This window comes from Bacillus sp. RC252 (genome assembly GCF_044909215.1).
GTDB classification, from domain to species: Bacteria; Bacillota; Bacilli; order Bacillales; family Bacillaceae_G; genus Bacillus_A; species Bacillus_A mycoides.
Window position 1 is genome coordinate 171,201 of record NZ_JBIYDV010000006.1, and the last position, 57,671, is coordinate 228,871.

Consider the following 57,671-nt stretch of genomic DNA (forward strand, 5'->3'; position numbering starts at 1 on the left):
TTTGTGCATTAGGAAATATGATATTTGTGAAAAATGATGGAAAAACCGTATGCATAAAATCTCCTTCAAAGGAAATACTTTACACTGTACAGCAACTCCCGATAGGAGGGAACACTTTGACGAGAAACAAAGTAGAAATTTGCGGTGTTGATACAGCTAAACTTCCAGTACTAAAAAATGAAGAGATGCGTAAATTATTTCGTGAAATGCAAAGTGGAGAGATAAGCGCCAGAGAGAAATTAGTGAATGGAAACTTACGTCTTGTACTGAGCGTCATCCAAAGATTTAATAACAGAGGAGAATATGTTGATGATTTATTTCAAGTTGGTTGCATTGGACTTATGAAATCCATTGATAACTTTGATTTAGGCCAAAATGTAAAGTTTTCAACGTATGCTGTGCCGATGATTATTGGAGAAATACGCAGATATTTGCGTGATAACAATCCAATTCGTGTATCTCGCTCATTACGAGATATTGCGTATAAAGCGTTGCAAGTAAGAGAAAAATTGATTGCTGAAAATTCAAAAGAACCAACAGCAATGGATATTGCGAAAGTTCTTGAAGTGACACATGAAGAAATTGTTTTTGCGTTAGATGCTATTCAAGACCCAGTTTCATTATTTGAACCGATTTATAACGATGGAGGAGATCCTATCTTTGTTATGGATCAATTAAAGGATGAAAAACAAAAGGACGAGCAGTGGGTTGAAGAACTAGCGTTGAAAGAAGGGATGAAGCGTTTAAATGATCGTGAGAAAATGATTATTCGAAAACGGTTCTTCCAAGGAAAGACACAGATGGAAGTTGCCGAAGAAATTGGGATTTCTCAAGCACAAGTATCACGTTTGGAGAAGTCTGCTATTAAGCAAATGAATAAGACGATTCAAGGATAAGGTCCTCACCAGCTATGGTGAGGCCTTTTTTATATATAATATTTTGCGCTCATAGTAGAGTGGGGAGGTTCATATAATGAAAATAAAATGGATGTTCTATTAGTAGCGGTTATATACTGTTTATCCACTTCAAAATTCGGCTGAAGTAAGAAGAGCCGGAGCTACCCGTAAAAATCCGATTAGCATGGACTAATAATCAGTAGGGATGGGGAAAATCCCACTGATTAAGGTTTCACTTTATTTGAGAGCGTACTTACGATTTATGATATAAGGGAGAGGATGGAACATGATACGAATTTCGGATTTTCAAATGAAGGATGTTGTAAATATTTCAGATGGAAAAAGGCTTGGAAATATTGGAGATATTGATTTTGATATAGACACAGGAAAGATTAGGGCAGTTATTATTTCCAAGCAGACACGTATGCTTGGACTCTTTGGAAAGGAAGTAGAATTTGTGATTCCTTGGGAGCGAATTATGAAAATTGGGGAAGATGTCATACTTGTCAGAGTAGATAATATTAATTCTGTAACAGAATCAATACAAACACCGACAATTTCATAAAGAATATTACAAATTCCTCTTTTTTTTCAGTTGTCATTATGAAAAAATAAAAGTATGGTAAAATAGACAGGAAGTACCATGCTTTTTTCTGTTATTTTAATTAAAAGGAGTCGCTTTATGAGAGAACCATTTAAATATGCGGACGGTATACTGTATTTACAAGCGTGGAAAGAACTTGGAAACATTACTGTTGGATTTACGACAAAAGATGGTGGAGTAAGTACAGGCTCCTTTCATGCGATGAATTTAGGATTACATGTGAATGATATCGTGGAGAATGTTCATGAAAACAGACGCATTTTAGCGAATAAGTTACAAAAACCATTAGAAAAATGGATTTGCTCTGAACAAGTTCATGACCATCATGTTGAGAAAGTAGGACTGCAAGAAAAAGGGAAAGGCGTTTATTCATATGAAGACGGTATTCCGAAAACGGATGGCATTTATACGACTAACAAAGATGTTCTCTTAACATCTTGTTACGCTGATTGTGTTCCGCTCTATTTTTATGCACCATCACATGATATGATAGGACTTGCGCATGCTGGGTGGAAAGGGACTGTAACAGAGATTGCGAAAGAAATGATTCAAAAGTGGAATGCAGAAGGTGTTTCAAGTGATGAAATTCATGTCGCAATTGGTCCTGCAATCGGATCATGTTGTTATGTTGTTGATGATCGTGTATTAACAGCAGCAAAGCAAGTAGTAAACGGATCTGTTCCCTATAAATTAATTTCTGATGGTCAGTATGCAATTAATTTAAAAGAAGTTAATCGTATATTATGTGTACAAGCAGGCATAAAAGAAGAACATATTGTAATGTCATCTCTTTGTACAAGCTGTGAAGAACAATTATTTTTCTCTCATCGTCGTGATCAAGGTAAGACGGGGAGAATGTTGAGTTTCATAGGTTTTAAGGAGGAGTGAAGTAAGTGACAGTGCAAGGGAATTTAGCAGATGTAAACGAAGTAATTAAAGAATCTTGTGTACGAGCTGGACGTTCGATGAAAGATATTAAGCTCGTTGCAGTTACAAAAACTGTAGGGATTGAAAAAACAAGCGAAGTAATTGAAACAGGAATTATTGATTTAGGTGAAAATAGAAATGAAGGTTTCTTACAAAAATACGAGCATTTCGGTTCAAAAGTGAATTGGCATTTTATTGGATCATTGCAAACGAGAAAAGTAAAAGAAATCATTAATGAGATTGATTATTTACATTCATTAGATCGTCTTTCGCTTGCAAAAGAAATTCAAAAACGTGCTGATAAGAAAGTTAAATGCTTTATTCAAGTGAAAACATCATCTGAAGAATCAAAGCAAGGATTGGCGATAGAAGAAACAATTTCTTTTATTCAAAGTTTGCAAGAATTGGATAAGATTGAAGTGGTAGGATTAATGACAATGGCTCCGTTTACAGGAGAAGAGGAAGAGATTCGTCGCTGCTTTAAGGAATTGCGCATGCTACAGACAGAGGTGCAGGAGCTAGAATTATTACATGCACCATGTAAAGAATTATCAATGGGAATGTCAAATGATTACACGATTGCAATTGAGGAAGGCGCTACATATATTCGTTTGGGAACGGTTTTAGTAGGAAAAGCGTAGGAGGAAGGAGAAAGTTATTATGAGTTGGTCAAAAGTAAAATACTTCTTTTTTGACACACCGGAAGAAAAAGAAGCAGCTCAATATAGTTATGAAAAGGAGCAAACAGACATGAAAAAGCAACAAGATCCCCCAGAACAACAAGATGTTCCGTTTGCGAAAGTGCAACCGAAGCAAAATGTAGTGAGTATTGAAACAGCGAAGCAATCTTCAAAAGTTGTTTTACTAGAACCACGTACATATTCGGAAGCGCAAGGCATTTCGGATCACTTAAAAGGTAGACGAGCTGTTGTAATTAATTTGCAAAGAATGTCTACAGATCAAGCTGTACGTATCGTTGACTTTTTAAGTGGTACTGTATACGCTATAGGCGGGGATATTCAAAAAATAGGCCCGAAAACATTTATGTGTACACCTGAAAATGTTGATATCGTTGGTGCGATTTCAGAGTTATTCGGTGAAGAAGAAGAGACAAATATAAAGAGGTGGTAATACGCCATGACAACAGTTTTAACAGTGTTACTTACTGCTATCGAGATTTACTCGTGGGCACTAATTATTTATATTCTCCTATCATGGTTTCCTGGCGCAAAGGAATCAGCTTTTGGAGATTTTCTTGCGCGTATTTGCGAACCGTATTTAGAGCCGTTTAGGAGGTTTATTCCACCATTTGGTATGATTGATATTTCTCCACTTGTTGCTATTGTTGCCTTGAAACTTGCTAGAGGTGGTTTAGTGAGTTTATTCAACTATTTTTTATAGTGTGAGGTTAAATACATGAGCATCTATGAGCATTTTAGACCTGATGAAGAGGTCTTTGTGGATAAAGTATTAGAGTGGAAACAGGCTGCTGAGTACCATCAAGTCAAGTTAACAGATTTTCTTGATCCAAGACAGCAACAAATTGTTTCTATGGTAATAGGGCAAGGAGATGTAGCTGTACGGTTTGATGGTGCGATGCCTGAAGCCGAACGGAAAAGAGCACTAATTTATCCAGATTATCTAGAATTAAATGAAGAGGAATTTCAAGTAGAAGTATTAGAAATTGACTATCCTTCCAAGTTTTTTACGCTAGAACATAGGCAAATATTAGGTGCATTCATGTCGCTTGGTTTAACAAGGGAAAAATGTGGTGATATTTTGCTTCAAGAAGACCGTGCCCAAATTGCAGTTGCCAAAGAAGTTGTATCGTATATTGAAATGAACTTACAATCAATAGGGAAAATGAAAGTCACACTCTCTCCTATACAAGTAGAGAAAATTTTGCGTGTAGGTGAAAAATGGGGAGAAAAATCTGGGACTGTTTCGTCACTTCGTCTAGATGTTTTATTAGCTGAAATGCTACATATATCTAGGCAGAAGGTACAGCCTCTTATAAAAGGTGGCTTAGTAAAAGTCAATTGGAAAACAGTAGAGCAAACTTCGTATGAATGTTTTCCTGGGGATGTTTTCTCGGTTAGAGGGTATGGGAGAAGTAAATTATTTTCTGTAGAAGGTAAAACGAAGCGCGACAAATGGAGAGTTTTGTATGGTATACTAAAATGATTGGTTTTTTAGAAGGAAATTCTCTTATTTTGTCGAAGAAAAGATATAATTGAAAGAGGAAATTTAGATAACTACTTGGAGGTGGCGTTGTGCCGTTAACACCATTAGATATTCATAACAAAGAATTTGGTCGCGGGTTTCGTGGCTACGATGAAGATCAAGTAAATGAGTTTCTTGATCAAATCATCAAAGATTATGAATTAGTCATTCGTGAGAAAAAAGCTTTAGAAGAAAAGGTTGCACAATTAGAAGGAAAGTTAGATCATTTTTCTAATATTGAAGATACGCTGAACAAATCTATCATTGTCGCACAAGAAGCTGCTGAAGAAGTGAAGCGTAATGCACAAAAAGAAGCAAAATTAATTGTACGTGAAGCAGAAAAAAATGCAGATCGTATCATTAATGAAGCGTTAGTGAAATCAAGAAAAGTTGCTTTTGATATTGAAGAGTTGAAGAAACAAGCGAAAGTATTCCGAACTCGTTTCCGTATGTTATTAGAAACACAACTTGAAATGTTAAACAACGATGATTGGGATAAACTAATTGAATTAGAAGACGAAGTGGACGAACTGTTGAAAAAAGAAGAAACAGTGTAAGCTTGACGTTTTTCTCATTATTACATATAATTTTAAACAACATATTTATTAAGAAAAACGAAGATAGGGATAAGTACCTTTTTCATACCTTATATAGCGAACTGAGGATGGTGTAAGCTCAGGATAAGGAGATAATGGGAATATCACCCTGGAGTTCCGCGCTGAACAAATTTAGTAAGCGTAGGCGTATATTCGCGTTAAGAATATAAAGAGGACCTTATGCATTTGTATATGGTCTACTAGGGTGGTACCGCGGGAGACTTTCTCGTCCCTTTTTGGGGATGAGAGGTCTCTTTTTTATTCCCTTTTTTAAGGTCTGTTGTTTATATATTTAAGGAGGAATTGAGCATGGAGTACAAAAATACATTACTAATGCCAAAAACAGAGTTCCCAATGCGTGGGAATTTACCAAAACGTGAGCCTGCAATGCAAGAACAGTGGGCTGAAATGAATATTTATGAAAAGGTACAAGAACATACGAAAGGTCGTCCTTTATTTGTACTGCATGATGGACCTCCATATGCGAATGGTGACATTCATATGGGACATGCATTAAATAAAGTGTTAAAAGACTTTATTGTTCGTTATAAATCAATGACTGGATACTGTGCACCATATGTACCAGGTTGGGATACACACGGTTTACCGATTGAACAAGCTTTAACGAATAAAGGTGTAAAACGTAAAGAAATGACAGTTGCTGAGTTCCGTAAGTTATGCGCAGAGTATGCATATGAGCAAGTAGAACGTCAACGTGAACAATTTAAGCGTTTAGGTGTACGTGCAGATTGGGATAATCCATATATTACTTTAGAGCCAGCTTATGAAGCACAACAAATTAAAGTGTTTGGTGACATGGCGAAAAAAGGTTATATCTATAAAGGACAGAAACCAGTTTACTGGTCTCCAACGAGTGAATCAGCTTTAGCAGAAGCTGAAATTGAATACCAAGATAAAAAATCAGCATCTATTTACGTAGCATTCCCTGTAAAAGATGGAAAGAACGTATTAGAAGGTGATGAGAAATACATTATTTGGACAACAACGCCTTGGACGTTACCTGCAAACTTAGGTATTTCTGTTCACCCAGAACTTGAATATGCTATTGTGAAAGTAAATGATGAGAAATATATCATCGCTTCTGAACTATTTGAGACAGTTGCAAAAACGTTAGAGTGGGAAAATGCTGAAGTTGTGAAAACGGTAAAAGGTAGCGAACTTGAGTATACAGTTGCAAAACATCCATTCTACGATCGTGACTCATTAGTTATGCTAGGAGAGCACGTAACAACAGATGCAGGTACAGGTTGTGTTCATACAGCACCAGGGCACGGGGAAGATGACTTCGTTGTTGGTAAAAAGTATGGCTTAGAAGTACTTTGCCCAGTTGATGATAAAGGTGTATTAACAAATGAAGCACCTGGATTTGAAGGCTTATTCTATGATAAAGCTAACAAGCCAATTACGGAAAAATTAGAAGAAGTAGGCGCGTTACTGAAACTAACATTCATTACGCATTCATACCCACATGATTGGAGAACGAAAAAACCAATTATTTTCCGTGCGACAGCGCAGTGGTTTGCATCTATTGAAGCGTTCCGTAAAGAATTATTAGAAGCTGTTGCGGAAACAAAATGGGTACCAGCATGGGGAGAAACTCGTCTTCATAATATGGTTCGTGACCGTGGTGACTGGTGTATTTCTCGTCAGCGTGCATGGGGTGTGCCAATTCCTGTATTCTATGCAGAAAATGGTGATCCAATTATTACAGATGAAACAATTAATCATGTAGCAGATTTATTCCGTGAGCACGGTTCTAACGTATGGTTCGAGCGTGAAGCGAAAGATTTATTACCAGAAGGATTTACACATACAGGTAGCCCAAATGGTGAATTCCGTAAAGAAACAGACATCATGGATGTATGGTTCGATTCAGGTTCTTCTCACCAAGCGGTATTAGAAGAGCGCGAAGACTTACAACGTCCAGCTGATTTATATTTAGAAGGATCTGACCAGTATCGTGGTTGGTTTAACTCTTCATTATCAACAGCAGTTGCTGTAACTGGTAAAGCTCCATATAAAGGCGTACTAAGCCATGGTTTCGTACTAGATGGTGACGGACGTAAAATGAGTAAGTCGATTGGAAACATCGTCGTACCGAAGAAAATTATGGATCAATTAGGCGGAGACATTTTACGCTTATGGGTATCTTCTGTTGACTATCAATCTGATGTACGTATTTCAGATGATATTTTAAAACAAGTAGCAGAAGTGTATCGTAAAATCCGTAATACATTCCGTTTCTTATTAGGAAACTTAGATGATTTTAATCCAAGTGAAAATACAGTAGCGGTAGCTGAACTTCGTGAAGTAGATCGTTACATGTTAGTGAAGTTAAATGACTTAATTACAAAAGTAAAAGATGCATATGAAACATATGACTTTGCTGCTGTATATCATGCAATTCACAACTTCTGTACAATTGATCTAAGTTCATTCTACTTAGACTTTGCAAAAGACATTCTATACATTGAAGGTGCAGATCACGCGGATCGTCGTGCAATTCAAACTGTATTATATGATGTTCTTGTTGCATTAACGAAACTTGTAACGCCAATCTTACCTCATACAGCTGATGAAGTATGGCCATATGTTCCTGGTGCAGAAGAAGAAAGCGTACAGTTAACTAATATGCCAGAAGCTACAGAAGTAGAGGGTTCAGAAGCGTTAAGAGCAAAATGGGATGCATTTATGACATTACGTGATGACGTTTTAAAAGCGTTAGAAGTAGCTCGTAATGAGAAGGTAATTGGTAAGTCATTAAATGCGAGCATTACGCTATATCCGACTGCGGAAATGAAGGCTATGTTAGAGTCTATTAGCGAAGACTTAAAGCAATTATTCATCGTCTCTGAGTATAAACTTGGTGGTACAATTGAAGAAGCGCCAACAGAAGCACCAAAGTATGAGCATACAGCTGTAGTTGTAGCACAGGCGACAGGTGAGACGTGTGAACGTTGTTGGGTTGTTTCAGAAACAATTGGTAAAGATGCAGAACATGAAACATTATGTGAGCGTTGTGCAACGGTTGTTAAAGAAAATTATGTAAAATAATGAAAAAAGCTGACTGCTCATAATAGCAGTCAGTTTTTTGTTGATGATATATCGAAATAACTTTCACTCTCTTTCCTATGAAGGAAAAATGTGTGTGAGGTAAGCGTGGAAATTTCGGACACACTAATTGTACATTGCAGCTGGGAGGAATGTACACGTGAATGAAATTTATATGGAAATAAAAGAAGAATTGCAATTGATGAGAAAAGAGTTGCAAGATAGACTGGCTAAAGAAGCAATGCACACATACTATATGGAATTTGGGCAAGAACTTGGATACGAAATAAAGGAAGAGGCAAAGAAAAAATTGCTATTACATGATATAAAAGAGGATTTAAAAGATGTAGAACGTGCATTGTTTAAAATGGAAATAGATATGTACGGTATTTGTGAAGAAACTGGAAGAGCGATTTCTACAAAACAAATGAAAACAATGCCGACTGCTCGTACTATTCATGAATTTTTCTATGAAAAGGTAAATGTATGAATACGCACAACGATATTATGTTACCTTTTTTTAATTTATTTTATTCTTCTACAAAGGTTCATTGTGAAAAGGTAGCAGCTATGCTAAAATTTTGAGGTACACTGTCTTTGTGGGGGAAATGAAAATGATATATTATGTAATAGCGTTATTTGTCATTGCCATCGATCAAATATCGAAGTGGCTAATTGTAAAGAACATGGAATTGGGTACGAGCATTCCGATTATCGATAATGTATTATACATAACATCTCATCGAAATAGAGGAGCTGCCTGGGGTATTTTAGAAAATAAAATGTGGTTTTTCTACATTATTACAGTCATTTTCGTAGGATTTATCGTATTTTATATGAAAAAATATGCGAAAACGGACAAGCTTCTAGGTATTTCATTAGGTCTAATTTTAGGCGGAGCAATTGGCAATTTTATTGATCGTGTATTTAGACAAGAAGTAGTGGATTTCATTCACGTGTATATTTTCTCGTACAACTATCCGGTATTCAATATAGCTGACTCAGCATTATGTATTGGAGTTGTATTAATTATTATTCAAACAGTATTAGAAGGAAAGAAAGCGAAGGAGTAATTGAATGAGTGAAGTAGTACAAGTAACAGTTGCAGAAGAACAAAAAAGCGAGCGAATTGATAAATTCGTTGCAGAAATAAACAGTGAATGGTCACGTTCACAAGTGCAGCAATGGATTAAAGATGCTGTTGTGACAGTAAATGGGAAATCAGTTAAAGGGAATTATAAAGTAAAAGGAAATGATGAAATTACAGTAACAATTCCCGAGCCAGAAGAGTTAGATATTCAACCGGAAGATATGAATTTAGAAGTTTATTATGAAGATGCCGATGTACTAGTTGTAAATAAGCCGCGTGGCATGGTAGTACATCCAGCACCAGGGCATACGAAGGGTACGCTTGTAAACGGACTTATGCATCATTGTACAGACCTATCAGGTATTAATGGTGTAATGCGTCCTGGTATAGTACACCGTATTGATAAGGATACATCTGGATTATTAATGGTTGCTAAAAATGATATGGCGCATGAATCACTTGTAAATCAACTTGTAGCAAAAACGGTAACAAGACGCTATAAAGCGATTGTACATGGTGTAATTCCACATGATAAAGGAACAATTGACGCTCCAATTGGTCGTGATAAAAAAGAACGTCAAAGTATGACTGTTGATGAAAATGGTAAGAATGCAGTTACACATTTCCAAGTGTTAGAGCGATTTAAGGATTTCACACTTGTAGAATGCCGCTTAGAAACGGGACGTACACACCAAATTCGTGTTCATATGAAATATATTGGTTATCCACTTGCAGGGGATCCAAAGTATGGTCCGAAGAAAACATTAGATATGAATGGACAAGCACTTCATGCAGGGATTTTAGGTTTCGATCACCCTCGTACTGGTGAATATATTGAGTTTGAGGCACCGATTCCAGAAGTGTTTGAAGAAGCGCTAAATATTTTACGGAAATAGTATTGACAAATCATAAGAAAACTGAGATACTGACAACAGTTAAATAATGATCCTTTAACACAGCCCCGTGAGGTTGAGAAGGTAACGGTTTGAAATACTTAGGGTATGTTGTACCCTTTTTTCAAAAGTCCTCTCGCACACGCTGAGAGGACTTTTTTTATACCATTACTCTCACGCAAGAAAAAAAGCTTGGAGGTGTAGAGCATGCAAGAGAAAGCTGTCGTTTTAGATGACCAAATGATTCGCCGCGCTTTAACACGAATTAGTCATGAAATCGTGGAACGAAATAAAGGTGTCGATAATTGTGTTCTTGTCGGAATAAAAACACGTGGAATTTTTATTGCACAACGTTTGGCAGAACGAATTGGTCAAATTGAAGGAAAAGAGATGGAAGTAGGAGAGTTAGATATTACGTTGTATCGTGATGATTTAACACTACAATCGAAACATAAAGAACCACTTGTAAAAGGTTCTGATATTCCTGTAGATATTACGAAGAAAAAAGTTATCCTTGTGGATGATGTGTTATATACAGGAAGAACAGTTCGAGCAGCAATGGATGCTCTTATGGATTTAGGTAGACCATCACAAATCCAATTGGCTGTTCTTGTTGATAGAGGTCATCGTGAATTACCAATTCGCGCTGATTATGTAGGAAAGAACATTCCAACATCTAGTGAAGAGCGTATCGAAGTTGATTTGCAAGAGACAGATCAACAAGATCGAGTAAGCATATACGATAAGTAAAGCCCTTTTAAATGTAGTCCTGTGAGGCTGCCAAAGGGTCTTGGCTTTCATATGTCAAATTTGGCATACGAAAGTGTAGGACTCTTTGTGCACAGGCACAAAGAGTTTTTTTATTGCAAAAATTAAAACTGAAGGAGTATGTAACAATGGAGCAAAAGCCAGTGTTAGACATTCATGAAGTACCGAAACCGGGAAAATGGTTATTATTAAGTATACAACATTTGTTCGCGATGTTTGGATCAACAGTGCTTGTTCCGTTTTTAACAGGACTGAATCCATCAGTAGCTTTAATATCAAGTGGATTAGGAACGCTAGCGTTTCTTCTAATAACGAAAGGTCAAGTACCAGCATATTTAGGATCATCATTCGCCTTTATTGCACCAATTATTACAGCAAAAACAGCAGGTGGACCTGGAGCAGCGATGCTTGGAGGAATGCTTGCGGGACTTGTTTACATCTTAATCTCACTCGGAATTAAGAAATCTGGGTCAGAATGGATTATGAAATTACTTCCGCCAATCGTAGTTGGGCCAGTCGTAATGGTAATCGGTTTATCTTTAGCACATACAGCAGTGAACATGGCGATGAACGGTGCGGATGGTAAGTATAGCATTACACACTTTTCAGTAGCATTAGTAACATTAGCAATTACAATCATTTGCTCCATATTCGGGAGAGGATTTTTCAGTATCATACCAGTGCTACTTGGAATCATCGGTGGGTATATATTCGCTTACTTCCAAGGGCTAGTAGATTTAAAGCCAGTAGCTGAGGCAAAATGGTTTGTCATACCAGACTTCACAGTACCGTTTGTAACATATACTCCGGAGTTTTCATGGAAAATTGTACTCTTAATGGTGCCAGTTGCACTTGTAACAATTTCAGAACATATCGGACATCAAATTGTACTTGGAAATGTTATTAAAAGAGATTTAATTGAAAAACCAGGTTTACATCGTTCAATCTTCGGTGATGGGATAGCAACATTGATCGCATCACTAATAGGAGGACCACCCAATACAACGTACGGTGAAAACATCGGTGTGCTAGCAATTACGAGAGCATACAGTGTATACTTATTCATCGGTTCAGCAGTGTTCGCAATCATGTTTGGATTTATCGGGAAGATTTCAGCACTGATTCATTCGATTCCAACACCAGTTATGGGTGGTGTATCAATCTTACTCTTCGGTGTAATCGCATCAAGTGGTTTACGTATGATGGTAGACGATAAAACAGACTTAGGTGACAAACGAAACTTAATGATTGCATCAGTTATACTAGTAATCGGTATTGGCGGAGCGGTACTGCACGTAGGTGAATCGTTCCAAGTAGAAGGAATGGCGCTAGCAGCAATTGTAGGTGTACTATTAAATCTACTACTACCAGAGACAAAACAAACAAATAAAACAAAACAATCTAAGCAGATTGCTTCATAAAAATAACCTTTTAATTCAGTCCTGTGAGATAGAAAAGGGTGGCTACTTTAACGCACCCTAGTCTCAAAGACTAGGGTATTTTTATACAGTTATTGTTATATAAATTCAATGGTGTTATCATAAAAAACAGAAAGATGAGGGATGACGATGAGCCATTTGTTAACGATGAGTGAATTATCGGAACAAGAAATTTCAGAAATCCTAAAAGACGCAGAAGATTTCGCGAATGGAAAAGAGAGAAAAACGACAGAGCAAACATTTGTTGCGAACTTGTTCTTTGAGAATAGTACGAGGACGAGATTTAGCTTTGAAGTTGCTGAGAAGAGATTAGGACTTGAAGTATTAGACTTTTCCGCAGATGCATCTAGCGTACAAAAAGGAGAAACTTTATACGATACGATAAGAACACTAGAATCAATCGGAACAAAAGCGGTAGTCATCCGCCATGAGCAAGATCGTTACTTCGATGAATTAAAAGATCAGGTGAATATCCCAATCTTGAACGCTGGAGATGGATGTGGAAATCATCCAACGCAATGTCTACTCGATCTTCTAACAATTAAACAAGAGTTTGGAAGATTTGAAGGTTTGAAGATTGCAATAGTTGGGGATGTTCGTCATAGCCGAGTAGCACGTTCTAATGCAGAAGCATTAACGAAACTGGGCGCGACAATTTACTTTGCAAGCCCAGAAGAGTGGAAAGATGAAGAGAACACATTTGGAACGTACAAGAGTTTAGATGAACTTGTTCCAGAAGTGGATGTGATGATGTTACTTCGTGTACAACATGAGCGTCATGACCATTATGAAACAGACATTATGAAAGAGTATCACGAGCAACATGGGTTAACAGTTGAAAGAGAAAAACGTATGAAAGAAGGAAGCATTATTATGCATCCAGCCCCTGTAAACCGTGATGTTGAAATTGCAAGTGAACTTGTCGAGTGTGAACGCTCACGCATATTCAAGCAAATGGAAAACGGGGTCTACGTAAGAATGGCTGTACTAAAACGCGCATTACCAAATGTATTAGGAGGAATGAAACATGAATTATTTGTTTAAAAATGGTCGTTATATGAATGAAGAAGGGACAATTGTAGCAACAGATCTTCTCGTACAAGACGGTAAAATTGCGAAGGTAGCAGAAAATATTACGGCAGATAATGCTGAAGTAATCGATGTAAATGGAAAGTTAATCGCACCTGGATTAGTAGATGTACACGTTCATCTTCGTGAACCAGGTGGTGAACATAAAGAAACAATTGAAACAGGAACACTTGCAGCAGCAAAAGGTGGATTTACTACAATTTGCGCAATGCCAAACACACGCCCAGTACCAGATTGTAAAGAACATATGGAAGACCTGCAAAAGCGTATTAAAGAAAAAGCACATGTAAATGTATTACCATATGGAGCAATTACAGTACGTCAAGCAGGTTCTGAAATGACCGATTTTGAAACGTTAAAAGAACTTGGAGCGTTTGCTTTCACTGATGATGGCGTAGGCGTGCAAGATGCAAGCATGATGTTAGCTGCAATGAAGCGTGCATCGAAATTAAATATGGCAGTTGTTGCACACTGCGAAGAGAACACACTTATTAATAAAGGATGTGTACATGAAGGGAAGTTTTCTGAGAAACACGGATTAAACGGTATCCCATCAGTATGTGAATCCGTACATATTGCCCGGGACATCTTACTTGCGGAAGCTGCAAATTGTCACTACCACGTATGTCACGTAAGTACAAAAGGATCTGTACGTGTAATCCGTGACGCGAAACGTGCTGGAATTAAGGTGACAGCAGAAGTAACACCGCATCACTTAGTATTATGTGAAGATGATATCCCATCGGCTGATCCTAACTTTAAAATGAATCCACCGCTTCGAGGAAAAGAAGATCATACAGCGTTAATTGAAGGACTATTAGATGGAACAATTGATATGATCGCAACTGACCATGCACCGCATACTGCAGAAGAGAAAGCACAAGGGATTGAAAGAGCGCCGTTCGGAATTACTGGTTTTGAAACAGCATTCCCGCTTTTATATACGAACCTTGTGAAAAAAGGAATCATTACATTAGAGCAACTGATTCAATTCTTAACAGAAAAACCGGCTGACACATTCGGTTTAGAAGCAGGGCGCCTAACAGAAGGTAGAACAGCTGATATTACAATTATCGATTTAGAACAAGAAGAAGAAATTGATCCAACAACATTCTTATCAAAAGGAAAAAATACACCATTCGCAGGTTGGAAATGCCAAGGTTGGCCGGTTATGACAATCGTTGGTGGTAAGATCGCATGGCAAAAGGAGAGTGCATTAGTATGAAAAGACAACTTATCTTAGAAGATGGAACAGTATTAATTGGAAAAGGTTTCGGAGGAGAAATCGAAAAGTCAGGTGAGGTTGTATTTACAACTGGGATGACTGGATATCAAGAAACTTTATCTGATCCATCATACTGCGGTCAAATCGTAACATTTACGTATCCATTAATCGGAAACTACGGCATTAACCGTGATGATTTTGAATCAATTCACCCATCTGTAAATGGTTTAATCGTAAACGAAATTTGTGATCACCCATCAAACTTCCGTAATGAAATTTCGCTAAATGATTACTTGAAAGAAAGAAATATCCCAGGATTAGCAGGAATTGATACGAGAAAATTAACAAGAAAAATCCGTAAATATGGAACTTTACGCGGACGTCTTTGCAATATGGATGTGGATGTAGAGGACATCGTTAGCCAATTGAAAGCAACTGTCTTTACAGATCATGTGAAACGCGTATCAACAAAAGATCCATACCCAAGTCCAGGCCGTGGACACCGAGTTGTACTTGTAGACTTCGGAATGAAACATGGTATTTTACGAGAATTAAATAAGCGTGATTGTGATGTAATTGTTGTACCTTACAATACAACAGCAGAAGAAATTCTACGCCTTAGCCCAGATGGAATTATGTTAAGTAATGGACCTGGGGACCCGAAAGATGTACCAGAAGCAATTGAAATGTTAAAAGAAATTATTGGTAAAGTTCCTTTATTCGGGATTTGCCTAGGACATCAATTGTTCGCCCTGGCATCTGGTGCGAATACAAGTAAGTTAAAATTCGGTCACCGTGGTTTAAATCATCCAGTAAAAAATCTTGCAACTGGAAAAGTAGCAATCACTTCTCAAAACCATGGTTACGCAGTAGAAGAAGAATCAGTTGGAAATACAGAACTGGAAATTACACATGTTGCTTTAAATGATGGAACAGTAGAAGGTCTTCGTCATACGAAGTTCCCAGCATTTACAGTGCAATACCATCCAGAAGCTTCTGCAGGACCAGAAGATGCAAATGATTTATTCGAAGATTTCTTAGCAATGATTGAAAACTTCAAGAAAGAAGGGGAAGAGTTATGCCAAAACGCCTAGACATTAACACAATTTTAGTAATCGGATCAGGACCAATTGTAATTGGGCAAGCAGCAGAGTTTGATTATTCTGGAACACAAGCTTGTCAATCTCTTAGAGAAGAAGGTTACAAAGTAATCCTTGTTAACTCTAACCCAGCAACAATTATGACAGATACTGCAACAGCAGATAAAGTATATATAGAACCATTAACATTAGAATTCGTAAGCCGTATTATTCGTAAAGAACGTCCAGATGCACTCTTACCAACATTAGGTGGTCAAACAGGCCTAAACATGGCGGTTGAACTTGCGAAATCAGGCATACTTGAAGAGTGCGGAGTTGAAATTTTAGGAACAAAATTATCAGCAATCGAGCAAGCCGAGGATCGTGATTTATTCCGTACATTAATGCAGGAATTAAATGAACCAATTCCATCTAGCACGATTATTCATACGCTGGAAGAAGCACATGAATTTGTAAAAGAAATTGGTTATCCAGTTATTGTTCGTCCAGCATTTACAATGGGGGGAACAGGTGGCGGAATCTGTAATAATGAAGAAGAACTAATTGAAATCGTATCAGGTGGATTAAAACACAGTCCAGTAACACAATGTCTATTAGAAAAGAGTATTGCTGGTTGTAAGGAAATTGAATATGAAGTAATGCGCGATTCGAATGATAACGCGATTGTAGTATGTAACATGGAAAATATCGATCCGGTTGGGGTTCACACAGGTGATTCTATCGTTGTAGCACCGAGCCAAACATTAAGTGACCGTGAGTATCAAATGTTACGAAACACCTCATTAAGAATTATTCGTGCATTAGGAATTGAAGGTGGATGTAACGTTCAGCTTGCACTTGATCCACATAGCTTCCAATACTATGTAATCGAAGTAAACCCGCGTGTGAGTCGTTCGTCTGCACTAGCATCTAAAGCAACTGGATATCCAATTGCAAAGCTAGCGGCGAAAATTGCAGTCGGTTTAACATTAGATGAAATTATAAACCCAGTAACACAAAAAACATACGCTTGCTTCGAGCCAGCATTAGACTATGTTGTTTCAAAAATTCCACGTTGGCCATTTGATAAGTTTGAATCAGCAAACAGAACACTTGGTACACAAATGAAGGCAACTGGTGAAGTTATGTCAATTGGACGTAACTTAGAACAATCATTATTAAAAGCGATCCGTTCTTTAGAGCTTGGCGTTTATCACCTAGAGTTAGACCACTTAAAAGAGCTTGATAAAGAAACGATGAAAAAGCGTATTATAAAAGCTGATGACGAGCGTCTGTTCGTTGTAGCAGAAGCGATCCGTCAAGGTGTAACGAAAGAAGAAATCAACGAATGGTGTGAAATGGACTTCTTCTTCTTACAAAAAGTTGAAAATATCGTAAACATGGAACGCGAAGTAAAAGCGAATGTAGGAAATATGGAAGTGTTACAATCTGCGAAAGAAATGGGCTTCAGTGACCATTACATCGCCAATGCTTGGAACAAAACAGAGCGTGAAATTTACGATATGCGTAAAGAAAGCAATATGACTCCTGTTTATAAGATGGTAGATACTTGTGCGGCAGAGTTTGAATCTGCAACACCATACTACTACAGCACATATGGTGACGAGAATGAATCGATTGTAACAGATCGTAAGAGTGTAGTTGTACTAGGATCTGGTCCAATCCGTATTGGTCAAGGTGTTGAGTTTGATTATGCAACAGTTCACTCTGTATGGGCAATAAAAGAAGCTGGGTATGAGGCAATCATTGTTAATAACAACCCAGAAACAGTTTCAACAGACTTCAGTATTTCTGACAAATTATACTTTGAACCATTAACAATCGAAGATGTAATGCACATTATCGATTTAGAAAAGCCAGAAGGTGTTATCGTCCAATTCGGTGGACAAACGGCAATTAACTTAGCGGCTAAATTAGAAGCACACGGTGTGAAAATTTTAGGAACATCACTTGAAGATTTAGACCGTGCAGAAGATCGTGATAAGTTTGAAGCAGCTTTAACAAAGCTTGGTATCCCGCAACCAGTTGGTAAAACAGCAACGACTGTAGAGCAAGCAGTAGCGATCGCTGACAAAATTGGTTACCCAGTATTAGTAAGACCATCTTACGTACTAGGTGGACGTGCGATGGAAATCGTATATCGTCAAGAAGAATTACTGCACTACATGAAAAATGCGGTTAAAGTTCACGCAGATCACCCAGTATTAATCGACCGTTATATGGTTGGTAAAGAAATTGAAGTAGATGCAATTTCAGACGGTGAGAATGTATTCATTCCAGGTATTATGGAACATATCGAACGCGCTGGAGTTCACTCTGGGGATTCAATTGGAGTATATCCACCACAGAGCTTATCTGAAAAACTAAAAGAACAAATTATTGAACATACAATTGGGCTTGGAAAAGGTTTAAACATTGTTGGATTACTAAACATTCAGTTTGTAGTATTCAAAGATGAAGTGTATGTAATTGAAGTAAATCCACGTGCGAGCCGTACAGTACCATTCTTAAGTAAAATTACAGGCGTACCGATGGCAAATATCGCAACGAAAGTTATTTTAGGTCAAAACCTTGTAGAACAAGGATATGGAACTGGCTATCACCCAGAAGAGAAGGAAGTGTATGTAAAAGCACCGGTATTCTCATTTGCGAAACTACGCTCAGTTGATACAACATTAGGGCCTGAAATGAAATCAACAGGGGAAGTAATGGGTAAAGATTTAACGCTTGAAAAAGCATTATATAAAGGACTTGTTGCTTCAGGAATTAACATTCCAACGCACGGATCAGTAATCATCACTGTAGCGGATAAAGATAAAGAAGAAGCGCTGGAAATCGCAAAACGCTTCCATGAAATCGGCTATAACTTATTAGCAACAGCAGGAACAGCACAATCGCTAACAGAACAAAACATTCCGGTGCAAGTTGTAAACAAAATTGATTCTGAAGACTACAACTTACTTGATATTATTCGTCAAGGGAAAGCACAGTTTGTAATCAATACATTAACAAAAGGCAAACAACCAGCGCGTGATGGTTTCCGCATTCGCCGTGAATCAGTAGAAAATGGTGTGGCTTGCTTAACATCACTTGATACAACGAGAGCAATCTTGGGAGTATTAGAATCTATGACATTCTCAGCTCATTCAATGAAAGAAATTACGCAAACGAAGCGTCACGAGGTGGTACATGCATGATGCAAAAGCAAAATATGATCGTCGTTAACCAAAAAGAAATCGCAAAAAACATTTACGAATTAGTGCTTCAAGGGGATTTAGTGCAGCAAATGAACGATCCAGGGCAGTTTGTACACATTAAGGTAGCAGAGGGCATTACGCCCCTTCTGCGCCGCCCAATTAGTATTTGTAATGTCGATCAAGACAAGAACGAATTTACAATGCTATATCGTGCGGAAGGACAAGGGACAAAAACATTAGCGAAAAGAAAACAAGGTGAACTTGTAGATGTGTTAGGACCACTTGGTCATGGATTTCCTGTAGAAGAAGCGGAATCTGGACAAACGGCTCTATTAGTTGGTGGAGGAATTGGTGTACCACCACTATATGAATTGTCACAGCGTCTTGTAGCAAAAGGAGTACGCGTTATTCACATCTTAGGTTTCCAAACGAAAGATGTTGTCTTCTATGAAGAGAAATTCGCAGAACTTGGTGATACGTATGTTGCAACTGTTGATGGTACACATGGTACAAAAGGGTTTGTAACAGATGTAATCGATAGCTATGGAATTGACTTTGACATTCTCTACTCATGTGGACCTTTAGCGATGCTTCGTGCATTAGAAGGACGCTATAAGGAGAGAAAAGCCTACATTTCATTAGAAGAACGTATGGGCTGTGGTATCGGAGCATGTTTCGCATGTGTATGCCATTTGCAAGCAGATCCGAGTGGACATTCTTACAAGAAGGTGTGTAGCGACGGACCAGTATTTCCAATCGGGGAGGTTGTACTATGAACAGATTGCAAGTTGAATTACCAGGGTTATCATTAAAAAATCCAATCATCCCAGCATCTGGTTGCTTCGGATTTGGTCGTGAGTATGCACAGTTCTATGATTTAAGTGTACTTGGATCAATTATGATTAAAGCGACAACAGAACAACCTCGTTATGGAAACCCAACGCCTCGTGTTGCTGAAACACCAGGCGGAATGCTAAATGCAATCGGGCTTCAAAATCCTGGATTAGAAAAGGTAATGAATTCTGAATTACCTTTTCTCGAGCAATTTGATCTTCCGATTATTGCAAACGTTGCGGGTTCACAAGCTGAGGATTACGTAGCGGTTGCGAAGGCGATTTCAAAGGCACCTAATGTTCATGCGCTAGAATTAAATATTTCTTGTCCAAACGTAAAAACGGGTGGTATCGCTTTTGGTACAAATCCTGAAATTGCTGCTGATTTAACGAAGCGAGTAAAAGAGGTTTCTGAAGTACCGGTATATGTGAAATTGTCACCGAACGTGGCAAACATTGTGGAAATTGCAAAAGCAATTGAAAATGCGGGTGCGGACGGTTTAACGATGATTAATACATTGCTTGGTATGCGTCTAGATTTAAAAACTGCAAAACCAATTTTAGCAAACCGTACGGGCGGACTATCAGGGCCTGCGATTAAGCCAGTAGCAATTCGTATGGTACATGAAGTAAGTCAAGCGGTTAACATTCCGATCATCGGAATGGGTGGTATTGAAACAGCGGAAGATGTAATTGAATTCTTCTATGCTGGCGCAAGCGCGGTTGCAGTTGGAACGGCGAACTTTATCAATCCGTTCGTATGTCCGACAATTATTGAAGAATTACCAGCATTACTAGATGAATTAGGATTTGATCATATTTCGGAATGTCAAGGAAGGAGCTGGAAGCAAACATGTCACAGTCGTTAATCGTTGCACTAGATTTTCCAGGGAAACAAGAGGTAGAACAATTCTTACACCACTTTGAAGGGGAAGAGTTATTTGTCAAAGTTGGTATGGAGTTGTTTTACAAAGAAGGTCCTGCAATTATTACGTACTTAAAAGAAAAAGGACATAAAATCTTCCTAGATTTAAAACTTCATGATATTCCGAATACGGTAAAAAGCGCTATGCGTAGCCTAGCTAGTCTAGATGTAGATATGGTAAATGTTCATGCTGCTGGGGGAAGCAGTATGATGAAAGCTGCGATTGAGGGATTAGAGGAAGGTAAGCAAGAAGGAAAAGAGAGACCGATTTGTATTGCCGTTACACAATTAACAAGCACTTCGGAAGCTATGATGAAAAAAGAGATTGGCATTGAGAAAACGTTAGAAGAAGCGGTTGCTCATTATGCAAAATTAACGAAAGAAAGTGGACTTGATGGAGTTGTTTGTTCAACACTTGAAGTACCAAAATTACGTGAAGTATGCGGAAATGAATTTGTAACAGTAACACCGGGGATTCGTCTTGCAAGTGATGATGTAAATGACCAAGTGCGCGTAGCAACACCGAAACGTGCGAGGGAACTTGGTTCAAGCTACATCGTAGTTGGACGTAGTATTACAAAAGCAGAAAATCCGCTTGAAGCGTATAAAACAGTAAAACAACAGTGGGAAGGTGTAACAGTATGAAAAAAGAAATCGCATCGCATTTATTAGAAATTGGAGCAGTATTTTTACAACCGAATGACCCATTTACTTGGTCTTCTGGTATAAAATCACCAATTTATTGTGATAATCGCTTAACTTTATCTTATCCAAAAGTACGCCAAGCGATTGCAGCTGGATTAGAAGAGTTAATTAAAGAGCACTTCCCAACTGTAGAAGTTATTGCAGGAACAGCAACTGCTGGTATTGCGCACGCTGCATGGGTAAGCGATCGTATGGATTTACCAATGTGCTACGTGCGTAGTAAAGCAAAAGGTCACGGTAAAGGGAACCAAATCGAAGGAAAAGCTGAAAAAGGTCAAAAAGTAGTAGTAGTAGAAGACTTAATTTCAACTGGCGGTAGTGCAATTACATGTGTAGAAGCACTTCGCGAAGCTGGCTGTGAAGTATTAGGAATCGCATCAATCTTCACATACGAGCTTGAGTCAGGAAAAGAGAAACTAGAAGCAGCAAACGTAGCATCATATTCTTTAAGTGATTACAGTGCATTAACTGAAGTTGCAGCAGAAAAAGGTATGATCGGACAAGCTGAAACGAAAAAATTACAAGAGTGGCGTAAAAATCCAGCTAATGAAGCTTGGATCACAGCGTAACACGAAAAAAGACGACCGCGGGGGAACGCGGTCGTCTTTTTTATATAATTGTTAAAATTGTATGTAAAGTTCCATCGATATCAAAGAAAATCATAGTACAATCTCCTCACTAATAACTACTTATTGTTTTCTGCAACTTCATATCCTCTCACAAACAATAGAGTCATATAAGAAATAATAAATGAGAAGATACTATACATACCGACCCAAAAGAAAAACTTTGGAGGGAAGGCGATAGCACCTACTATTAAAAAACTAGCAAACGTTACAATTGGCATTACATAGTACGTTCTCGTTCTACGTGTTCCAATAACAGAAACGATAAAGATAAGTAATGGACAAATTAATAAGACAAAAATCAATTCATTCATAGTTATGTCCCCTTTTCTAATTGAAGTAATCTGTTTCTCGTAAACGTTTTGAAATAAATACTCTCCTAATATAACTTCGCTAACATATACATAATCCCTTTTGAAAGTAGTAATAAATGATTGATTTCACAATAAAAAACGTAAGCAAGAGAATACTCGCTTACGCTATAGAATAAACATCGCAACGATCGTGGTGACGATTAAGCCAATCACAACTGGTAAAAAGTTTCGGCGTGCAAGTTCAAACGGATCTACTTTGCATATGGCAGCGGCAGGAATAAGCGCCCAAGGAATTAAAGTGCCACCGCCAGTCCAGATTGCTGCAATTTGCCCAAGTGCTGTTAATGTAGCTGTTCCATGCCCAAGTGCTGTTCCGAAAAGATTGGCAATCGAACCAGCAAGTGATATACCGGAAAAGCCAGATCCATCTAAGCCTGTTATGACACCAACGATAGTTAATGTTCCTGCCGATACATATTGGTTTAAAGGAACAATTTGAGATAAGGCGATTCCTAAGTCGTTAATGATTCCATGTGAACCTTTCGGTAAATAGTCCCCGATAATTTTCACAAAGCCGCTATCTCCTAAATAAAAGAGTGCAGCAATTGGGATAACTGGACCAAAGATTTTAAATCCAAATTGGAGCCCTTCTATAAAATAATCGGTCGTTTTATTCAGTCCATTACCTTTGTAGGCGATGAGAGAAATAATGATAATCATAATAACAGTCGTCCCGCCGATAAGTGCAGTTGCATCGCTTCCTTGTAGTTTAAATTGAATCATGCAAAGAATATCTATGGCATATACGATCGGAATACAAATAGCGAGCCATTTTTTTGTCTGAGGAGATAATGAAGTGAGCGTTTTAGAAGACTCAGTTGATGGAATAGATTCTTGTATAGATAAGCCTGTATGAAATTCTTTTCGTAAGAAGAAAAATGCGACGGAAGTTGTCACAATACCCATAACGATAACGAGGGGAACACTGGCTGAAACAACGCTGGAAACAGGAAGACCAGCAGCGTCTGCAGTTAATTTCGGTGCACCTTGAATTACGAAGTCACCAGATAAGGCGATGCCGTGTCCGAATAAGTTCATAGCGATTGCGACTCCAATTGGCGGAAGGCCGACGCGTACAGCGACTGGTAATAAAATGGCCCCCATTAAGGCGACAGCTGGAGAAGGCCAAAAGAAAAAGGAAATTGTCATCATTAAAAGACCGATAATCCAGTAGGCATGTGCAGGTGTCCGAATCATCTTTGTAAATGGTGAAATCATCGTATCATTTATGCCGGTATGAACGAGTAGATTGCTCATTGATACGATAATGGAGATGATTAATATAGTTGGTAATAGCTCAGTAATGGCGTAAATGAAACTTTGAAAAATACCGCTAATAGCAAGAGGGATAGAACTTGTAGCGGTTAATGCTAATAAAAAGATAAAAACGATACAAATGATCGTCGTATCTTTTCTAAAAATAAAAAAGGTAATAATAGTGAGTAAACAAAGAACATAGAGAGCATGTAAAAGCGTTAATTCAACTCCCATAACATTCACATCCTTTAGGCGTTCGTGTAGTTCATTGTATGAAAGCGGTGAAGGTATGTGAGTATAAGGAATGAAATGGGTATATGTGGAAAACGGCTTCTGGGTGTAGTATATATCATTTTAAAACTAGTTAGAAAAATAGTGGCTAACATATAAAATAAATATCGTAGCAATAGTAATGACAATCATTCCGATAATTATTGGTGAAAAGTTTCGGGGGAGAGCCGAATATATTATTAGTAGGATTATTTTAAGTATAGTGTTCATCTGCATTTTATATTTGAGGACTAATATATTTTCATTTATTTTGATAAGTAGAAAAAATTTTAATGTGTTGAGAAATGGATTCGAACTCTAGTTCGTGTTAAAATTTAAGTAATAGCAGATTTTATGTTAATTTAATGTATAATTGGTGAATGTTTGGTAATGTATAATTATCGGCCAAATGGAGGCGTTTATATGGTTAATCCTTTATGGTTCCGGATGTCGCTAGTAATGTCAGCGTATTTTCCTTTGTTTTTAGTTTTACTGATCAAGTTTTGTAACTTTGAATTCTTTTATTATGTAATGAAATATTGGAAATTTGCAGGCATTCTCTTCGAGCTGGAAATAGGAAGTTCAAAGGGAATATTGAGTTTCATGTCTATAATAATGTTTTTGATTTCTTTGATGTGTTGTAGTTATGTCATATATGAAATTAAGAATACTCAAAGGAACAGAGTTGGCCAAATTAATATACGCTTAAAGGAAATACAATCTAGAGATAAAGATGTTTTGGTATATTTGATGACGTATGTTTTGCCGCTGGTTAGTTTAAATACCCAGAGCACAAAAGAAATTGTGATTTTTTGTATCTTGATTGCGATGATTATGTGGTTATCTTTAAATTCTGATTTGTTGTATATAAATCCTTTGATTACTTTATTTGGAATGAAATTGTATGCAGTCGAATGTGAATTAGGAAATGTAATTATCATTAGTCATGAAAAAAATTTAGAAAGAAAAATTGATGAGAGTTTAACATGCTATCGACTAGTAGAGAACAAAATTTTGCTAAGTGGCTTAAATAGGAGTGGAACATAGAATGCAATTAAATCTTGAAACTTTTAAGGAACAATTTTGCCAGATCCGAGATACTGACCAAAATGCTTTTAGACTTTTTATTGTAGGTACCCAACTAAGAGGAGGTACGGCCTCTGTTTATGATGAGTGTAATCCAGCGGAATTAGTTGTTGAAGGTGAGGTACAGGATTGGTTACTAAACGTGACCCAACCATTCTTGTCGAACTTGCTAGAATATGAGTTGGTTAATATGTCGGAGGCAGATGATGAAGGAAGTACACTAAAAAGGTTCATAAGTTTAGAAAATTTAAATCAGCTAAATGAATGGGCTAACACTATTACTAGGGGACACGGTGTGAGCAACGCAAGTGAGCTTATTAATCGTGAAGGTTTTAAGCCAAAAGCATTAATTGCTAAGTTTCAAATTGGTGAAACACCTATATATTTTTTGAAGGTATTAAATGAAGGTGTGCTTTTGAAAAGAAAGACGATTCTTACTTATGATGTGGGAAGAGGCCGATATATTATAGAGGATGGCAGAAATAAAAAACTCTATCTTGATGAGCAATGGGACGGTATTATTTTTGAAAATAATGTAGTCTTGTATCATGAAAATAAAATCTTATCATTATTTAAGTATTATGAAAAGTTCCGAGAAGCTGCTGAAAGGGTTGTTGAGCAAATAGGAGACTTAGATATTTTATCTGATGGTACAGATCTAGGGCAATTTATTGAATCGCAAGTCATGCTACAAAAGAAGTTGGCCCGTGCAGCTGATTATGAATTCGAGACAATAAGTAGGGAACGTATTGTAGAATTGATTCAAGAAGGTACAATTCAGTTGAACTTAAATGATGAGGGGAAAATTGAGTGTACAACTAAGGAAGAGGCCCGTATTGTGGTGGATGTCATATTGGATAATTTTGTGACATCATTGATTACAGAAAATAAATATCGAGCACGAAATAAATCAAAGATATAAAAGAAATAGGAGAATACTTTCTATTATCAATATAGCTTAAAGTGCTATTTTTACATATTATTACTCTTATTGTTACTGTTGTTAACGTTGGCAATTCATTGTTTGGGTAGTTGAGGTTATTAATCTATTTGATTGTAATGTATTGTATAACAAGTCAATTAGTTTATTTTTTAACTTTGTAAAAAGTATTTATTAAATGAAGGAAACAAACTCTCGGCGAAAAGGGGGTTTGTTTTTTATTACGAGTAAATAAGTAGGGAATTGACTTGAAGGATAAGAAAGATGTTGAAAGGATTATTTTATATCTTTTCTAAAAATAAAAAAGGCAATAATAGTGAGTAAACAAAGAATATAGAGAGTATGTAACAGCGTTAATTCAACTCCCATAACATTCACATCCTTTAGGCATTCGTGTAGTTTATTGTATGAAAGCAGTGAAAGTATGTGAGTATAGGAAAAAGAAAAAGTGAAATTTCATGTACTGTAATGGTAAAAATAGTAAATGGATGTTACAATACAATTAATCCTAAAAATGGAATTTGAGGGGGTATATGCGCAAACAAATTGGATTTTGGGGATTCATCCTCTCTTGTAGTCTATTAATCATTTTAAATCTGTTCACAAACAATGAATGGATCAGTATCATACCTGTTTTCGGGTTTGTATTTGTACTTTTATATAACTGGGATGATATGAAACAATATAGCAAGAAAAGTATTGGAATTATGATAGGTATCATTGTTGTTAGTTCGTTTGTCGTAGGTTTTATTTTAATAGAAGGTCAGAAGCAAATGGAGAAAATGTCTATTTTTCAACAATGGTTGTCGTCTGCAAAAGCTCTTTATCTTGTAATTGTAGTTGTTATTTTGCTAAGAATTGTTATAAGTATAGCAAGTTACATATTAAAGAAGAAGTAGAATGGGGGAGTACGAATGAGAGAGAAAATAGGGTAACTAACTGTTACGATTTATTTAACCAATTATAACCAAATTTAATTAAATATATCAGTAAGCCCTGCTAGTCAAGTGATTGGCTAGTAGTGAGGGTTAACTGCGGGCAATCCCTAAAGCTGATTGAACTACAACGTGGCTAGAAATGGTGAGCGTGAATGTTGCGAAAGCAGAAAAAATCAATCAGATCGTGCAAGATTAAATCCTAAACACTAGAACGATGGGTCTTCCGCATCGAATCATCTAAGTTAAAATTGATAAGATGAACGTTCAACGACTATCTCGTATAACTGACGAGAGTACATCACAAGCCTATGGTGATGGAAAAATCCTCTATCTCTAAAGAGATAAACATATAGTCTGCGCTCATGTGAAAACATGAGAAGTTCATAAGAGAACTGGCTAAGGACTTGCGCCCTTAGTTGAACAAGATAAATTTAATTAAATCTATCAAATCTCGTTGAATCTACCGAACGTATGTGCTATGGTAAATCCAATGAGGTGAGAATAATAATGAAATTTTTACGAGTTAGTCAAGTATCGGAATTAACAGGTTTGCATCCTAGTAGTCTTAGGAGAATGCTGATGGAACACGCTACTATTCAGAAGGATCAATCTTTCGTTATCTAAAAGGTGAGTGCTCGAATAATCGCACAGTAAAGGAGTAGGCTTCTGATGATATTGGCGAAGAAAGTTAGACTGATTCCAACGCCTGAACAAGAAAAAGTGCTTAGAAACCATGCTGGTGCTGCAAGATTCGCTTATAACTATTGTAAAAGAATGAGTGATAGATATTATAAGCTATTTGGAAAATCTGTTTCACAGTTAGCTTTACAGAAACGATTTACAAAGATCAAGAAGCGAAAGAGATATGAGTGGTTAAATGACATCAACGCACAAGTTCCCAAACAGGCTTCAAAAGATTTTGATACGGCGAGGAAACATTCGTTCAAAAAGTACAAAAATGGTTATCACACTTCTTATAAATCTAAAAAAGATTTAATCCAAGGATTTTATGCCAATTATGAAAGACTGATTATAGGAAAGAAAGTAGTTCATATTCAGTCTATTGGAGAAGTGAAAACAAGCCAACAACTACCAAGAAACAAAAAATCATCAAATCCAAGAGTTACATTTGATGGTCGTCACTGGTGGATTAGTGTAGGGTTCCAGGAAGACTTTGAATCACAAGAACTAACCAATGAGTCGATTGGTGTGGATGTTGGTTTAAAAGAGCTGTTTGTAGCTTCTAATGGTACGAAAGAACGAAATATAAACAAAGATGCTAAGGTTAAAAAACTTTTGAAAAGGAAAAAGTCAGCGCAAAGAGATATGTCTAGGAGATTTAAAAAAGGTGTGAAATTTCAATCTGCCGGATATGAAAAAGCTAAAACTGAGCACCTTCGGTTATCTAGGAAAATTACGAATATCCGAAATAACCATATCCATCAATCAACAGCTAAATTGGTGAAAACCAAACCAATGAGAATTGTTGTGGAAGACTTACCTATCTCAAACCTGTTAAAAAACAAAAAACTATCGAAAGCATTTTTATTTCAAAAATTAAACTTCTTCTTTCAATGTTTGTCATACAAGTGCGAGAAGTATGGCATTGAGTATGTAAAAGCTGATAAATGGTTCGCCTCAAGCAAGATTTGCTCATGTTGCGGAGTAAAATACGACCATTCAGTTCAACCAGAAGGACAGTGGAGTTTAAAAATACGTGAGTGGCGTTGTGTTGGGTGCAATAGCCATCATGATAGAGATTTAAATGCTTCGATAAATTTATCAAGATGGGTAAAATAAAAGCTTGATAATAGGAGGTAACGATACTGCCTCGTGTGGAGTGTTATACCCCTCGTCCCTTCGGGGTTGCGAGAACACGATGAAGCACTAACTTGTGTAAATTTGATTGAATTGCATAGATTTAGTTAAGTTTATCGTATCGGTATTATGGTGTGCTCGTTTGTTTACTATTATCAGTTATTTCAGGGCAATTTCTTAAAAGTGAATGGGTGCCAGTTATATTATGTATAGGAGTATTGATTTTTGCACCTATGTATCGCTGGAAGGAATGGAAAGCATATAGCCGAAAAAAGAAAATTGTTTTCAGCATCGAGTTTGTCATTATAATTAGCACAATTCCGTTTTTGTTATTGAAAGGAAATGAGATAATAGATGGAATTGTAATGTTTCAAGGGTGGTTATTTATTGCGAAATTGCTATATTTAATATGTATATTAATGTCGGTAGCGGTAATCGCTAAAAAAGTAAACGAAAAGCTATTCGCTAATGAATAAAAGAAAATGCCACCTTATTCGGTGGCATTTTTTTCTATGATTTTAACAAGGGATAACAATTAGTTCCCGATTTGATTTTGTAATAACTTCATATCCGTCTTTTGTAATGACGATATCATCTTCAATTCTACAACCGCCCCAGTTCGGTATGTAAATACCAGGTTCAACGGTAACAACCATACCTTCTTCTAAAGTAGCCTTACTTTCTTGGGATAGGCGAAGAGGTTCATGTATTTCTAACCCAAGACCATGACCGGTAGAGTGTCCAAAATATTGACCGTATCCATGTTCTGTAATGTAATCTCTCGTTATATCATCGATACTTTTCGCAGTTTCCCCAGGTTTAATTGCTTCCGTCCCACGTTTTAACGCTTCTCGTACAACATTGTATATCTTTTTGAATTCTTCTGATGGTTCCCCAATTGCTACAGTACGTGTTATATCGGAACAATATCCATCGTAAAGTGCACCGAAATCTAATGTAACGACGTCGCCTCGTTCGATTATTTTATTTGATGCAACTCCATGAGGAAGTGAAGAACGAACACCAGAAGCTACAATGATTTGAAATGAAGAGGATGTAGCCCCTTTTTTTCGCATGAAAAATTCTAACTCATCTCGTACATCATTTTCACTTATTCCTGGTTTTAGAAACGTAAGGATGTGGTGAAATGCTTCGTCAGCAATATTAGCTGCGATTTTCATTGTTTCTATTTCAGGCATGTCTTTAATAATACGAATATTTTCGATGATTTCGCACACTTGAACCATTTCCGCATGTACGTATTTTTGTAAGTTTTTATATTGTTGTAATGTCATGTTATTTTCTTCAATTCCAAGTTTTTGAATGTTTAATTTCGATACTTGATTTGCAACTTCTTTCTCTAAATTTCCTTTATGCATAACAATTTCAGCGTCTTTTATTTGTGATTTCGCTTGATCTACGTAGCGAAAATCAGTTATAAAAACCGCTTTATCCGCAGAGATTAAGACGACGCCAGCGCTGCCTGTAAAGCCTGTTGCATATTGGCGATTTTCTTTTTTTGTAATAAGTAATCCGTCAATTTCATATTTTTGTAGTTGATTTTGGATTTTATTAATTCTTAAAGTCATGTTAATTTCCCCCTTTTCACAGTATTGAATAAAGCAAATAGCGTGCCAAAATATATATTTGAGGAAAAAAGATAGTAGGAACTACATATGTTTTAGGGGAGATGAAAAATTAGCCCGCTATTTGTGAGAGGCGGTTTGTTCATAAAATCAAGATTACTTCAATAATCAGTGGGGGGATGAAAAAATATTGATTGGAGGTGCACTTTATATACATACTGTAAAAAAATTTATACAGATGTGAAATGACACTGTCAATTTTTTTGACAATATTGAAGGGAAGAAAGATGTTATGAATGAGTGAATGGATATATGAACTGAATTGAAACCATATAAAAAATGCGTTGCTAGCAAGCAACGCATTTTTTAATATTTACGCTTTTAATTTCATTACTGTATCAGCATCTGGTGTTACATATAATGTTTGTTGATTGTCATATGTAACAAATCCAAGTTTTGCACCGCTCGGTTTTTTGACATGGCGTACCTTTGTGAAATCTACAGGAACAGAACTAGAATCTTTTGCTTTACTGTAATAAGCAGCGATTTTAGCGGCCTCGTGTAAAGTCTCTTCCGTAGGTTCAAGAGAACGAATGACAACGTGGGACCCAGGTATGTCTTTCGTATGTAACCAAATTTCATCACGACGGGAGAATTTCGTTGTTAAATAATCATTTTGCTTATTGTTTTTACCGACGAAAATTTCTGTTCCATCACTAGCTAAATATTTGTCCAATACCGGTTTTGTCGGTTTTTTCTTTGTGTTGTTCTTCTTACGATTACGTACATAACCTTCTTCGGCCAGTTCTTCACGAATCTCTTCAATATCTTTTGAAGAAGCAACCTCCATTTGTTGAAGTAAGCTATCAAAATAAAGAATTTCTTCATTTGTTTTTTCGATTTGTTCTTCTACAACAACAACTGAATTTTTTGCTTTTTGATATTTTTGGAAATAGCGTTGTGCATTGTCGGATGGTGTTCTTAAAGGATCTAATGTGATTTTTACAGTCCCACCATTTTCGTCGTAATAGTTAACGACTTCTATCTCTTTATCACCTTTTTTCAAAGCGTACATATTGGCTGTAAGTAGCTCTCCAAATAGTTGGTATTTATCTGCTTTTCCGGCATCTTGTAATGTTTTTTCTAGTTTAATTAGCTTCTTTTCGTTTTTTGTTTTTTCATTTTGCATAAAGCGTTCTAAATCGTGAGCTTGTTGTTTTACACGATCGCGCTCTGCTTTACCAAAGAAGAAACGATCTAATAATTCACTAACAGATGAAAATGTTTTTTCGTTTCCTTGTAAGTGAGAAAGAGGGAATAGGTAAAAGAACTCTTTTCCATTTGCTGTTATCATTGCTGGCACGTACTGATGTGTTAGCAAAGGTTTTTGCAAGCTGAAGAAAGCTTCAGATAATGCTTTTTCATTTGCCATACCTGCTTTTTTTACAACTTCTTTTGCAAATAATGGGGAAATTCCCATGAATGCTCCGACAAGTTGTTTGTCCATGTTGCCAGATAAAAAGTCTAGCGGTTTAATAAAATCATTTTCTGTTTCGATAAGAAGCGGATTAATTTTATGTTGTGCCGGTGGGGCAACATATTCAGCTCCAGCATATACAGTACGATGTCGGTTTACCGCTAAAGAAACGTGTTTTAAGCTATCTAAAATAACATTTGTTTTCGTATCTACTAAGATAATATTACTGTGTCGTCCCATTATTTCGATTACTAATGTTTTTACTGATTCGTCACCGATTTCATTGCGACTGCGGACTGTAATTTGAATAATACGTTCTAAGTCAATTTGTTCAATTTTTTCAATAAATCCACCTTCTAAATGTTTGCGAAGAAGCATACAAAACATCGGCGGTAGCGCTGGTGAATTGTAGTTTTGATTTGTTAAGTGCATACGCGCATATGTAGGGTGAGATGAAAGAATTAGCTTTTGGTTTTTTCCGTTTGCTCGAATATGTAATAAAACTTCATATTTTGAGGGTTGATATATTTTTGAAATTCTTCCTGTTTGAAGAGAATTTGCAATTTCATGTGTAATTGCTCTTGTAAATAATCCATCGAATGCCATGAATGAACACTCCTTTCTAACTAAAAGTTAATTATAGCATTTTTTTGGACGAGGCTGAATAAGCTTTCATTAGAGTATGTCTGGAATCAGGAGGTCGATGGCAGGATGAACTGGTATGAAATGCGAGCACATGAAGTGGAGGAAAGAACGAATACGAATGTGGAGGTAGGTCTTACAGAGCAAGAAGCAGAGGGCCGATTAAAGAAATTTGGTACAAATGAATTGCAAGAAGCAAAGCGGCCTTCTGCGCTTATGGTGTTTTTAGCGCAATTTAAAGATTTTATGGTACTTGTTTTATTTGGTGCTACAATTATTTCAGCTTTTTTAGGAGAGTATATTGATTCGATTGCAATTGTTGCAATTGTTATTATTAATGGTGTCCTTGGTTTCTTTCAAGAGAGGAAAGCTGAAAAATCGTTGGAAGCTTTAAAAGAATTGGCAGCTCCTCAAGTTACTGTACTAAGAAATGGGAAGTGGATAAAAGCGCCGTCAAAGGCGCTTGTACTAGGTGATATTATTAAATTTTCTAGTGGTGACCGTATTGGCGCGGATGTTCGCCTTGTGGAATCTTCAAGTTTATATATTGAAGAATCGGCTCTTACAGGAGAGTCATTGCCTGTACAAAAGAAGGTAGAGGCGTTACAAGGCCAAGATGTTTCAATTGGTGATCAAAAAAACATGGCATTTATGGGGACGATGATAACGAGAGGTGCTGGAACAGGGGTAGTCGTAGCAACTGGAATGAATACAGCTATGGGGCAAATTGCAAATATGTTGCAAAATGCTGAGCAAATGGAAACGCCATTACAAAGAAGATTAGAACAGCTTGGAAAAATTTTAATTATTGTTGCTCTTATTTTGACGGCTCTTGTTGTACTAGCTGGTGTATATCAAGGGAATGAAGTGTATCACATGTTTTTGGCTGGGGTTTCGCTTGCTGTTGCAGCTATTCCAGAAGGATTGCCAGCTATCGTTACGGTTGCGCTATCACTTGGCGTACAGCGTATGATTAAAAAGAGGGCAATTGTGCGAAAGTTGCCAGCTGTAGAAACGTTAGGCTGTGCTTCTGTTATTTGCTCAGATAAAACAGGAACAATGACACAAAATAAAATGATGGTAACACATATGTGGTCAGGCGGAGAATTGTGGAAAGTAACAGGTCAAGGCTATGAGCCAACAGGTTCGTTTATGAAAGGTGAAGCAGTAATTGACCCTACTAAGACGAAATCACTGTATCAACTACTTACATTTGGCTGTTTATGTAATAATGCGAATGTTATTCAAAAGAAAAAGACGTATGTGTTAGATGGAGATCCAACAGAGGGAGCTCTCGTTGCTGCTGCAATGAAGGCGGGAATATCACGTGAAGCTCTTAAAGGAAAGTTTGAAGTCATTCGTGAATTTCCTTTTGATTCAACTAGAAAAATGATGAGCGTTATCGTTCGGGATCGTGAAGGCAAAAAATTTGTTATTACAAAAGGAGCACCAGATGTTCTTTTGCAAATGAGTCAAACAATTTTGTGGGGAAATAAGCAGCAGCCTTTAAGTGAAATGTATCGAAAAGAAGTGCAGGCAGCGATTCATAGTTTAGGAAGTCAAGCTTTACGAACGATTGCGGTGGCATTTAAACCGTTAAAAGCTACAGATTCAATTGAACATGAAAGAGAAGTCGAGCAGGATTTTATGCTTGTTGGAATACAAGGAATGATAGATCCACCAAGACTAGAAGTGGCGCAAGCGGTGAAAGAGTGTAAGGAAGCTGGTATTAGAACGGTAATGATTACGGGAGATCATAAAGTGACGGCAATGGCAATTGCGGAACAGTTAGGGGTTTTACCGGCGGGTGGACGCGTTGTTGAAGGTGTAGAACTTGCGAATATGGATGTAGAGGCATTAGAAGATATTGTAGAAGATACGTATGTATTCGCTCGTGTGTCTCCTGAGCATAAATTAAAAATCGTTAAGGCGCTGCAAAATAAGGGACATATAGTAGCTATGACAGGTGATGGAGTGAACGATGCTCCAGCTATTAAAACAGCTGATATAGGGATTGCGATGGGAATTACAGGGACAGATGTTGCAAAAGAAGCTTCGTCACTTGTGTTGTTAGATGATAACTTTGCTACGATTAAATCGGCGATTAAAGAAGGTAGAAACATATATGAAAATATTCGGAAGTTTATTCGGTATTTGTTAGCATCTAACGTTGGTGAAATTTTAGTTATGTTATTTGCGATGTTACTTGCACTGCCATTGCCGATGGTTCCAATTCAAATTTTATGGGTGAACTTAGTTACTGACGGTTTACCAGCGATGGCATTAGGTTTGGATAAGGCTGAAGGAGATGTGATGAAGAGAACACCACGCCATCCGAAAGAAGGGGTGTTCGCTAGAGGGCTTGCGTGGAAAATTATAAGTCGTGGTTTTCTAATCGGAGCAGTGACATTAGTAGCGTTTATCATTGCATTTAACCAGCATCCGAATGAATTGAAGTATGCACAAACGGTAGCATTCGCAACATTAGTACTGGCTCAGCTTATTCATGTATTTGATTGTCGTAGTGAACATTCTATATTTCACCGCAACCCGTTTGGAAATATATATTTAGTAGGGGCGGTTATTATTTCTTTACTGTTAATGCTTGTAGTTATATATTATCCACCATTACAGCCGATTTTTAGCACAATGCCGATACAAGCACGAGATTGGTTGTTAATTGGAGGATTATCATCTATTCCGACCTTCTTATTAGTAGGATCCTTATTAACAAGAAAAAAGGAGAAAAAGAAAAAGCCGCTGTTATATAAGAAGGGATTAAACTTGAAATAGTCAATGATATGAAAATATGATATAATTTACAGAAGGTAGTAGAGTCGCATCTCTATTGCCTTTTTCATTGAGTTATTTCATGGCTTGGATGTGATAAAGATGATTTGTAGTATGACAGGATTTGGAAGATCGAAGGTAGAAAACGATACTTTTCAAATAACAGTAGAAATGAAGTCGGTGAACCATCGTTTTTTAGAAATGAGTATTAGGCTTCCGAAGCAAATGATGGCGTTTGAAGACAAGATTCGTAAAATAATTGCAAAGCAAGTTCGCCGTGGACGTATTGAAGTGTCTATTAGTATAACGGGCGAAGGGCTTGTTGAAAGAAAATTAACTGTGAATTGGGAACTTCTCAAGCAGTACCAATCCATTATGGAAGATATAAAAGGGAAATTTCAATTACAAGATTCTATTACACTCGGGCAACTAATGGGAATGCCAGAAGTAACGGCAGTTGAAGAAATAGAAAATGTAAATGAACAATTTGAAACCGGTTTATATGAAGCTGTTCGCCAAGCTGCTCATATGTTGAAAACGATGAGAGATGGCGAAGGAGAACGATTACATAAAGATATAGCATATCGTTTGCAAGAGATTCATAATTGTGTAAATGCAATTATTCCACATGCACCAATTGTTACACAAAAATATCGTGAACGATTAGAAAATCGCTTAAAAGAATTACATAATCAAGATTTAGATGAACAACGATTGTTGACAGAAGTAGCAATATTTGCAGAGCGTTCAGATATTCACGAAGAATTAGTTCGATTACAAAGTCATTTAGATCAATTTCGTGAAGCACTGCAAATTACAGAGCCTGTTGGAAGGAAAATGGACTTCATCGTGCAAGAGATGCATAGGGAAGTTAATACGATAGGTTCTAAGGCAAATGACTTAACAATTTCAAAATATGTCGTAGAAATGAAAAATAACCTTGAAAAAATTCGTGAACAAGTACAAAATATTGAGTAGCTTTCAAAAAATATATAAAGTTATACGTGGTGGAGAAATCGGATAGACTTACTAGGAGGCGCAAACTATGGCCATGCGGTTTTTAAATATTGGATACGGAAATATAGTATCTGCTCATCGAATTATTGCTATTGTAAGTCCGGAGTCAGCTCCTATTAAACGGACAGTACAGGAAGCGCGTGAACATAATGCTTTGCTTGATGCTACGTATGGGAGAAAAACAAGGGCGGTTATTGTTATGGATGATGGGCATGTAGTATTAAGTCCAATTCAGCCAGAGACGATTGCACATCGTTTGAATAATAAAGAAGATTTAAGTGAGGAAGGGTAGGTTTTACATATTTATGAGAAGTAGAAGAGGATTGCTCATCGTTCTTTCGGGACCTTCTGGTGTCGGGAAAGGAACGGTTCGAAAAGAGCTGTTTAGCCATGAAGACACACGTTTTCAGTACTCTATTTCAGTAACGACACGTAAACCGCGTGAAGGTGAAGTAGATGGTGTGGATTATTTCTTTAAAGAGAGAGAAGAATTTGAAGAAATGATCCGTAATGAAAAGTTACTTGAATGGGCTGAGTTCGTTGGTAATTATTACGGAACACCGATTGATTATGTTGAAAAAACGTTACAAGAAGGAAAAGATGTGTTCTTAGAAATTGAAGTGCAAGGAGCAATTCAAGTTAAGAAAGCCTTCCCAGCAGGTGTATTTATTTTCTTAGCACCTCCAAGTTTATCTGAACTAAAGAACCGAATTGTCGGCCGTGGTACAGAAACTGAAGATGTTATTGAAAATCGTTTAACTGTAGCGAAAGAAGAAATCGAAATGATGGACGCTTATGACTATGTTGTAGAAAACGATCAAGTTGAATTAGCTTGCGACCGAATTAAAGCAATTGTGGTTGGTGAACATTGCCGCCGCGAAAGAGTGGCAAAATACTATAAAGAAATGACGGAGGGTCTATAATTATGTTAAATCCATCAATTGACTCATTATTAACAAAAATCGATTCTAAATATACACTTGTAACAGTAGCTGCAAAGCGTGCACGTGAAATGCAAATTGCTGACAATTGTGTTATTGAAAAGCCTGTTTCTTATAAATGTGTAGGTAAAGCATTAGAAGAAATCGATTTAGAAGTATTAAAATATGTACCAAGCGATGACACAATAATTGATTAAGACATTCTTTTCGACAAATTAAAACATAGACTTTATAATTTTCTATGTAACGGTAACAACCTATTTACAAGTAGGTTGTTATTTTTTTATGATAGGGAAGAAATAATCGTAAAAAGGTGGAACAACATATTGGTACTGACGAGCTGAAAATTCTATTTCAGTAGAATAAGTTTGAAAAAGAAAGAGGACGAGTCATATGCTAAAAGGGAAAAAGATACTTCTATGTGTAACAGGAGGCATTGCAGTTTTTAAAGCAGCTGCGTTAACGAGTAAATTGACACAAGCGGGTGCTACTGTAAAAGTAATGATGAGTGAATCGGCAATGAAGTTTGTTACACCTCTTACATTTCAAGCGCTTTCTCGCCACGATGTATATACGGATACGTTTGATGAAAAAGACTCAGCAGTTATCGCTCACATTGATTTAGCGGATTGGGCAGATGTTGTACTTGTGGCACCTGCTACAGCGAATTGCATTGGAAAGTTAGCTGGCGGTATTGCTGATGATATGATTACAACTACTTTGTTGGCTACTACAGCTCCAGTTTGGATTGCGCCTGCTATGAATGTGCATATGTATGAAAATAAAATTGTTCAAAAAAATATGATGACGTTAAAAGCGTTAGGATATACATTTATTGAGCCTGGCGAAGGCTTTTTAGCATGTGGTTATGTAGCTAAGGGAAGACTGGAAGAACCTGAAGTGATTATTAGAAGGTTAGAAGAGGTTTTCTCAGAACAAAAACCATTGCAAGGAAAGCGAATATTAATAACGGCTGGCCCGACACGTGAAAAGATTGACCCAGTCCGTTTTATGACGAATTTTTCTTCTGGAAAGATGGGGTATGCGATCGCAGAAGTTGCAGCAAGCTTAGGTGCTGATGTCATACTTGTTTCAGGACCGACAGCATTAGAGTCACCATTACATGTCACAACAATACAAGTAGAATCTGCACAAGATATGTTAGAGGCAGTCCTTCAGCATTATCAGAGTGTGGATGTTGTCATCAAGACAGCAGCCGTTGCAGATTACCGTCCGAAATATGTTCATGATAATAAAATGAAAAAGAAAAATGGCGATGCTGTAATTGAATTAGAAAGAACAGTGGATATTTTAAAAACGTTAGGTGAGAAGAAGGACCGACAGTTACTTATCGGTTTTGCAGCTGAAACGACAAACATAGAGGAATACGCAACGAGAAAATTACGTGAGAAAAATGCAAATATGATTGTTGCGAATGACGTGAAAGCGCAAGGAGCTGGGTTTGGTACGGATACAAATATTGTGACAATGTATAGAAAAGATGGAGAAATCATTGAGCTGCCACTTTTAACGAAGAAAGAAGTGGCTCGTGAAATATTAAAGCAAATAGAAATGATGTTAGAAGATGATTATGTATGAAGTTTGCAAGTGTAATTGTTGATGTACCTGCACGTCAAACAGATCGACCGTTTGATTATATTATCCCTAAAAAATGGGAAGATATCGTGCAAACAGGAATGCGTGTAGTAGTCCCATTCGGTCCGAGGAAATTGCAAGGTTTTATTATTGGCATAAAGGATTCGGTTGAACTAGAAAGTAAAAAGTTAAAAGCGTTGTATGAAATATTAGATGTCACTCCGGTTTTAAATGATGAATTATTAAAACTTGGGTATTGGCTTACAAGTGAAACGTTATGTTATATGATTTCAGCTTTTCAGGTGATGCTTCCGACGGCGATCAAAGCAACATATAAAAAGCGTCTGCAACTTCGTAACCGAGAAGAAGTAGCACCAGAAATTCTTTCTTTATTTCAAGGGAAGGAAACGATAGATTGGGAAGCTATCGAAGCACAGCCACACCTATATCGCACTATTCAACAAGAAATTAAAAATGGTACGACTGAAGTGGTTTATCAAGTAAAGGATAAAGTGCAGAAGAAGAAACAAAGAGTAGTTCAACCGGAGTTGCCGGCAGATAAATTGGAATTAGCAGCATTTGAACTGAAAAGTAAAAAACAACAAGATGTACTCTATTATTTTGTAGAAAACTACAAAAGTGTACCGTTAAAAAATTTAACAGAAGAATTACAAATAACAGATGCTCCAATAAAAGCACTTGTTAAAAAGGGTCTAATCTCAGAAAAGTATGTAGAAGTATACCGGAGTCCGTATGACGATGATGATTTTGAACAAACGAAACCATTTCCGCTTACTGAGGAACAAAAACAAGTAATTACACCGATTTTGTCATCAATTACAAATGAAACTTACAATCCATTTTTACTATATGGTGTTACAGGAAGTGGTAAGACTGAAGTGTATTTACAATCTATAGCAGCGGTGCTCGAGAAAGGAAAAGAAGCAATTGTGCTTGTTCCTGAAATTGCGCTAACGCCCCAGATGGTAGATCGCTTTAAAGGTAGGTTCGGTTCGCAAGTTGCAGTTCTTCACAGTGCGCTTTCTGTTGGCGAGAAATATGATGAATGGCGAAAGATATTAAGAAAAGAAGTGAAAGTTGTAGTTGGTGCGCGTTCAGCTATTTTTGCTCCATTCGAAAATTTAGGAATCATTATTATTGATGAAGAGCATGAATCAAGTTATAAGCAAGAGGATAACCCAAAGTATCATGCAAGAGATGTAGCAGTGTGGAGAGGACAATACCATAAGTGTCCAATCGTTCTCGGAAGTGCAACGCCGACACTTGAATCGTTTGCTAGAGCGAAAAAAGGTGTCTATGGGTTGCTTACAATGGAAAAACGTATGAACAAACAAGCTTTGCCGACTGTAGAAATTGTTGATATGCGTGAAGAGCTTCGTGATGGAAATCGCTCAATGTTTTCAAAGGCACTGCATGAAAAAATAGCAGATCGATTAGAAAAGAAAGAACAAATGGTTCTCTTTTTAAATAGAAGGGGTCATTCTACGTTTGTGATGTGCCGTGATTGTGGGTATGTCGTACAATGTCCGCATTGTGATATTTCGTTGACATATCACAAAATGAACCATCGTTTAAAATGTCATTATTGTAGTCATGAGGAAAATATGCCAACGGAGTGTCCTGCTTGTAATAGTACGTATATTCGTTTCTTTGGTACAGGGACGCAAAAGGTTGAAGAAGAAATCACAAAACTATTCCCTGAGGCGCGGGTCATTCGAATGGATGTGGATACAACAAGCCGTAAAGGAATGCATGAAAAATTATTAAAGGCGTTTGGTGAAGAGAAAGCAGATATATTACTTGGAACACAAATGATTGCAAAAGGGCTTGATTTTCCGAAGGTGACGCTTGTTGGCGTTTTAACGGCGGATACGATGCTTCATCTACCTGATTTTCGGGCGAGTGAAAAGACGTATCAGCTATTGACACAAGTGAGTGGACGTGCAGGAAGACATGAATTGCCAGGGGAAGTTGTAATTCAAACGTATACGCCGGAACATTACAGTGTAGAATTAGCAAAGAATCAACAATATGATGTATTTTATGAGCACGAAATGCAAATGAGGCAAATGAGACAATATCCGCCATATTACTACGTTGTACTTGTAACTGTATCTCATCCGGAATTATTAAAGGCAGTCCAAGTGACGGAAAAAATTGTCGGTCATTTACGAACGCATTGTTCAAGGCAAACGATGGTGTTAGGGCCGGTTGCTTCAGCAATTCCAAGGATAAAAGATAGATATCGTTACCAATGCATGATAAAATACAAACGGGAACCAAACTTAAAGAACGTGCTCAAAATGGTAAATGAACATTATCAAGCAGAAATGCAAAAAGAGCTACAAATCTCAATTGATTTTAATCCAACAATGTTAATGTAGCGGAGGGAAATATGGCAGTTTTAGAAATTGTAAAGCATCCAAATGAAGTGTTAGAAAAACCATGCGAAAGAGTAATTAACTTTGATAAAAAGTTAGTGAAATTGTTAAAAGATATGCATGAAACAATGTTAATTGCAGACGGAGTTGGTCTAGCTGCGCCACAAGTGGGTGTAAGCTTACAAGTTGCTGTTGTTGATATAGGTGATGATACGGGTAAAATTGAATTAATTAATCCTGTTATTTTAGAAAAACGTGGTGAACAAGTAGGTCCCGAAGGCTGCTTAAGCTTTCCGGGACTTTATGGTGAAGTGGAGCGCGCAGATTACATTAAAGTACGTGCACAAAATCGTCGCGGTAAAATATTTTTATTAGAAGCGGATGACTTCTTAGCGCGTGCAATTCAGCATGAAATCGATCATTTACACGGTGTTTTATTTACATCTAAAGTGAAAAGGTATTATGAAGCAGGCGAATTAGAATAGGTTTAAAAGGAGCGGTTTTTGAATGATGAAAGTAGTATTTATGGGGACACCGGACTTTTCTGTGCCGGTGCTTCGTCGTCTTATCGAGGACGGATATGACGTAGTTGGTGTTGTAACGCAACCTGATCGTCCAGTTGGTAGAAAAAAGGTTTTAACACCTACTCCTGTTAAAGTAGAAGCGGAGAAACATGGTATTCCAGTAGTACAGCCGTTAAAAATTCGTGAAAAAGACGAATATGAAAAAGTATTAGCACTAGAGCCAGACTTAATTGTAACAGCAGCATTTGGACAAATCGTACCGAATGAAATTTTAGAAGCGCCAAAGTATGGATGTATTAATGTCCACGCATCATTACTTCCAGAACTTCGCGGTGGTGCACCAATTCATTATGCGATCATGGAAGGTAAAGAGAAAACAGGTATTACAATTATGTATATGGTAGAAAAATTAGATGCTGGCGATATATTAACGCAAGTAGAAGTAGAAATTGAAGAGCGTGAAACAACAGGTTCATTATTTGATAAGTTAAGCGAAGCAGGAGCACACCTTTTATCTAAAACGGTTCCTTTACTAATTCAGGGTAAACTAGAACCAATTAAACAAAGTGAAGCTGAAGTAACGTTTGCATATAATATAAAACGTGAGCAAGAGATAATTGATTGGACAAAAACAGGTGAAGAAGTATACAATCACATTCGCGGATTGAATCCATGGCCAGTTGCTTATACGACTTTGGCAGGACAAGTTATTAAAGTATGGTGGGGAGAGAAGGTCTCTATTACAGAGAAAGCTGAACCAGGTACAATAGTAGCTCTTGAAGAAGATGGATTTGTTGTTGCAACAGGGAACGAGACAGGCGTTAAAATCACTGAATTGCAACCATCTGGTAAAAAGCGTATGAGTTGTTCACAATTTTTACGTGGAACAAAACCTGAAATTGGTACGAAGTTAGGAGAAAATGCATGAGACAAAATGTTCGTGAGTTAGCTCTGGATGGCTTAATTCAAGTAGAAAAAAGTGGTGCGTATAGCAACTTACTTTTAAATAATTTGATTGAAAAAAATACAATTGACAGAAAAGATATTGGTTTATTAACTGAAATGGTATATGGAACAATTCAACGTCGTGACACACTAGATTATTATTTACAACCATTTTTAAGAAAAAAGGTTGAAGCGTGGGTAAGAGTGTTGCTTCGCCTATCTCTATATCAAATGCTATATTTAGACCGAGTTCCAGAAAGAGCGGCTATTCATGAAGCAGTTGAGATTGCAAAGCGTCGTGGGCATAAAGGGATTTCAGGCATGGTGAACGGAGTATTGCGTTCAATTCAGCGAGAAGGTGTACCTTCGTTAGAAGAAATCGAAAATCCAGTAGAACGACTTGCGATTGCAACGAGTCATCCAATGTGGCTTGTACAAGAATGGGCATCCGAATATGGTTTAGAGACAGCAGAGAAAATGTGTGAAGTAAATATGTTGCCACCTGTACCAACAGCACGTGTAAATGTTGATAAAGTAACGGTAGAAGAAGCGGTTGCGTTATTAGCTGATGAGGGGATAGAAGCAAAACGTGGCGAATTGTCAGAGGATGCAATTCAAATTGAAAGAGGAAATGTCGCACATACAGAAGCGTTCAAAAAAGGTTTCCTTTCTATTCAAGATGAAAGCTCAATGCTTGTAGCACGTGCTTTAGAACCGAAAAAAGGAGATACAGTTCTAGATAGTTGTGCTGCTCCTGGCGGAAAAACAACTCATATTGCAGAGCGTTTGGACGGAACTGGTAAGGTAATGTCGCTTGATTTACACGCACATAAAGTACGTTTAATTGAACAACAGGCGAAGAGACTCGGTTTAGAAAATATAGAAACGATGGCTTTAGATGCTAGAAAAGTTCAAGAGCATTTTGCAAATGAATCTTTTGACAAAATATTAGTAGATGCACCATGTTCTGGATTTGGTGTTATTAGACGTAAACCTGATATTAAGTTAGGTAAAGATAAGGGCGATAGTGAAAGGTTATCAACGATTCAACTTGCGATACTAGAAAAAATAGCACCATTGTTAAAACAAGGTGGTCGCCTTGTTTATAGTACGTGCACAATTGAAAAAATAGAAAATGAACAAGTAATAAAGCAATTTTTACAAGAGCATCCTGAATTTGAATGGGATACTACGATAAAAGATCGCATGCCAGAAAAGTTAAATCCGTATATTGATGAAGGTCAAGTACGAATTTTACCGCATTATTTTGCAACAGATGGCTTTTATATTGCTTGTTTAAGAAAGAAGGTGTAGCATCATGGAAACGACTGTAAAAAAACAAAAGAAAAATCTAGAAACAAAGAAACCATCAATTTATTCTTTACAACTTCATGAAATGCAAGATTGGTTAAAGGAACAAGGAGAACCTAAGTTCCGTGCAGGACAAATTTTTGATTGGCTATATAAAAAACGTGTAAAAAATTATGAGGATATGTCAAACCTTGCTAAAGGATTGCGCGATAAATTGTCGAATTCCTTTGATATTACTACTTTAAACACTTTAGTAAAACAAACGTCTTCGGATGGAACGATTAAATTCCTATTCCAGTTATACGATGGATACTCTATTGAAACTGTACTAATGCGACATGAATATGGAAATTCCATTTGTGTAACAACACAGGTGGGTTGCCGCATTGGCTGTACGTTCTGTGCTTCTACACTTGGTGGGTTAAAACGAAACTTAGAGGCTGGAGAAATTGTAGCGCAAGTAGTAGAAGTTCAGCGTGCGCTTGATGAAACAGAAGAACGTGTAAGTTCTCTTGTTGTTATGGGAATTGGAGAACCATTTGATAATTATGATAACTTAATGTCATTCTTACGCATTGTAAATCATGAAAAAGGAATTCATATTGGTGCAAGACATATGACAGTTTCAACAAGTGGAATTGTTCCAAAAATTTATAAGTTCGCTGAAGAAGATATGCAAATTAATTTTGCGATTTCATTGCATGCTGCAAATACAGAGATACGTTCAAAATTAATGCCGATCAACCGTGCTTATAAGCTACCTGATTTAATGGAAGCTGTTAAATACTATGTAAATAGAACAGGGCGTCGTATTACATTTGAATATGGCTTATTTGGAGGAGAAAATGACCAAGTTGAGCACGCTGAAGAACTTGCTGCGCTCTTAAAAGGTGTAAAATGTCATGTAAACTTAATTCCGGTAAACTACGTGCCAGAACGTGATTATGTACGTACGCCACGAGAGCAAATTTTCTTATTTGAAAAGACGCTAAAAGATCGTGGAGTGAATGTAACCATTCGCCGTGAACAAGGTCATGATATTGATGCAGCCTGCGGTCAGTTGCGTGCAAAGGAGCGCAAAGAAGAGACGAGGTGACTAGATGAAAGCCGTGTTTCTATCGGATAAAGGAAAAGTTCGTCAACATAATGAAGATAGTGCAGGAGTTTTTCGCAATTTAGATGGAAATATTTTAGCGGTAGTAGCAGATGGAATGGGAGGTCATCGAGCTGGCGATGTAGCTAGCTCGATGGCTATTCAATTATTCCATGATTATTGGAAGCAAACGCATAATATGAATGAGCCTAAAAAGGTAGAAAAGTGGTTACATACTAACGTTGGAATTATTAATGAGCGCATATATGCTTACTCTCAGCAACATGTAGAATGTAATGGCATGGGAACAACGGTTATCGTGGCGATTTGTACACCTAGTTTTGTAACAATAGGTCATATAGGAGATAGTCGTTGTTATATGGTATCAGAGGGAGAAATATCGCTTGTAACGGAAGACCACTCACTTGTAAATGAACTTGTTAGGCACGGTGAAATTTCAAAAGAAGATGCAGAATATCACCCGAAAAAGAATGTTCTGTTAAGAGCGTTAGGGACAGAAGAAAAAGTCAGACTAGATGTTAAAACATTGGTGCTCGAAGAAGACGATCAATTGCTTCTTTGCTCTGATGGATTGTCTAACAAAGTCCCTATGGCTGATATGCAACAAATTTTACAATTGAATGAACAGCTCGAGGCGAAGGGGGAGCATCTCATTCAATTAGCAAATGATCGTGGTGGAGAAGATAATATTACCCTCGTTATTATTGATTATACGGATTCGACAAACGAAAGTAGGTGAAGTGCAACGTGCTGATTGGAAAACGCTTAAATGACCGTTATAAGCTGCTGAAAATGATTGGCGGTGGAGGAATGGCCAATGTATATTTAGCTCATGATGATATACTTGGTCGAGATGTAGCGGTAAAAATATTAAGACTCGACTATTCAAATAATGAAGAGTTTATTAAACGTTTCCATCGAGAAGCGCAATCTGTTACAACGTTGTCGCATCCAAATATTGTGAATATGTATGATGTTGGGGAAGAGGATGATATATATTATCTTGTAATGGAATATGTACCTGGGCGAACATTGAAGCAATACATAATTGATCGAGGGATGTTACCGATAGGAGAGGCTCTTGATATAATGGAGCAGTTAACGTCCGCTATGGCACACGCCCATCATTTTGAGATTGTACATCGTGATATTAAACCGCACAATATTTTGATTCGAGATGACGGAGTGGTCAAAGTAACAGACTTTGGAATTGCGACAGCTACAAGTGCAGCAACGATTACACATACAAATTCGGTGCTCGGTTCGGTGCATTATTTATCACCAGAACAAGCGCGCGGTGGTATAGCGAATAAACAATCAGATATTTATTCACTTGGGATTGTTATGTTTGAATTGTTAACAGGAAGACAACCGTTTTCTGGTGAATCTGCTGTTGCAATTGCGTTAAAACATTTACAAAATGAAATGCCATCTCCAAAAAGATGGAATGAAAATATTCCACAAAGTGTTGAAAATATTATATTAAAGGCAACTGCGAAAGATCCGTTCCATCGATATCAATCTGCTAACGCGATGAAACGAGATATTGAAACAGCACTATACCCAGAACGAATAAATGAACAACCATTTTACATACCAGAAGATATGGAAGCAACGAAAGCGATTCCAATTATTCAACAAGAACAACTATTTCAAAATGTAAGTGATGAAACGATTGTATTAAAAGGAAGTAAAGTGGATGAACAAGTAAGAAAAGAAGAGACCAAATCAGGTAAGAAGAAAAAGCGAAATAATAAATGGCTGAAAGTTTTAATTACAACATTTTTACTTTTAGCGATAGGGATAACCTTAGCACTTACTGTTATTCCAGGCTTCTTTATTCCGAAAGATGTGAAGGTTCCTGATGTGGCTGGTATGAAATATACGACAGCTGTAAATACATTAGTTGAAAAAGGTTTTGAAGTTACTGAACCTAATCTTGTATATACAGATGATGTTGAAGCCGGAAAAGTGATAAAAACAGATCCTATAGCAGGAAGAGTAGTGAAAGAAAACTCTAAAATTACTATCTATCAATCAGGTGGGAAAAAGAAAAGTAAGATGCGTGATTTGACAGGAAAAGATTTCGAGAGTATAAGAGCTGAGTTAGAAGAAAAATATAAACAAGTTACAATAAATTATATTGAAAATGATAAGCCGAAAGGTGAAATTGTAGAGCAAATACCAACGCCTGATCAAATGGTTATAGAGGCAGAACAAGAACTGAAAATTTGGGTAAGTAAAGGACCTTATCAAATAAGACCAGGTGATTTTTCAGGATGGACTGAAAATAGTGTAAAAGGTTATTTAAATGAAAGAAAGCTTGTTTCTGATATAAAAAGAGAGTATTCAGATACGGTTGATAAAGGTCTTGTTATTTCACAGTTACCAAAGCCTGGGACACCTTTAAAAGAAGGAGATAAAGTATCGATTGTTATCTCCGATGGTCCGAAGCCTAAAGTGACGAAAACGATAAAAGTGGATAACATTTCTATCCCATATGAAGCTTCTGCAACAGGTGAAAAAAAGCCGCAAACAATAGAAATTTATAAAGAAGATATGCAGCAAAAAATGGATAAACCAGTTGAAACGAGAACAATTACTGAGTCAGCGATTATTTCTTTAGAATTTGTAATTCAAGAAGGTGCAAAGGGACACTATAAAATTGTCCGAGATGGAGTAACGATTATGGACAAGGAAGTACCATATCCAGCTCAATAATAGTGAATTCCATCGTCCTTATATAGAAGATGGAATTTATTACTCTTGCCTGTTATGCTGTCTACATCGTGGACTGTATAACAGGCAAAAATATATGATTCAAAAAGCTGTAAAAGTGATACTGTTGTAAATAATATTTCAAATTTGATGGTAGATTAAATATATGAACCTGGATATATATTTGGTGGGCTTTGAAATAATTGTTTAAAGAACGCTAGTCTATTCATATTTAATTGCAGTTTCATTTTATACAAAATAAAGGAGAATTATATGCCAGAAGGAAAAATTGTAAAAGCTCTAAGTGGGTTTTATTATGTGCAGAATGAGGAAGGGATTACACAATGTCGTGGGCGTGGTGTATTTAGAAAGAATAAAATTACGCCACTTGTAGGAGACCAAGTTGTTTTTCAAGCGGATAATCCGAGTGAGGGTTATGTGTTAGAAGTATTTGATCGGAAAAATGAACTTGTTAGACCTCCTATTGCTAATGTTGATCAAGCTATTCTTGTTTTCTCAGCGGTAGAACCAGATTTTAATCCAGGACTGTTAGATCGATTTTTAGTATTAATTGAATATCATAACATCAAACCAATTATTTGTATTAGTAAGATGGATTTAGTAGATGAAAAAATGAGAGAAACTGTTGAATCTTATGCAAATGATTATCGTGAAATGGGTTATGATGTGTTGTTTACTTCTATAAATACATCGAAAAGTATTGATATTCTGAAACCATTCTTAGAAGGTTGTATTTCCGTCGTTGCAGGCCAATCTGGTGTTGGGAAATCTTCAATGCTAAATGTATTACGTCCAGATTTAGAATTGAAAACTAATGATATTTCTTCACATTTAGGACGTGGAAAGCATACGACAAGACACGTAGAATTAATTACAGTTGGAAGCGGACTTGTTGCGGATACACCTGGTTTTAGTTCGCTTGATTTCATAGATATAGAGGTAGAAGATCTTACATATTGTTTTCCAGAGTTGAAAGAAGCGAGCCAATACTGTAAATTTAGAGGGTGTACACACCTTGCTGAACCGAAATGTGCGGTGAAAGCTGCGGTTGAAGAAGGAAAGATTACCGAATATCGTTATAAGAATTACAAACAATTCGTAGAAGAAATTAGAGAGAGAAAGCCGAGGTATTAGTCATGATTAAAATTGCACCATCGATTTTATCAGCAGATTTTTCAAGATTAGGGGAAGAGATTAAAGATGTAGAAAAAGGCGGAGCTGACTACATTCACGTCGATGTAATGGATGGGCATTTCGTACCAAATATTACGATTGGACCATTAATTGTAGAAGCAATCCGTCCGATTACATCATTACCGTTAGATGTACATTTAATGATTGAAAATCCTGATAACTATATCCCAACTTTCGCAAAAGCGGGAGCGGATATTATTACTGTTCACGTAGAAGCGTGTCCTCATTTACATCGTACAATTCAGTTAATTAAATCTCATGACATTAAAGCAGGGGTTGTATTAAATCCGCATACTCCAGTTTCAACGATTGAGCATGTATTAGAAGATATAGACATGGTATTACTTATGACAGTAAACCCTGGATTTGGCGGACAGAAGTTTATTCATTCTGTATTACCGAAAATCAAACAAGTTGCAGAAATGGTTAAAGAGCGAAATCTAGAAGTGGAAATTGAGGTTGATGGTGGTGTCAACGCTGAAACGGCAAGACTTTGTATTGAAGCAGGAGCGAATGTTCTTGTAGCGGGATCAGCAGTATACAATCAAAAAGACCGCGGTGAAGCAATTCGTGTAATTCGCGGATAAAGAACGAACCTTTATCCTAGTGAAGCTTCTAGTTCATTAAGACTTCACTATTTATACATGTTAGAGTGACAAATAAGGAGAAAGGCAATCTACCGAATGGCAGATTGCCTTTTTACAATAGAAGGGGAAGGAAAAATGATTATTCATATTTTAGCGGGAGGACCTGCAGAATACTGCGCAGATTTTTCTCGGTATGAAAATGAAGAAGTAGTTTGGGCGGCCGTTGATAGAGGAGTGTACCGTTTGTTGAAAAGAGGGATCACTCCGGCTGTTGCGTTTGGGGATTATGATTCAGTTACTGATGAGGAATTAGCATGGATGAGGCAGCAAACAAATGAATTACATATTGTCCCGCGAGAAAAAGATCAAACAGATTTAGAAATTGCAATTAGCTGGGCTTTAGAACAGAAACCAAAGTTAATTCGTATTTTTGGTGCTACTGGTGGAAGACTTGATCATGGTTTAGCAAATATTCAGATGCTTTTAAAGGGATTAGAAGTAAACATAGAAATGTGTATTGTGGACAATAAAAATGAAATAATGGTGAAAAAGTTTGGTATGTATATAATTGAAGGAAACGAACATTTTCCATACGTATCATTTGTACCAGTTACTGAAAGGGTAGAAGGTATTACACTTCACGGTTTTAAGTACCCTCTTACTAATAAAACAATAGAGTGGGGATCGACACTTTGTATTAGTAATGAACTCATTGAGGAAAAAGGTAATTTTTCATTTACTTCTGGCATATTAATGATGATAAGAAGCACTGATTGAAGAAACAATTTTGCTCCTTGCATCATATAGTGAACAAGTGGAGTAATGGGGATTAGGAGGGAAACCATGAGATTTTATACAATTAAGTTACCTAAATTTCTTGGTGGAATTGTTCGTGCGATGTTAAATACCTTCAAAAAAGACTAAAAAAGCACCTATTACCGGTGCTTTTTCCAATGGTATAATAAAAAAAGAGCCTAGCGGCTCTTTTTTTTATTATTAAACACGTTCGATTTTGCCAGATTTTAATGCTCTAGCAGAAACGTAAACACGTTGAACTTTTCCGTCGATGCGTACGCGAACTTTTTGAAGGTTAGCGCCCCATTTACGTTTTGTAGCGTTCATTGCGTGAGAACGAGAGTTACCAGAACGAGCTTTTCTTCCAGTGATAGCACAAACACGAGCCATTTATATTTCCCTCCCTTAACTACCGTAACATACGTAATTTTTCAATGTTAGCCTTTTATGCGATGCTAAAAACACTACTATAATTTAACACAACTAAAAAGAGAATGCAACACCGTAGGAAAAAGAAATCAAGAAAAAATACTTGACACTATATGTCAATGAAGAAAAGGTGAAATCAAGAAAAATTGCTTGACATATTATAGTGGTACATGTTGTATAATAACAATGGACTATTTTGCTCATCATAAAAAAATGTAATTTAAAACATAAAATATGAGAGTGAAAAAGAAAGAACGATGGAATTTTCTTTAAAAAGATTATATGATAGTAACTAAAGTAGTCTAGCTCACTTTCACCATTTATGAAGGGGGAAACGAGATGTCAATTGAAATTAAAACGAAGTACGGTCAAATTGATATTAGTACAGATGTAATTGCAACAATTGCTGGAGGTGCCGCAGTAGATTGCTACGGTATCGTAGGTATGGCATCAAAAAATCAGTTAAAAGATGGATTAACAGAAATTTTACGAAAAGAAAACTTCACTAGAGGCGTTATTGTTCGTAAAAATGAAGATGAAGTACATATTGATATGTATATTATTGTGAGCTATGGTACGAAAATTTCAGAAGTAGCACATAACGTGCAGACTAAAGTGAAATATACATTAGATCAAACTGTAGGACTAGCAGTAGATTCTGTAAACATCTACGTACAAGGAGTTAAAGTAATAAACTTGTAATGTGCATTAAGGAGGAAAATCTGTGTCAATTCAAAAAATTGATGGAAAACGTTTATCACAAATGATCATTCAAGGAGCCAATAATTTAACAAATAATGTTCAGCTTGTTGATGCATTAAACGTATTCCCAGTTCCAGATGGCGATACCGGTACAAACATGAACTTATCAATGACTTCAGGCGCGCGTGAAGTGAAAGCAAATCCTTCACAGCATGCTGGTAAAGTTGGTGTAAGTTTAGCCAAAGGATTATTAATGGGAGCTCGTGGTAACTCTGGGGTTATTTTATCTCAGTTATTCCGTGGTTTCTCTAAATCCATTGAACAAAAAGAAGAATTAACGACAGTTGATTTTGCTGCAGCTTTAGAAGCTGGAGTAGAGGCAGCTTACAAAGCGGTTATGAAACCAATTGAAGGAACGATTTTAACGGTTGCAAGAGAAACGGGTAAATATGCAGTGACAGTTGCGAAAAAACAGCGCGACTTTGTTTTGTTTATGGAAGACGTTGTAAAAGAAGCGAACGCATCGTTAAATCGTACGCCAGATTTATTACCTGTATTAAAACAAGTTGGCGTTGTAGATAGCGGTGGTAAAGGTCTTGTTGTTGTATATGAAGGGTTTTTAGCTGACTTAAAAGGAGAAACGATTTCTTCTAATATGCCTGCCCAATCATCTATGAATGACATGGTACGTGCAGAACATCACCGTAGTGTACAAAGCCAATTGAGTACAGAAGATATTAAGTATGGATATTGTACGGAATTCATGGTGAAATTAGAGCCTGAAAAAATGAAGGAACATAATTTCTCTGAACAAAAATTCCGTGAAGATATTAGTGTGTACGGAGATTCACTACTTGTTGTATCGGATGATGAGGTTGTAAAGGTTCATATTCATGCGGAACATCCTGGAGATCCTATGAACTATGGACAACGTTACGGTAGTCTAATTAAGATCAAAGTAGAAAATATGCGTGAACAGCATACTGCTTTATTAGATGAACCTACCATGGTACCTGAACAAACGAATCAGCCAATAGAGAAACAACCGTATGGTATTGTAACTGTAGCTATGGGATCGGGTATTAAAACTCTATTTGAGAGCATTGGTGCAACGAAAGTTATCGAAGGTGGCCAAACGATGAATCCGAGTACGGAGGATATTGTGAAGGCGATTGAAGAGGCGAATGCTGAAAAAATCATCATCTTACCAAATAACGGGAATATCGTGATGGCAGCAGAACAAGCAGCGTCAGTTGTAGAACAAGAAGTTATTGTTATTCGTTCAAAAACAGTTCCTCAAGGTATGGCTGCAATGTTAGCATTTAATCCAGTTGGAACGCTAGAAGAGAATGAAGAAAACATGAAAGAAGCTTTAGCTCATGTGAAAACAGGTCAGATTACGTATGCTGTTCGTGATACGGAAATTGACGGTGTAGCGATTCAAAAAGATGATTTCATGTGTATTGCAGATGGAAAAATTGTATCTACAAATGCTGAGAAAGTAGGAGCTGCAAAGCAATTACTAGAAGCGCTAATTGATGAGGATTCTGAAATCGTAACGATTCTACAAGGTGAAGATGCAACAGATGAAGAAGTGGCTAAATTAGTTGCGTTTGTAGAAGAGAACTTTGAAGATGCAGAAGTAGAAGTACATGCAGGGAACCAACCGGTGTATTCTTTCATCTTCTCTGTAGAATAAGAAAAGATTCGATTTGAAAATAAATGGGTTACTTACTTGCTAATGGATAAGAAATAGTGATATGAAGTTTATTACTAGTTTTTATTCAAAAGGCTAGCATATTGATGATAGAAAAGAGCCTTGCTGCTAATAGTGAGGCTCTTTTCTTACGTATTGTACAACTTTGTTTTATCCCGCTATTTGTGGGTGGTAAAACTTCCACCTCCTATATTCGGCTGGAGCAAAGAAGTTAAGTGGGAGAATAACTGCCCGTAACCCCCCAATGATTATAGTTTCACTTTATATAGAGGGATTAGAGTAGTTTCTCTTAGAATGCCTATGATAGAATATATAAGGTGAAAGAGAGCGATTACAGATGTCAATGATATTAATGGATAATCAATAGAATGAATCAAAGAAAATAATGTGACGGAGCGTGAGAATCTTGAATGAAGTTGTACAAGTTCCTGTTACGGATGTAAAGGGAATCGGAGGAGAAACATCTGAGTTGTTACACGAGATGGGAATTTATACAGTTTCTCATCTATTAGAACATTTTCCGTACCGCTATGAAGACTATGCGATGAAAGATCTTGCTGAAGTAAAGCATGACGAGCGTGTAACGGTTGAGGGGAAAGTTCATAGTGCTCCTTTACTGCAATATTATGGGAAGAAGAAGTCACGTCTTACAGTTCGTGTTCTCGTCGGTCGTTATTTAATTACAGCTGTATGTTTTAATAGACCATACTATAAACAAAAGTTAAATTTAGATGAAACGGTAACGATTACTGGTAAATGGGATCAGCATCGCCAAACAATTGCTGTATCAGAACTGAATTTCGGACCGGTTGTACGACAACAAGAAGTAGAACCCGTATATTCAGTGAAAGGAAAACTGACAGTAAAACAGATGCGCCGGTTTGTTGCACAAGCATTTAAGGAGTATGGAGATTCTATAGTCGAAGTGTTACCAGATGGTTTGTTAAGTCGATATAAATTATTATCACGCTATGAAGCGCTCAGAGGGTTACATTTTCCAGTGGGACAGGAAGACTTAAAGCAAGCGCGTCGCCGTTTTGTATATGAGGAGTTTTTCTTGTTTCAGTTGAAAATGCAAACATTACGGAAAATGGAAAGGGAAAACTCGAAAGGGACGAAAAAGGAAATTTCATTAGTAGAATTGCAAGAGTTTACTGATGCGCTTCCGTTTCCATTAACTGGCGCACAACGCCGGGTTGTAGATGAAATAATGAAAGATATGATATCTCCGTACCGAATGAATCGATTATTGCAAGGGGATGTAGGTTCTGGGAAAACAGTTGTGGCTGCGATTGCTCTTTATGCGGCGAAATTGGCTCATTATCAAGGTGCTTTGATGGTTCCTACAGAAATTTTAGCCGAGCAACATTATCAGTCGCTCGCAGAGACGTTTTCACATTTCGGTATGAAGGTTGAATTGCTAACAAGTTCTGTAAAAGGTGCGAGACGTCGAGAAATTTTGTCGAGATTAGAACAGGGAGAAGTAGACATCCTTGTTGGAACGCACGCTTTAATTCAAGATGAAGTTATATTTCATAGGTTAGGTCTCGTTATTACCGATGAACAGCATCGATTTGGTGTGGGGCAGCGCCGGGTTTTACGTGAGAAAGGTGAAAGTCCAGATGTATTGTTTATGACGGCGACCCCAATCCCGCGTACGTTAGCTATCACTGCATTTGGAGAGATGGACGTTTCTATTATTGACGAAATGCCAGCTGGTAGAAAGGTAATCGAAACGTACTGGGCAAAACATGATATGTTAGATCGTGTCCTCGGCTTTGTGGAGAAAGAGATAAAAAAAGGAAGACAGGCATATGTTATTTGCCCTCTTATTGAAGAGTCTGAGAAGCTTGATGTACAAAATGCTATCGACTTACATAGTATGCTGACTCATCATTATCAAGGGAAATGCCAAGTTGGATTAATGCATGGGAGACTATCATCTCAAGAAAAAGAAGAGATAATGGGACAGTTTAGTGAAAATAAAGTGCAAATTCTTGTGTCGACAACAGTTGTTGAAGTAGGCGTGAATGTACCAAATGCGACTGTTATGGTTATTTATGACGCGGAACGTTTCGGTTTATCGCAGCTCCATCAGCTGAGGGGGCGTGTTGGGCGTGGTAGTGAACAATCATATTGTTTATTAATTGCGGACCCGAAATCAGAAACGGGAAAAGAAAGAATGCGCATTATGACTGAAACAAATGATGGATTTGTATTGTCAGAAAAAGATTTAGAGTTACGAGGTCCTGGGGATTTCTTTGGAAGTAAGCAAAGTGGTCTACCAGAATTTAAGGTTGCTGATATGGTACATGATTATCGGGCGTTAGAAACAGCAAGACAAGATGCAGCGATACTAGTTGATTCAGAAGCGTTTTGGCATAATGATCAGTATGCTTCGCTGCGTACTTATCTTGATGGGACAGGTGTGTTCCAGGGAGAGAAGCTCGATTAAAAGTAGTCTGCAAAAGTTTTTGTTGCATTCTACTTTTAATGATTATATACTACTTTTAGTACCTAGTCATAAAAATGGATGGTGCGGTATGAAAAAAAGAAGAAGTAAAAAAGAAAGACAAGAATTATTACAACAAACAATAGAAACGAATCCTTTTATAACGGATGAAGATTTAGCGGAAAAATTTCAAGTGAGCATACAAACTGTTCGTCTTGATCGTATGGAATTATCTATTCCTGAATTAAGAGAACGAATTAAACATGTGGCTACAAAACAACATGAAGAAGATGTGAAATCTTTACCGTTAGAAGAGGTTGTCGGAGAAATTATTGATATAGAATTAGATAGACATGCGATTTCTATCTTTGAAGTAAAGGTGGAACATGTATTTAAAAGAAATCAAATTGCTCGTGGGCATCATTTGTTTGCACAAGCAAACTCACTAGCTGTTGCGGTTATTGATGAAGAATTAGCTTTAACTGCAAAGTCCACCATTCGATATATTCGTCCTGTAAAATTAGGAGAGCGTGTTGTTGCAAAAGTACGTGTTGAAGATGTAGAGAATGATAAAGGACGGACGGTTCTCAAAGTGCGTAGCTTTGTTGGAGAAGAACTTGTCTTTACAGGCACTTTTGAAATGTATCGATCTAGTAATTATAGTGAGGAAGGTAACAACTTATGAAAATCGCAATAGATGCAATGGGCGGCGATCATGCACCAAAGGCTGTAGTATTAGGAGCAATGAAAGCTATTAAGGAATACTCAGATTTACATATTACGTTAGTAGGGAAAGAAGAGGGGATTCGTCAATATTTAACGAGTGAAGAGCGAATTACTATACTTCATACGGACGAAAAAATCGAATCGACAGACGAACCAGTAAGAGCGGTTCGTCGAAAAAAACAAGCTTCAATGGTACTAGCGGCGCAGCAAGTAAAAGACGGCGTAGCGGATGCTTGTATATCAGCAGGTAGTACAGGAGCTTTGATGGCAGCTGGATTGTTTGTTGTTGGTCGTATGGAAGGAATTGAACGACCAGCTTTATCGCCTACAATGCCAACTGTTGATGGAGAAGGTTTTGTTATGTTAGATGTTGGAGCCAACGTTGATGCAAAACCAATTCATTTATATCAATATGCAGTAATGGGCTCTGTTTACGCAGAGAAGGTAAGAGGAATTAAAAATCCACGCGTTGGACTTTTAAACGTTGGAACAGAGGATGGTAAAGGAAACGAGCTTTCAAAACAAGTCTTTGCTATGCTCAAGGATGCACCAATTAATTTCGTTGGAAACGTTGAATCAAGAGATTTATTGCAAGGTGTAGCAGACGTTGTTGTATGTGATGGTTTTACGGGTAATGTAGCGCTAAAATCATTAGAAGGAACAGCACTTGCGTTATTTTCTATGTTAAAAGAACAATTAATGAGTTCGTTTACGAGCAAATTAGCAGCAGCGGTATTAAAACCAAAACTTATGGTATTGAAAGATAAAATGGATTATTCGGAGTATGGAGGAGCGGCGTTGTTTGGATTGAAAGCTCCTGTCATTAAGGCTCACGGTTCTTCTAATGACCAATCGATATTTAGTGCGATCCGTCAAACGAGAGAAATGGTAGCGAAAGAAGTAATTCCTACAATTTCAAGTGTAATGGAGAAGGAGCCGCTTCAATAAGAGGAGGATTTGAAATGGGAAAAATAGCATTTCTTTTTCCGGGCCAAGGTTCACAGGCAGTTGGAATGGGTAGACAGTTAGCGGAGAATAATAAAGAGGTTGCGAAAGTGTTTGCAAAAGCGGATGAGGTTTTGCATGATTCTCTT

55 protein-coding genes and 1 other annotated feature (1 of these 56 only partly in view) are annotated in these 57,671 nt (G+C 37.1%); of the genes, 50 read left to right on the forward strand and 5 right to left on the reverse strand.

All coding sequences use genetic code 11. The annotated features are described in order from the left end of the window. Positions 1-116 precede the first annotated feature (116 nt). From sigG to pyrE, 22 genes are all read left to right on the forward strand, one after another. Positions 117-896: an RNA polymerase sporulation sigma factor SigG gene (gene sigG / locus ABH960_RS10785; protein WP_002014725.1), complete on the forward strand. Its 780-nt coding sequence runs from the start codon at positions 117-119 to the stop codon at positions 894-896. Between the two features lie 286 nt (positions 897-1,182). Further along, on the forward strand, positions 1,183-1,461 hold the full coding sequence (locus ABH960_RS10790; RefSeq protein ID WP_002066875.1) for a YlmC/YmxH family sporulation protein: 279 nt from the start codon (positions 1,183-1,185) through the stop codon (positions 1,459-1,461). A 117-nt stretch (positions 1,462-1,578) separates the two neighbouring features. Next, positions 1,579-2,388, forward strand: coding sequence for a peptidoglycan editing factor PgeF (gene pgeF / locus ABH960_RS10795; RefSeq protein WP_033707129.1), 810 nt, complete (start codon positions 1,579-1,581; stop codon positions 2,386-2,388). Positions 2,389-2,393: 5 nt separating this feature from the next. After that, positions 2,394-3,068 (forward strand): YggS family pyridoxal phosphate-dependent enzyme, encoded by a 675-nt coding sequence (locus tag ABH960_RS10800; RefSeq protein WP_002033757.1) that lies wholly within the window; start codon positions 2,394-2,396, stop codon positions 3,066-3,068. Between the two features lie 19 nt (positions 3,069-3,087). Then, positions 3,088-3,558, forward strand: a complete 471-nt coding sequence (locus ABH960_RS10805) for a cell division protein SepF (protein ID WP_002014721.1) — start codon at positions 3,088-3,090, stop codon at positions 3,556-3,558. A gap of 6 nt (positions 3,559-3,564) precedes the next feature. Continuing rightward, entirely contained in the window at positions 3,565-3,828 is a 264-nt protein-coding gene (locus ABH960_RS10810; RefSeq protein ID WP_002014720.1) for a YggT family protein, read from the forward strand. Positions 3,829-3,843: 15 nt separating this feature from the next. After that, entirely contained in the window at positions 3,844-4,611 is a 768-nt protein-coding gene (locus tag ABH960_RS10815) for a YlmH family RNA-binding protein (RefSeq protein WP_002033759.1), read from the forward strand. Between the two features lie 89 nt (positions 4,612-4,700). Next, on the forward strand, positions 4,701-5,207 hold the full coding sequence (gene divIVA, locus ABH960_RS10820; protein ID WP_001131609.1) for a septum site-determining protein DivIVA: 507 nt from the start codon (positions 4,701-4,703) through the stop codon (positions 5,205-5,207). Between the two features lie 51 nt (positions 5,208-5,258). Continuing rightward, positions 5,259-5,483: a binding site (T-box leader), on the forward strand. 72 nt (positions 5,484-5,555) lie between these two features. Further along, positions 5,556-8,321, forward strand: coding sequence for an isoleucine--tRNA ligase (gene ileS2, locus ABH960_RS10825; RefSeq protein ID WP_016096212.1), 2,766 nt, complete (start codon positions 5,556-5,558; stop codon positions 8,319-8,321). Between the two features lie 157 nt (positions 8,322-8,478). After that, positions 8,479-8,808 carry a TraR/DksA C4-type zinc finger protein gene (locus tag ABH960_RS10830; RefSeq protein ID WP_404444993.1) on the forward strand — a complete coding sequence of 110 codons (330 nt, stop codon included), beginning with the start codon at positions 8,479-8,481 and terminating at the stop codon, positions 8,806-8,808. Positions 8,809-8,932: 124 nt separating this feature from the next. Beyond that, positions 8,933-9,391, forward strand: a complete 459-nt coding sequence (gene lspA / locus ABH960_RS10835; protein ID WP_219303434.1) for a lipoprotein signal peptidase LspA — start codon at positions 8,933-8,935, stop codon at positions 9,389-9,391. 4 nt (positions 9,392-9,395) lie between these two features. Further along, on the forward strand, positions 9,396-10,304 hold the full coding sequence (locus ABH960_RS10840; RefSeq protein WP_002137978.1) for an RluA family pseudouridine synthase: 909 nt from the start codon (positions 9,396-9,398) through the stop codon (positions 10,302-10,304). Positions 10,305-10,508: 204 nt separating this feature from the next. After that, complete coding sequence (gene pyrR / locus ABH960_RS10845; RefSeq protein ID WP_001156489.1) at positions 10,509-11,051, forward strand: bifunctional pyrimidine operon transcriptional regulator/uracil phosphoribosyltransferase; 543 nt, start codon at positions 10,509-10,511, stop codon at positions 11,049-11,051. Between the two features lie 146 nt (positions 11,052-11,197). Continuing rightward, entirely contained in the window at positions 11,198-12,490 is a 1,293-nt protein-coding gene (uraA, locus tag ABH960_RS10850) for a uracil permease (RefSeq protein WP_002014712.1), read from the forward strand. A gap of 147 nt (positions 12,491-12,637) precedes the next feature. Then, positions 12,638-13,552, forward strand: a complete 915-nt coding sequence (pyrB, locus tag ABH960_RS10855) for an aspartate carbamoyltransferase (RefSeq protein ID WP_002128846.1) — start codon at positions 12,638-12,640, stop codon at positions 13,550-13,552. Beyond that, positions 13,536-14,822: a dihydroorotase gene (gene pyrC / locus ABH960_RS10860; RefSeq protein WP_404444999.1), complete on the forward strand. Its 1,287-nt coding sequence runs from the start codon at positions 13,536-13,538 to the stop codon at positions 14,820-14,822. Before pyrB ends, pyrC begins: the two co-directional genes overlap by 17 nt. Continuing rightward, a complete protein-coding gene (locus tag ABH960_RS10865; RefSeq protein WP_404445002.1) occupies positions 14,819-15,916 on the forward strand; it encodes a carbamoyl phosphate synthase small subunit in 1,098 nt (365 codons plus the stop codon). Before pyrC ends, ABH960_RS10865 begins: the two co-directional genes overlap by 4 nt. Continuing rightward, positions 15,901-19,119, forward strand: coding sequence for a carbamoyl-phosphate synthase large subunit (carB, locus tag ABH960_RS10870; protein ID WP_219303430.1), 3,219 nt, complete (start codon positions 15,901-15,903; stop codon positions 19,117-19,119). The genes ABH960_RS10865 and carB overlap by 16 nt, the downstream gene beginning before the upstream one ends. After that, on the forward strand, positions 19,116-19,895 hold the full coding sequence (pyrK, locus tag ABH960_RS10875; RefSeq protein ID WP_002088239.1) for a dihydroorotate oxidase B electron transfer subunit: 780 nt from the start codon (positions 19,116-19,118) through the stop codon (positions 19,893-19,895). Before carB ends, pyrK begins: the two co-directional genes overlap by 4 nt. Then, positions 19,892-20,821 (forward strand): dihydroorotate oxidase B catalytic subunit, encoded by a 930-nt coding sequence (pyrD, locus tag ABH960_RS10880; protein WP_404445007.1) that lies wholly within the window; start codon positions 19,892-19,894, stop codon positions 20,819-20,821. The genes pyrK and pyrD overlap by 4 nt, the downstream gene beginning before the upstream one ends. Continuing rightward, entirely contained in the window at positions 20,806-21,522 is a 717-nt protein-coding gene (gene pyrF, locus ABH960_RS10885; protein ID WP_000083510.1) for an orotidine-5'-phosphate decarboxylase, read from the forward strand. The genes pyrD and pyrF overlap by 16 nt, the downstream gene beginning before the upstream one ends. Beyond that, positions 21,519-22,151, forward strand: coding sequence for an orotate phosphoribosyltransferase (gene pyrE, locus ABH960_RS10890; RefSeq protein WP_404445011.1), 633 nt, complete (start codon positions 21,519-21,521; stop codon positions 22,149-22,151). Before pyrF ends, pyrE begins: the two co-directional genes overlap by 4 nt. Before the next feature lie 116 nt (positions 22,152-22,267). On the opposite strand, the gene ABH960_RS10895 is transcribed toward pyrE, so the two are convergent. Both ABH960_RS10895 and ABH960_RS10900 read right to left on the reverse strand, forming a co-directional pair. Next, on the reverse strand, positions 22,268-22,522 hold the full coding sequence (locus ABH960_RS10895) for a YbeF family protein (protein WP_002033769.1): 255 nt from the start codon (positions 22,520-22,522) through the stop codon (positions 22,268-22,270). Positions 22,523-22,687: 165 nt separating this feature from the next. Further along, positions 22,688-24,073, reverse strand: coding sequence for a membrane protein (locus ABH960_RS10900; protein ID WP_002033770.1), 1,386 nt, complete (start codon positions 24,071-24,073; stop codon positions 22,688-22,690). A gap of 459 nt (positions 24,074-24,532) precedes the next feature. Between ABH960_RS10900 and ABH960_RS10905 the strand changes: the two genes are divergently transcribed. The 5 genes from ABH960_RS10905 to ABH960_RS10925 all read left to right on the forward strand — a co-directional run bounded on the left by ABH960_RS10905 (position 24,533) and on the right by ABH960_RS10925 (position 29,367). Further along, complete coding sequence (locus ABH960_RS10905; protein WP_404445015.1) at positions 24,533-25,156, forward strand: hypothetical protein; 624 nt, start codon at positions 24,533-24,535, stop codon at positions 25,154-25,156. A 1-nt stretch (position 25,157) separates the two neighbouring features. Further along, entirely contained in the window at positions 25,158-26,117 is a 960-nt protein-coding gene (locus tag ABH960_RS10910) for a Kiwa anti-phage protein KwaB-like domain-containing protein (RefSeq protein ID WP_404445018.1), read from the forward strand. 551 nt (positions 26,118-26,668) lie between these two features. After that, positions 26,669-27,034, forward strand: coding sequence for a YoqO family protein (locus ABH960_RS10915; RefSeq protein WP_002128842.1), 366 nt, complete (start codon positions 26,669-26,671; stop codon positions 27,032-27,034). 708 nt (positions 27,035-27,742) lie between these two features. Continuing rightward, positions 27,743-28,873, forward strand: coding sequence for an RNA-guided endonuclease InsQ/TnpB family protein (locus ABH960_RS10920; RefSeq protein ID WP_404445021.1), 1,131 nt, complete (start codon positions 27,743-27,745; stop codon positions 28,871-28,873). Positions 28,874-29,025: 152 nt separating this feature from the next. After that, positions 29,026-29,367, forward strand: a complete 342-nt coding sequence (locus ABH960_RS10925) for a YoqO family protein (protein ID WP_002014486.1) — start codon at positions 29,026-29,028, stop codon at positions 29,365-29,367. 42 nt (positions 29,368-29,409) lie between these two features. Here ABH960_RS10925 and ABH960_RS10930 read toward each other — a convergent pair whose 3' ends face one another. Both ABH960_RS10930 and ABH960_RS10935 read right to left on the reverse strand, forming a co-directional pair. Then, positions 29,410-30,480 (reverse strand): M24 family metallopeptidase, encoded by a 1,071-nt coding sequence (locus ABH960_RS10930; RefSeq protein ID WP_002128840.1) that lies wholly within the window; start codon positions 30,478-30,480, stop codon positions 29,410-29,412. Positions 30,481-30,850: 370 nt separating this feature from the next. Further along, the gene (locus ABH960_RS10935; RefSeq protein WP_404445025.1) at positions 30,851-32,560 is read right to left on the reverse strand and encodes an Rqc2 family fibronectin-binding protein; all 1,710 of its coding nucleotides are present in this window, start codon (positions 32,558-32,560) and stop codon (positions 30,851-30,853) included. 105 nt (positions 32,561-32,665) lie between these two features. Here ABH960_RS10935 and ABH960_RS10940 point away from each other — a divergent pair, with 105 nt between their 5' ends. From ABH960_RS10940 to spoVM, 17 genes are all read left to right on the forward strand, one after another. Further along, positions 32,666-35,389 carry a calcium-translocating P-type ATPase, SERCA-type gene (locus ABH960_RS10940; protein ID WP_002066776.1) on the forward strand — a complete coding sequence of 908 codons (2,724 nt, stop codon included), beginning with the start codon at positions 32,666-32,668 and terminating at the stop codon, positions 35,387-35,389. 99 nt (positions 35,390-35,488) lie between these two features. Then, the gene (locus tag ABH960_RS10945; RefSeq protein WP_002088227.1) at positions 35,489-36,364 is read left to right on the forward strand and encodes a YicC/YloC family endoribonuclease; all 876 of its coding nucleotides are present in this window, start codon (positions 35,489-35,491) and stop codon (positions 36,362-36,364) included. Between the two features lie 67 nt (positions 36,365-36,431). Then, positions 36,432-36,695, forward strand: a complete 264-nt coding sequence (remA, locus tag ABH960_RS10950; RefSeq protein ID WP_001251456.1) for an extracellular matrix/biofilm regulator RemA — start codon at positions 36,432-36,434, stop codon at positions 36,693-36,695. A 13-nt stretch (positions 36,696-36,708) separates the two neighbouring features. Then, entirely contained in the window at positions 36,709-37,326 is a 618-nt protein-coding gene (gene gmk, locus ABH960_RS10955; RefSeq protein WP_002014492.1) for a guanylate kinase, read from the forward strand. A 2-nt stretch (positions 37,327-37,328) separates the two neighbouring features. Beyond that, complete coding sequence (rpoZ, locus tag ABH960_RS10960) at positions 37,329-37,541, forward strand: DNA-directed RNA polymerase subunit omega (protein ID WP_002014493.1); 213 nt, start codon at positions 37,329-37,331, stop codon at positions 37,539-37,541. A gap of 196 nt (positions 37,542-37,737) precedes the next feature. Then, a complete protein-coding gene (coaBC, locus tag ABH960_RS10965) occupies positions 37,738-38,943 on the forward strand; it encodes a bifunctional phosphopantothenoylcysteine decarboxylase/phosphopantothenate--cysteine ligase CoaBC (protein ID WP_404445033.1) in 1,206 nt (401 codons plus the stop codon). Further along, positions 38,940-41,345 carry a primosomal protein N' gene (gene priA, locus ABH960_RS10970; protein WP_002137952.1) on the forward strand — a complete coding sequence of 802 codons (2,406 nt, stop codon included), beginning with the start codon at positions 38,940-38,942 and terminating at the stop codon, positions 41,343-41,345. Before coaBC ends, priA begins: the two co-directional genes overlap by 4 nt. An 11-nt stretch (positions 41,346-41,356) precedes the next feature. Next, positions 41,357-41,827, forward strand: a complete 471-nt coding sequence (def, locus tag ABH960_RS10975; protein WP_404445036.1) for a peptide deformylase — start codon at positions 41,357-41,359, stop codon at positions 41,825-41,827. Between the two features lie 22 nt (positions 41,828-41,849). Continuing rightward, complete coding sequence (fmt, locus tag ABH960_RS10980; RefSeq protein ID WP_002014498.1) at positions 41,850-42,794, forward strand: methionyl-tRNA formyltransferase; 945 nt, start codon at positions 41,850-41,852, stop codon at positions 42,792-42,794. Then, positions 42,791-44,125, forward strand: a complete 1,335-nt coding sequence (gene rsmB, locus ABH960_RS10985; protein ID WP_404445039.1) for a 16S rRNA (cytosine(967)-C(5))-methyltransferase RsmB — start codon at positions 42,791-42,793, stop codon at positions 44,123-44,125. Before fmt ends, rsmB begins: the two co-directional genes overlap by 4 nt. Before the next feature lie 4 nt (positions 44,126-44,129). Next, positions 44,130-45,218 (forward strand): dual-specificity RNA methyltransferase RlmN, encoded by a 1,089-nt coding sequence (gene rlmN / locus ABH960_RS10990; protein ID WP_002014500.1) that lies wholly within the window; start codon positions 44,130-44,132, stop codon positions 45,216-45,218. Between the two features lie 4 nt (positions 45,219-45,222). Then, positions 45,223-45,975 (forward strand): Stp1/IreP family PP2C-type Ser/Thr phosphatase, encoded by a 753-nt coding sequence (locus tag ABH960_RS10995; RefSeq protein ID WP_404445043.1) that lies wholly within the window; start codon positions 45,223-45,225, stop codon positions 45,973-45,975. Between the two features lie 8 nt (positions 45,976-45,983). Further along, on the forward strand, positions 45,984-47,957 hold the full coding sequence (gene pknB / locus ABH960_RS11000) for a Stk1 family PASTA domain-containing Ser/Thr kinase (protein ID WP_404445046.1): 1,974 nt from the start codon (positions 45,984-45,986) through the stop codon (positions 47,955-47,957). A 270-nt stretch (positions 47,958-48,227) separates the two neighbouring features. Further along, a complete protein-coding gene (gene rsgA, locus ABH960_RS11005) occupies positions 48,228-49,109 on the forward strand; it encodes a ribosome small subunit-dependent GTPase A (protein ID WP_404445049.1) in 882 nt (293 codons plus the stop codon). Between the two features lie 2 nt (positions 49,110-49,111). Then, positions 49,112-49,756, forward strand: a complete 645-nt coding sequence (gene rpe / locus ABH960_RS11010; RefSeq protein ID WP_002014505.1) for a ribulose-phosphate 3-epimerase — start codon at positions 49,112-49,114, stop codon at positions 49,754-49,756. Positions 49,757-49,852: 96 nt separating this feature from the next. Next, positions 49,853-50,533, forward strand: coding sequence for a thiamine diphosphokinase (locus ABH960_RS11015; RefSeq protein ID WP_002088210.1), 681 nt, complete (start codon positions 49,853-49,855; stop codon positions 50,531-50,533). 66 nt (positions 50,534-50,599) lie between these two features. Next, positions 50,600-50,680 carry a stage V sporulation protein SpoVM gene (gene spoVM / locus ABH960_RS11020; protein WP_001213599.1) on the forward strand — a complete coding sequence of 27 codons (81 nt, stop codon included), beginning with the start codon at positions 50,600-50,602 and terminating at the stop codon, positions 50,678-50,680. A 72-nt stretch (positions 50,681-50,752) separates the two neighbouring features. Here spoVM and rpmB read toward each other — a convergent pair whose 3' ends face one another. Then, positions 50,753-50,941 carry a 50S ribosomal protein L28 gene (gene rpmB / locus ABH960_RS11025; protein WP_000124776.1) on the reverse strand — a complete coding sequence of 63 codons (189 nt, stop codon included), beginning with the start codon at positions 50,939-50,941 and terminating at the stop codon, positions 50,753-50,755. Between the two features lie 378 nt (positions 50,942-51,319). Here rpmB and ABH960_RS11030 point away from each other — a divergent pair, with 378 nt between their 5' ends. From ABH960_RS11030 to fabD, 6 genes are all read left to right on the forward strand, one after another. Further along, the gene (locus ABH960_RS11030) at positions 51,320-51,682 is read left to right on the forward strand and encodes an Asp23/Gls24 family envelope stress response protein (protein ID WP_002014507.1); all 363 of its coding nucleotides are present in this window, start codon (positions 51,320-51,322) and stop codon (positions 51,680-51,682) included. A gap of 22 nt (positions 51,683-51,704) precedes the next feature. Further along, positions 51,705-53,381, forward strand: a complete 1,677-nt coding sequence (locus ABH960_RS11035) for a DAK2 domain-containing protein (RefSeq protein ID WP_113936790.1) — start codon at positions 51,705-51,707, stop codon at positions 53,379-53,381. A 424-nt stretch (positions 53,382-53,805) separates the two neighbouring features. Next, positions 53,806-55,854, forward strand: coding sequence for an ATP-dependent DNA helicase RecG (gene recG, locus ABH960_RS11040; RefSeq protein ID WP_002088208.1), 2,049 nt, complete (start codon positions 53,806-53,808; stop codon positions 55,852-55,854). 88 nt (positions 55,855-55,942) lie between these two features. Continuing rightward, the gene (gene fapR, locus ABH960_RS11045) at positions 55,943-56,536 is read left to right on the forward strand and encodes a transcription factor FapR (RefSeq protein ID WP_404445057.1); all 594 of its coding nucleotides are present in this window, start codon (positions 55,943-55,945) and stop codon (positions 56,534-56,536) included. Next, positions 56,533-57,525, forward strand: a complete 993-nt coding sequence (gene plsX / locus ABH960_RS11050; protein ID WP_002128828.1) for a phosphate acyltransferase PlsX — start codon at positions 56,533-56,535, stop codon at positions 57,523-57,525. The genes fapR and plsX overlap by 4 nt, the downstream gene beginning before the upstream one ends. Positions 57,526-57,539: 14 nt before the next feature. Continuing rightward, positions 57,540-57,671, forward strand: partial view of an ACP S-malonyltransferase gene (gene fabD, locus ABH960_RS11055; RefSeq protein WP_404445060.1) — the 5' portion only. Its footprint extends 813 nt past the window's final position; the window shows 132 of its 945 coding nt (coding positions 1-132); it begins with the start codon at positions 57,540-57,542; the stop codon falls past the right edge of the window.

Coding starts and splice junctions, on each gene's coding strand:
- ABH960_RS10790 (WP_002066875.1), top strand. CDS start 1,183: ATGATACGAATTTCGGATTTTCAAATGAAGGATGTTGTAAATATTTCA.
- pgeF (WP_033707129.1), top strand. CDS start 1,579: ATGAGAGAACCATTTAAATATGCGGACGGTATACTGTATTTACAAGCG.
- ABH960_RS10805 (WP_002014721.1), top strand. CDS start 3,088: ATGAGTTGGTCAAAAGTAAAATACTTCTTTTTTGACACACCGGAAGAA.
- ABH960_RS10810 (WP_002014720.1), top strand. CDS start 3,565: ATGACAACAGTTTTAACAGTGTTACTTACTGCTATCGAGATTTACTCG.
- ABH960_RS10815 (WP_002033759.1), top strand. CDS start 3,844: ATGAGCATCTATGAGCATTTTAGACCTGATGAAGAGGTCTTTGTGGAT.
- ileS2 (WP_016096212.1), top strand. CDS start 5,556: ATGGAGTACAAAAATACATTACTAATGCCAAAAACAGAGTTCCCAATG.
- lspA (WP_219303434.1), top strand. CDS start 8,933: ATGATATATTATGTAATAGCGTTATTTGTCATTGCCATCGATCAAATA.
- ABH960_RS10840 (WP_002137978.1), top strand. CDS start 9,396: ATGAGTGAAGTAGTACAAGTAACAGTTGCAGAAGAACAAAAAAGCGAG.
- pyrR (WP_001156489.1), top strand. CDS start 10,509: ATGCAAGAGAAAGCTGTCGTTTTAGATGACCAAATGATTCGCCGCGCT.
- uraA (WP_002014712.1), top strand. CDS start 11,198: ATGGAGCAAAAGCCAGTGTTAGACATTCATGAAGTACCGAAACCGGGA.
- pyrB (WP_002128846.1), top strand. CDS start 12,638: ATGAGCCATTTGTTAACGATGAGTGAATTATCGGAACAAGAAATTTCA.
- pyrC (WP_404444999.1), top strand. CDS start 13,536: ATGAATTATTTGTTTAAAAATGGTCGTTATATGAATGAAGAAGGGACA.
- ABH960_RS10865 (WP_404445002.1), top strand. CDS start 14,819: ATGAAAAGACAACTTATCTTAGAAGATGGAACAGTATTAATTGGAAAA.
- carB (WP_219303430.1), top strand. CDS start 15,901: ATGCCAAAACGCCTAGACATTAACACAATTTTAGTAATCGGATCAGGA.
- pyrK (WP_002088239.1), top strand. CDS start 19,116: ATGATGCAAAAGCAAAATATGATCGTCGTTAACCAAAAAGAAATCGCA.
- pyrD (WP_404445007.1), top strand. CDS start 19,892: ATGAACAGATTGCAAGTTGAATTACCAGGGTTATCATTAAAAAATCCA.
- pyrF (WP_000083510.1), top strand. CDS start 20,806: ATGTCACAGTCGTTAATCGTTGCACTAGATTTTCCAGGGAAACAAGAG.
- pyrE (WP_404445011.1), top strand. CDS start 21,519: ATGAAAAAAGAAATCGCATCGCATTTATTAGAAATTGGAGCAGTATTT.
- ABH960_RS10895 (WP_002033769.1), bottom strand. CDS start 22,522: ATGAATGAATTGATTTTTGTCTTATTAATTTGTCCATTACTTATCTTT.
- ABH960_RS10900 (WP_002033770.1), bottom strand. CDS start 24,073: ATGGGAGTTGAATTAACGCTTTTACATGCTCTCTATGTTCTTTGTTTA.
- ABH960_RS10905 (WP_404445015.1), top strand. CDS start 24,533: ATGGTTAATCCTTTATGGTTCCGGATGTCGCTAGTAATGTCAGCGTAT.
- ABH960_RS10910 (WP_404445018.1), top strand. CDS start 25,158: ATGCAATTAAATCTTGAAACTTTTAAGGAACAATTTTGCCAGATCCGA.
- ABH960_RS10915 (WP_002128842.1), top strand. CDS start 26,669: ATGCGCAAACAAATTGGATTTTGGGGATTCATCCTCTCTTGTAGTCTA.
- ABH960_RS10920 (WP_404445021.1), top strand. CDS start 27,743: ATGATATTGGCGAAGAAAGTTAGACTGATTCCAACGCCTGAACAAGAA.
- ABH960_RS10930 (WP_002128840.1), bottom strand. CDS start 30,480: ATGACTTTAAGAATTAATAAAATCCAAAATCAACTACAAAAATATGAA.
- ABH960_RS10935 (WP_404445025.1), bottom strand. CDS start 32,560: ATGGCATTCGATGGATTATTTACAAGAGCAATTACACATGAAATTGCA.
- ABH960_RS10940 (WP_002066776.1), top strand. CDS start 32,666: ATGAACTGGTATGAAATGCGAGCACATGAAGTGGAGGAAAGAACGAAT.
- ABH960_RS10945 (WP_002088227.1), top strand. CDS start 35,489: ATGATTTGTAGTATGACAGGATTTGGAAGATCGAAGGTAGAAAACGAT.
- remA (WP_001251456.1), top strand. CDS start 36,432: ATGGCCATGCGGTTTTTAAATATTGGATACGGAAATATAGTATCTGCT.
- gmk (WP_002014492.1), top strand. CDS start 36,709: ATGAGAAGTAGAAGAGGATTGCTCATCGTTCTTTCGGGACCTTCTGGT.
- rpoZ (WP_002014493.1), top strand. CDS start 37,329: ATGTTAAATCCATCAATTGACTCATTATTAACAAAAATCGATTCTAAA.
- coaBC (WP_404445033.1), top strand. CDS start 37,738: ATGCTAAAAGGGAAAAAGATACTTCTATGTGTAACAGGAGGCATTGCA.
- priA (WP_002137952.1), top strand. CDS start 38,940: ATGAAGTTTGCAAGTGTAATTGTTGATGTACCTGCACGTCAAACAGAT.
- def (WP_404445036.1), top strand. CDS start 41,357: ATGGCAGTTTTAGAAATTGTAAAGCATCCAAATGAAGTGTTAGAAAAA.
- fmt (WP_002014498.1), top strand. CDS start 41,850: ATGATGAAAGTAGTATTTATGGGGACACCGGACTTTTCTGTGCCGGTG.
- rsmB (WP_404445039.1), top strand. CDS start 42,791: ATGAGACAAAATGTTCGTGAGTTAGCTCTGGATGGCTTAATTCAAGTA.
- rlmN (WP_002014500.1), top strand. CDS start 44,130: ATGGAAACGACTGTAAAAAAACAAAAGAAAAATCTAGAAACAAAGAAA.
- ABH960_RS10995 (WP_404445043.1), top strand. CDS start 45,223: ATGAAAGCCGTGTTTCTATCGGATAAAGGAAAAGTTCGTCAACATAAT.
- rsgA (WP_404445049.1), top strand. CDS start 48,228: ATGCCAGAAGGAAAAATTGTAAAAGCTCTAAGTGGGTTTTATTATGTG.
- rpe (WP_002014505.1), top strand. CDS start 49,112: ATGATTAAAATTGCACCATCGATTTTATCAGCAGATTTTTCAAGATTA.
- ABH960_RS11015 (WP_002088210.1), top strand. CDS start 49,853: ATGGCAGATTGCCTTTTTACAATAGAAGGGGAAGGAAAAATGATTATT.
- spoVM (WP_001213599.1), top strand. CDS start 50,600: ATGAGATTTTATACAATTAAGTTACCTAAATTTCTTGGTGGAATTGTT.
- rpmB (WP_000124776.1), bottom strand. CDS start 50,941: ATGGCTCGTGTTTGTGCTATCACTGGAAGAAAAGCTCGTTCTGGTAAC.
- ABH960_RS11030 (WP_002014507.1), top strand. CDS start 51,320: ATGTCAATTGAAATTAAAACGAAGTACGGTCAAATTGATATTAGTACA.
- fapR (WP_404445057.1), top strand. CDS start 55,943: ATGAAAAAAAGAAGAAGTAAAAAAGAAAGACAAGAATTATTACAACAA.
- plsX (WP_002128828.1), top strand. CDS start 56,533: ATGAAAATCGCAATAGATGCAATGGGCGGCGATCATGCACCAAAGGCT.